Raw genomic sequence first — 47,420 nt, forward strand, 5'->3', positions numbered from 1 at the left:
AGAAAGCGTAGCAACTTGCTTGCGTAGCTCTTCTGAAACTCGGCTGCGCTCTGATTCAATTTCAGAGTGACCTTGAGCGATGATTTTTTCACGTTCTTGCTGACCACGCGTTGTCTCTTCGTCAACGATAAGCGCAGCACGCTTCTTAGCTTGTTCAACGATATCAGCTGCTTGAGCTTTCGCTTCTTTAAGCTGCTCAGCAGCTTGTTTACGCGCAACTTCAAGTTCTTGTTCAGCTTTATCAGTGGCAGCTAAGCCATCTTCAATCTTTTTCTGGCGAGCTTCAATTGCACCATTTAACGGTGGCCATACGTATTTCATACAAAAAAGTACGAAAACCGTAAATGCAATTAATTCACCTATTAGAGTGGCGTTTAAGTTCACAACCGCTCCTCCTTAAAATAGTAAGCTGTTCAAAAATAATATTAAAGTACGAACAACAATACCATTGCGATACCAACACCGATCATTGCTACAGCATCGATTAGACCAGCTAGGATGAACATTTTAACTTGTAGTGAAGGTGCAAGTTCAGGTTGACGAGCACATGCTTCTAGGAATTTACCACCCATGTTACCGAAGCCGATCGCAGTACCGATAGCACCAAAACCGATAAGTAGAGCAACAGCGATGAATTTTAAACCTTCTACTAGTTCCATTTTTTTCTCCAAAGTTTCTTAAAGTTAAAGTTAAAGTTAATAAAATCTATAAATAATTAGTGGTTATCTGAGCTAGCCATACTTAGGTAAACGATAGTCAGCATCATGAATACGAATGCTTGAAGTACGATTACTAAGATGTGGAACACTGCCCAAATGAAATGCAACGGAAGCTGCATAAGACCAACTGCGCCGATAAGGATGAAAATCAATTCACCAGCGTACAAGTTACCGAACAAACGCAGAGCTAGCGAGAATGGCTTAGCAACCAGCGCAATTGTTTCAAGTAATAAGTTACAAGGGATCAAGAAGATCATAGCAATCTTGTTGTTAGAGCTGAACGGGTGAAGCGTTAATTCAGCAATGAAACCACCAATACCTTTCATCTTGATTGAGTAACCGATCATCAGCAAGAACACACCAATAGCCAGAGCAGCTGTTAGGTTGATGTCAGTTGTTGGTACAATTTTCATGTACACATCGTGTGAATCCATACCAAATGCCGTTTCGCCAACGAAACCAGCAAATGCAGGTAAGAAGTCAACAGGAATAAGGTCCATCAGGTTCATTAAGAACACCCAAACAAAGATTGTTAGGGCTAATGGCGCAATTAGAGCACTTTTACCGTGATAAGTGTCGCGTACGTTGTCGCCAACGAACTCAACGATCATCTCGATGAAGCACTGAAACTTGCCAGGTACACCTGTGGTTGATTTTTTAGCGGCGCTACGGAAGATCCATAAGAAAATAAGACCTAAACCGATAGACCATGCGAGGGTATCCACGTGCCATGTCCAGAATCCACTGTCCGCACATGCTTTATTGAAGGCTAAACCGGCATCGGTTGAACACATCTTAGCATTGGTCAAGTGGTGCTGAATATGGCTCGATAGAGTCACTTCTTCTGCAGCCATGTTTTATCCCAAAAGTTAATGATTAAAAAAAATCGGTGAAAACCACTGTGCAAACATCACTAATATATAACAACAGAAAAATGGCAAAGCCATGACAGCAAAGTGCTTAAATATTAGTGCAAACAAGCAAATGGTAATCAAAAATTTTAATCCGTTGCCTCGTTTTATCGAGTCAAACACTTGTTCTGCTTTACTGGCGCCCATATATCTGAATGCATATAAAGCAAATACAAAATTAGGAAGTACCATAACTAGACCGCCAGCTAATGCTGAAGCGCCTGCTTGTACTCCCCAACCAACTAAAACTATTACTGCAGCGATTGTTGCTACGATACCCTGAAGTAAAACACCTTTTAATGCGGCACGCCTATATGGGCCTGCTAACGAATTTGTCACTTTTAATTTACCTTAATGACGCAAAAATTTATCAGGGTATGAAAACTGGCGAAATTATACTTATTTTTGGTGATTTTGCAACTTGCAGCGACGAAATGTGACACATTTTCAGCGCCACTTTCGTCTAATAATTATGCGTTAGGAAGGTTGTTGTAGATCTGGCTGAATTTGGCTAAGAATGCCATCTAATTCATCGAGATTTGCATAGGAGATGACTAGCTTTCCTTTGCCCTTTTGATTGTAATTAATCTCAACTTTCGCCCCTAAATTTTCTGCCAACTGTTGTTCTAACAATTTGACATCTGGGTCTTTTTCTTTTGCTTGTTTTTTATCCACAGGTTCGAGGATTGAACGCACTAATTTTTCTGTTTCACGAACTGTAAGCGCTTTTGCAACTGCTGTTCGTGCTGCTTCTGATTGCACTTCACCTGTTAGTGCAAGTAAGCAACGGGCATGACCCATTTCGATGTCACCATGCTCTAACAATTTTTTTACATCATCGTTGAGATTATTTAAACGCAGTAAATTGGTGACCGTAGTGCGAGATTTGCCAACCGCTTCTGCAACTTGCTGATGCGTTAATTCAAATTCGTTCAGTAAACGTTCGAGTGCAACCGCTTCTTCCATAGCATTTAGATCTTCACGCTGAATGTTCTCAATCAATGCAATGGCAACCGCCGCTTCATCGGCAACATCTTTAACTAAACATGGAATAACATCGAGTTGCGCTAACTGTGCAGCACGCCAACGGCGTTCACCTGCAATGATTTCGAACTTTTCATGGGCAATTTCACGCACGACAACCGGTTGCAGTACGCCCTGTGCACGAATTGAACTGGCAAGTTCTTCTAGCGCTTCTTCAGACATGTCTTTACGTGGTTGGTATTTGCCACGCTGAAGCCAGTCGATTGGTAAACGACGAAGTTCATTATCGGTTTGTGAAGTACTGGTTGTCGATGCAACTTCTTGCTCAGGTGCAGTGGCCGGTAATTCAGGTTCTGGTGCTGCTACTTCAACAGGCACAGCCGGAGCTGGTTTTGCTGAACTCAATAAGGCATCCAAGCCTCGACCTAAACCACGTTTTTTTACTGACATTTATTATTATCCTCTCACGCAACAGCAGCCGTTTGCTGCTCTTTACGTCTTAACATTTCACCGGCTAATGCTAAATATGCTTTTGCACCGCTTGATGCTCTATCGTAATACATGGCTGGCGCACCGAAACTTGGCGCTTCGGCTAAACGGACATTTCTTGGGATCACAGTACGGTATACTTTCTCGCCAAAGTGCTGTTTTAATTGTTCAGATACATCATTGGCAAGTCGATTACGCGGATCGTACATAGTGCGTAGAATGCCTTCAATCTGTAAGTTAGGGTTTACCAACTTAGCAAGCTGAGTGATGGTATCCATCAAGGCAGTTAGACCTTCTAATGCGTAATATTCACATTGCATAGGCACTAAAACAGAATCCGCTGCCGCCATGGCATTGACTGTCAGCATATTCAATGAAGGCGGACAATCAATAAAAATAAATTCATACTGATCTTGAACTGCCTCTAAGGCATTTCTTAATCGTACTTCTCGAGCGAATAATTCCATTAATTTAACTTCTGCTGCGGTAACATCACCGTTTGCAGCAATTAAATGATATTCGCCAGACGTTTCTTTACAAACCACGTCATTGATTGGTGTTTCTTCGATTAACAAATCGTAGATGGTGGCAACCTCGCCATACTTATCAACACCACTACCCATAGTGGCGTTACCTTGTGGGTCTAAATCGATAAGTAATACTTTGCGTTTGGTTGCGGCCATTGATGCGGCAAGGTTTACGGCGGTGGTTGTTTTACCCACGCCCCCTTTTTGGTTTGCGATTGCAATAACTTTTGCCACTTTACCCTCAACTTAGTCTTTTGACAGAATAATTAAATGTCGCTCAGCATCTAATTTAGGCACATCTAAACTAATATCTTGTTCGAACTTGGTACCCGTTGGCAGGTTTTCAAGTTCTTCATCAGGAAATTGCCCTTTCAAAGCAATAAATCGACCTGAGTCATCAATTAAATGCGAACACCACTGCACCATATCTTGTAATGATGCAAATGCACGGCTTAGTACCCCGTCTAATTTAACACTTGGCTGATATTCTTCAACTCGAGACTGTACTGGCGTGACATTATCTAACCCTAATGCATGTTTCACCTGCATTAAGAAGCGCACACGTTTGCCTAAACTATCCAGTAATACAAATTGGGTATCAGGTAAAGCAATAGCAAGTACAATGCCCGGTAAGCCTGGGCCTGTACCTACATCAATATAATGCTTGCCTGTTAAGTGAGGCGCTACCACTAAACTATCCATGATATGTTTCACCATCATTTCTTTAGGATCACGTACAGAAGTTAAGTTGTAGGCTTTATTCCATTTATCAAGCAATTCGACATAAGCAACCAGTTGTTGCTGTTGTTTGTCGCTTAGCACAATATCCGTTTGTGCTAATAAAGAAGTCAGTAATGGTTGTAACACAGTCTACCCTTGCGGCTTATGCTGACTTACGAAGTAAGCCCTGCTTTTTCAAATAGACTAATAATAGCGAAATCGCTGCTGGGGTGATACCAGAAATACGAGATGCTTGACCAATAGTTTGTGGTCTGGCGTCAGAAAGCTTGGCAACTACTTCATTCGATAAGCCACTTACTTGGCTATAGTCGTAATCAGCAGGAATTTGCGTTTCTTCATGACGCATCAATTTTTCGATTTCATCTTGCTGACGTGCAATATAACCGGCGTATTTGGTTTGGATCTCAACTTGCTCTAGAGCTTGCCAGTTGTCAGACTCAGATCCTAGACCCTCGATATTATATAGATCAGCTTGTGCTACTTCAGGACGTCTGATCAGATCTTCTAAACTTGCTTCGCGCGTTAATGGCTTTTTAAGCAGCGCATTAACTTGGTCAAGTGCAGGGTGATCTTTGTGGATCCAAGTACTGCGAACGCGCTGTGTTTCTTGTTCCATCACTTCGAGTTTTTCATTGAAAGCCGCCCAGCGCTCATCATCGACTAAGCCTAGTTCACGACCTTTCTCTGTTAGGCGAAGATCAGCATTGTCTTCACGAAGAAGAAGACGGTATTCAGCGCGGCTAGTGAACATACGGTACGGTTCTTTAGTACCCAATGTTGCAAGGTCGTCAATCAGTACACCTGTATAAGCTTGGTCTCGACGTGGTGTCCAAGCATCTTTGCCCTGTACTTGTAATGCCGCATTCATACCTGCGATCAAACCTTGTGCACCTGCTTCTTCATAACCAGTCGTGCCATTGATCTGACCGGCGAAGAATAGGCCATTAATAAATTTGGTTTCTAAAGATTGTTTTAAATCACGTGGATCAAAGAAGTCATATTCAATTGCATAGCCAGGGCGACAGATGTGCGCGTTTTCAAACCCTTTAATTGAACGAACAATATCGAGCTGAATATCAAACGGTAGACTTGTCGAAATACCATTCGGATAAAGTTCATAAGAAGTCAGGCCTTCAGGCTCAACAAAAATTTGGTGCTTTTCTTTATCTGCAAAACGAACCACTTTATCTTCAATAGATGGGCAATAGCGTGGACCTATACCTTCAATCACACCTGCGTACATTGGTGAGCGATGTAAATTATCACGGATCACATCATGGGTTTTTTCATTGGTATAAGTAATGTAACAAGGGATCTGTTGTGGGTGATCGCTTTGCTTACCCAAGAAAGAGAATACCGGTGTTGGTGTATCACCCGGTTGTTCTTGCATCACTGAGAAATCAACTGTACGGGCATCAATACGTGGTGGCGTACCCGTCTTAAGTCTATCAACTCTGAACGGCAGTTCTCTTAAGCGTTTTGCTAATGCAATAGAAGGTGGATCGCCGGCTCTACCGCCAGAGAAGTTTTCTAAACCAATATGAATCTGACCACCTAAGAATGTACCAACAGTTAATACAACCGTTTGCGCACTAAAGCGTAGACCCATTTGAGTCACTACGCCTTTAACTTGATCTTGTTCAACAATGAGATCATCACAAGACTGTTGGAAGATCTTCAAGTTTTCTTGGTTTTGCAAAATGTCTTGGATCGCTGCTTTATAAAGTGCGCGATCAGCTTGTGCGCGCGTTGCTCTAACTGCAGGACCTTTAGACGAGTTTAAAGTTCTAAATTGGATCCCGCCTTTGTCGATCGCTTTGGCCATTGCACCACCAAGTGCATCGATCTCTTTTACCAGATGTCCTTTTCCGATCCCGCCAATTGCTGGGTTACATGACATTTGGCCTAAAGTATCCATATTATGGGTTAACAATAGGGTATTCATGCCCATGCGTGCAGCCGCTAATGCAGCTTCAGTACCTGCATGACCGCCACCAACAACTATTACATCAAAATGTTCATGATAAATCATCTACGGGATCCTACTTAAAACAACCGGTGAATTTTGAAAGGATGCGTATTCTACCTAGAAAAACTCAGAAGTGAAACGCTTAAATATTAAACAACCTAGAAAATACGAAAATGTGATCACTAAATATATATAAGGATCTTTTTAAAGATCTTTTATTAGATCTTACTATTAGTGATCGTGAGATCTGTGTGTAACTCTAACTACATCTTTAAAAGCATAAACTTAGATCAGATCAATAGGTGTGAATTAGATCGGATCTTACTTGGTATAAGCGTTGATCAAATAGGTGTTTTATTCACAACCTCAGATCGGAAAATATTTATCCAAGGGATAAGTATGCGTAGATCAGCAGTTAGATCAAAGGTTATCCACAATCCGATCTTATATATGGGGATTTTGTGAATAACTTCTGTGTAAAAGATCTTTCTAATTATCTGCCAATTTCTCGATCAAGTTTGGCAACCAAGCCAAAGCGGTATCTTCTGGCAAGGCTTCATCAAGCACATTGATCTCTAATGGTGCTAATAAAGACTGTGATCCTTTACTTTTTAACAGTGCATCACAGTTCTTTGCTGCATAGTTATAGGTGTCGTAACTACTGTCGCCAATGCCGACAACTGCATGTTTGAGCTGTGATAAAGAAGATTGCGCTGTTATTTGCTCAATAAATGACAGTAAATTGTCTGGATAATCTCCAGCACCATAAGTAGAGGTTACCACCAGCCAGTTTGCCTGTTGGCAATCATCAAAGTTTGGTTGTTCATGTAACACGGTTTCGAAACCTTGATCTTCAAGGGCTTCTTGAAGTTGCTCAGCGACATACTCTGCTGATCCCATCTGGCTACCTACAATGATGTCGACTTGCGGCATTTTACTCATCCTATCTACTTTGAGGGGCTATCATAATGTGCCTGTGGAAGAAGTAAAGAGGGGATTTAAACTTGGGATAACTTTTAATGCCTATGAAATCAGCGTTTATCACTCAATATATTGATTTATAATAAAATAATAATTTATTCCTCGCTGTTTTTTAGTTGTTAATTTGTGGATAAACTGAGTGAAAGTTGCGTCTAGTTTATTTTCTTCGGTGAGTTGACGGGCTTAAAAAGATCTTCTTTTAGGTTTTTGTGTTGATATTTTAGCAATGTGGATAGGCTGCCTGTGTATAACTCGATCTTGTTTATTTTGCTACACTTACTTTTGGATCTAAAAAATAAGTTTATATAATTAAATGTTCTATAAATTCTGAAAATAGATCCGAATAAGGTGATCAAAGGTCTATTTATTGGTCTGATCAAAGTGCGCTTTGCAGGCTGATCGGCTCTGAGGTCTGTTTTTTCTCGAATGAGATCGCTTTTTGGTGACGTTTTTTGTCTGATTTTATCCAAGGATGCCTTAAAAGTTTGTAGGGTTGCAGCATAACGGTGGGAAGAATTTAAGGTTTTTAACTTAATTTGATGAAATAATGGGCTGGCTATTAGGGAAATGAGCGTCACAATAGGGGGGATGCGACGCTTGAAGTATGTATACCGTTACTTACCGATACAAAATGAGCTGAAGATCTTACCAAGTAGATCATCTGAGCTAAATTCACCGGTGATCTCATTTAAATGTTGCTGAGTGAGGCGCAATTCTTCAGCCAAGATCTCGCCAGCTACATGCATTTCTAGCTGCGTTTGTCCGATATCTAAATGCTCGGCGGCACGCTCTAAGGCGTCTAAATGACGACGTCTTGCCATAAATCCGCCTTCAGTGGCACCGGTAAAACCAATACATTCTTTGAGATGTTCACGCAGCAAATCGACACCTTCGGTGCTTTTAGCACTTAAGCGAAGTAGGGGATACTGACCCGCTTTATCGAGGTTTACCGCTTCATTTGAGAGATCGATTTTGTTGCGTACCACAGTCACTTTCATGCCATCAGGCAACTGCTGCATAAACTCAGGCCAGATCTGCATAGGGTCGGTCTCTGTGGTATCTGTGCCATCAACCATAAATAACACATGATCGGCTTGGCGAATTTCATCCCATGCGCGCTCAATACCGATTTGCTCCACTTTATCAGGGCTTTCGCGAAGACCTGCTGTATCAATGATATGTAGCGGCATACCATCAATGTGAATGTGCTCTCTCAGTACGTCTCGCGTGGTGCCAGCTATGTCTGTCACGATGGCTGCTTCTCGTCCTGCGAGGGCATTCAGTAGTGATGATTTACCCGCATTAGGGCGACCAGCAATCACCACGCGCATACCTTCACGCATAATGCTGCCTTGCTTCGCTTGCTGGCGCACTTCATCGAGTTGTGTGATGATGGCAGCTAAGTCACCAGCTACTTTACCATCAGATAGAAAATCGATTTCTTCATCTGGGAAGTCGATAGCTGCTTCAACATACATACGTAGGTGAATGACTTTCTCCACCAGCGTGTGAATGTGTTTTGAGAAATCACCTTGCAGCGAGTGTAGGGCACTTTTTGCTGCTTGCTCGCTGGTTGCATTGATCAAGTCTGCAATCGCTTCAGCTTGGGTTAAATCCATTTTATCGTTTAAGAAAGCACGCTCTGAGAACTCGCCAGGTTGCGCTAAACGCACGCCTTCAATTTGACAGATCTCTTTTAACAGCATATCTATTACAACAGGCCCACCGTGGCCTTGAAGCTCTAATACGTCTTCGCCTGTGAAAGAGTGTGGGTTATTGAAGAACAGGGCAATACCTTGGTCAAGTTGCGTACCAGCAAGGCTATTGAAAGAGAGGTATTCAGCATATCTAGGCTTAGGACATTTGCCTAAAATCTTTTCGGCTACGTGAGTAGATAAGCTACCCGAAACTCGGATGATGCCTACACCACCACGACCGGGCGCGGTGGCTTGTGCGACTATGGTGTCTTGATTAATCATGGATTCTTTTGCTGAGCAATACAATACTGCAATTGTACTCTAAAGCATCAGTATCAGCTAGATTGGCTGCTATTGATAACTGTTTTCAATTCAGGCTAATTTAAAAATCATACCCAAATTTAAATACTTATATTGAGTCGCGTTGTACTTGATGGAAAGATTGTCTTTGAGTATGTTTATTGACCTAATTTAGGTAATTCATTACCCTAATAAGCTCTACTTATGCATACTATGATTGAGCTAGGGTTTAATATAAATTAAAGGAGTATCAAATGAATAAGTGCGTTTTTGCTATGGTATTTTTAATACCTGTAATGTCTTTTGCTTCAGACCAAGATGTCTCTGAATCTAGCATTGACAAAGCACAGAAGGTTTATGATTCTACGCAGTTTTGTTATTACGCAGATAAAGAGTTTTCTGAAGGCGCAAGGCACTATATTGGTGATGTTGTTCAGCTTTGTACTAAGCGAGAAGACAACACCCTTTACTGGAAAACACTTTAATCTAGTTGCTAGAGAAATAGGTTTTACTATATCTAGTTAATGTTTGATGGTATTGATAGAAGCTTAGTTATATCTACTTAGCTCCATTAACTGCCTACAATATTACACCCAAATAAAAACGCCAGCTTCATAGCTGGCGTTTTTTTATTTTATGAGTACTCGCGATTAGTCGCGAACTTTGATCCCTTGTTTTTCCATACCACGATAGATGTAAAGCATCTGTGCAATGGTGATCAAGTTAGATACTAACCAGTAAAGTACTAGACCTGATGGGAATGGGAATAAGATGAAGAAGAACGTAAATACGATAGGCATGTACGTCATCATCTTTTGCTGCATAGGATCCGTCACTGTCATTGGTTGCAGCTTCTGCGTTAAGAACATACTTGCACCAAATAAGATTGGTAATACGTAGTATGGGTCTTTTGCTGATAGGTCTGTTAGCCAGAACATGAATTCAGCATGGCGTAATTCAGGAGACTCTAGGAATACATAGAATAGCGCTAAGAAAATAGGCATTTGCAGTAATAACGGCAAGCAACCACCCATAGGGTTTACTTTCTCTTTGCGGTAAAGCTCCATTGTAGCTTGACCCATCTTTTGACGGTCATCACCATAGCGCTCTTTTAATTGCATCATCTTAGGTTGAAGCGCACGCATCTTAGCCATAGACGTGTACTGCGCTTTAGTCAGTGGGTAAAGCGCCATCTTAACTAAAATAGTGATAGCGATGATTGCCACACCCCAGTTACCGATGAAGCTATAAAGTAGTTTTAGAAGTACAAGTAGTGGCTGAGAAATAAACCATAACCAACCGAAGTCTACTGCTAAATCTAGGTCTTCATGGATGGCTTCAAGTGCATCACCATCTTTTGGACCCATATAGAAAGTTGAGTTAATGTTGGTCGTGCTGTTTGCTTGTACATTTACCGCTTCGCCTTTAATACCTATGATACCTTGGTTATTACGCAGTAATGTATAAACCGTGTTGTTTACGGTTTGGTCTGGTACCCAAGCACTTAAGAAATAGTGCTGAATGAAAGCAATATAACCACCTTGCGTGTTTTTGCTTAAGTTCGCTTCAGCCATATCTTCGAAGCTATACTTTTCGTACGGCTCTTCAGAAGTACCATAGGTTGCGCCTAAGTAAGTTTGCTCAACCATGCTGCCTTTTGCTTGCACAGTGCGCTTAACTTGCGTGTAAAGCTGAACTTGGATTGGGTCAGCAGTGGTGTTGTTGACTGTGTATTCTAGTGCAACATCATACTTACCCGCTTTAAATACATAAGTTTTTGTGTACTGAACACCTTTGTTATCAACAAAAGTCAGTGGTACACGTAACTCATCGCCTGATAATTCATACGCTTTTTGTGGTGCGGTATAAACAGGACGACCTTCAGGATTTGCATCCGGACCATGTAAACCAATTAAACCGCTTTGTGAAATATACTGGCGGCCTTCAAATTCACCTAACAATAGGAAAGGAGTATCGCTGCCATGTGTTTCTGCGTGTTGTAATAACTTCGCTTCAACAACATCACCGCCTTTGGTGTCAATTTTTACATCTAGTACGTCAGTTTTAACTGTGATAACTGAACGAACTGCTTTAGTAACTGCGGCTGGTACATCGTTTTGAGTTGATGCTGGCACATCATCATCTTGCGCGATTGATGAAGAAGGTGCAGTGACTTGTTGTGTAGTGGCACTGGTATCGGCGTTCGCTTGAAGCTTTTCATTATTCCACTCTTGGAACAATAAAAACGACACAAGCAATAAACCGATAAATAAAAACGTGCGTTGTGATTCCATAACAGCTCTTATTTCTCGTGTTGGTGTTTAACTTTGTTGGACTTCTCAGGTACGGGGTCATCCCCACCTGCGCTTAAAGGGTGACATTTTAATATGCGTTTGAGCGCTAACCAACTCCCTTTTATCGATCCATGACAATTAATTGCCTGAATTGCATAACTGGAGCAAGTTGGATTAAAGCGACAGTGAGGACCAAGTAACGGACTAATAAAATTTTGATAGCCTTTAATTAGCACAATTAAAGCAAGTTTCGGCAGGCTTAATAGCCATGCAAAGGTCAACTTTTTTTTAGCTTGTGCCATGGTCACGCATTGAATGTTTAAAAGGTGAGCTAAAGATACCTTAAATAGGGGGGTAAAGCTATTCAGCAGAAGTTTAATACACTACTTTTGCTGAGTTTTAGCTGGTTTCTTACCTTTATAAGGACGCTTTTTGTAAGGTTTAGGTTTTGGTGCACTTGGCTTACAACGTTCATTTATTTTTAACCAAAGTTTATTAAGCTGTTTAGTTAGCTCTTCATTTGATTGTTCATCAACACCTGATTTAACCATCAAGACAATATCGATGTTATCAAGTTTATGTTGATTTAAACGAAAGCTCTCACGGGCAAGGCGTTTAATGCGGTTTCTTTGAACAGCCAGTTTACAACGTTTTTTAGCAACAGTGAGGCCTAGTCTTGGTTGACCAGCTTCATTTGGTTTAGCTAATAAAGTAAAGAAGGGTGTTGCTGCACGAGCAGGTTCATTGAAGATTCGGGAGTAGTGCGAGGGAGTTAACAGACGTAACTCCCTGCCAAAGCTAAAGCTTTCCACTAATGATTAAGCAGAAAGTACTTTACGACCTTTAGCACGACGACGTGCTAAAACTTTACGGCCGTTAGCAGAAGCCATACGTGCACGGAAACCGTGAGTACGCTTACGCTTTAATACGCTAGGTTGAAAAGTTCTTTTCATAACAATTCCATCCGATCGGTTAAGGTTAAAACATCCTATGCAGGTCGCGATCCTGGCACAGGTGCCATTGCGAGCGCGAGATATTAATGCCGAGGACGACGAAAGTCAATGATAATCTCATTTACAGGGCAAAATAGTTGTAAAAATAATCAACTTGATTCGCCCTATATAAAAGCGGCTGCATTATACCCGTGATCGAGATTAAAAGGATAGCAGATCTTAAAGGATCTGATCTTATTTGGGTTTTCCACAGGTCTTGGGGTCAATCTGAACAAAAGCTTGGGAAAACTTAATTTGATCGCAATTATCGCGTGTGATCTTGGTTGTTTTTTGTTATGATCTATTGCTCGGATCTAAAATAAAAAACCTTATAAAACATGTGTTTAATTATTTTTATTAACAAGATCCTAGTTTTTGCAAAAGTCAATATTGAAGTTGTGGATAAGATCAATTCATAATACCCGGCTTCCACTTATATTTTGTGATAATAATTAATCAATTCTCGTACTCTTTACGATGTACGGGAATAGTAACCCATTGGAGTTGTTCAGCGTGTATCTGTCTGTTTGGCAAAGTTGTTTATATGTGTTGCAAGATGAATTGCCATCTCAGCAATTTAGTATGTGGGTCAGGCCACTGCAAGCAGAGAGTACCGATGATACTTTGACCATTTATGCACCTAACCGCTTTGTTTTAGATTGGGTTAGAGAAAAATACCTCAATCGCATCAATGAGTTATTGGTTGAAATTTGTGGTGATGAAGCGCCAGAGTTGCGATTTGACGTTGGCACTCCTACGGCCGCTCAAGTAAATACTGCTGCAGAGCAGACTAATAATGTCTCACCTCAAGCGACTAGCAGCGAACAAGCTCAAGTAACAGCTCAGCCTGTTGCTGAACAAAAAGTAGAGCCTGCACCTAAATCTGGTTATAAATCTAATATTAAAGAAAACTATACGTTTGATAACTTCGTTGAAGGTAAATCAAACCAGTTAGCTAAAGCGGCTGCAACGCAAGTGGCCGATAACCCGGGTAATGCGTTTAACCCTGTCTTTATATATGGTGGTACAGGTTTAGGTAAAACTCACCTTTTACACGCGGTGGGTAATGGCATCATGGAAAAGAAAAAAGATGCCAAAATTGTCTACATGCACTCTGAGCGTTTTGTTCAAGATATGGTAAAAGCATTACAAAATAATGCCATTGAAGAGTTTAAGCGTTATTACCGCAGCGTTGACGCTTTGATGATCGATGACATTCAATTCTTCGCAAACAAAGAGCGTTCGCAAGAAGAATTTTTCCATACCTTTAATGCTTTATTAGAAGGTAACCAGCAAATTATTTTAACCTCTGACCGTTACCCAAAAGAGATTGAAGGGGTCGAAGACAGATTAAAATCTCGTTTTGGTTGGGGGTTAACCATTGCCATTGAGCCACCCGAACTTGAAACGCGTGTGGCAATCCTGATGAAGAAAGCACAGCAAAGTAATATTAATTTACCGCATGAAGTGGCCTTCTTTATTGCTAAAAAATTACGTTCAAATGTACGTGAACTAGAAGGGGCGCTTAACCGTGTGATTGCAAATGCAAACTTCACAGGTCGTCCAATTTCTATCGATTTCGTAAAAGAAGCACTGCGTGACTTATTAGCATTGCAAGATAAACTGGTTACGATCGATAACATTCAACGTACTGTTGCCGAGTACTATCGTATTCGCGTTTCTGATCTATTATCTAAACGTCGTAGTCGTTCGGTTGCAAGACCAAGACAAGTGGCGATGGCGTTATCTAAAGAATTAACAAACCACAGTTTACCTGAAATTGGTGATGCATTCGGTGGCCGAGATCACACCACCGTGTTACATGCTTGCCGTAAGGTAAAATCACTTCGTGATGAAAGTCATGAGGTAAAAGAAGATTATCAAAATTTAATTAGAACATTGTCGTCTTAATTTTCGGGCTTAATTTATTATGCAAATTACAATTTCAAGAGAGCAATTTTTAAAGCCGTTAATGCAGGTTTCTGGTGCCATTGAGCGCAAACACACGCTACCTATTCTTTCTAATGTATTGTTAGAAATCAAAGACGGTGTGTTGGCGATGACGGGGACTGATTTAGAGATTGAACTGGTTGCAAGTTCGCACCTTGAAAATCCAGCAGAAGACGCCAAACTGACTTTGCCGGCTAAGAAACTACTCGATATTTGTAAAAGCTTACCTGATGGTTCTGAACTCACTTTTTCGATGCAAGAACATCAAGTACTTCTAACCAGTGGAAAAAGTCGCTTTTCATTAACGACGTTAGCTGCTGAAGACTTTCCAAACCTCGAACAGTGGGATGGTGAAGTTGAATTCAAGACGACCCGTTTAGAGTTAAGACGTCTACTAGAAAGCACGCATTTCTCAATGGCGAACCAAGATGTGCGTTATTATTTAAATGGTATGTCATTTGAAGTGGATAACAGTGAAATTAAAACCGTTGCCACTGATGGTCACCGTTTAGCAATTGCGGCTCAGCCATTATCTGAATCTTTAAATACTCAGCGTCAGTTAATTATTCCAAGAAAGGGTGTGCAAGAAATTATGCGCCTTTTACCTGCTGACGATGAACTAATCACAATTCAGTTTGGTGCGAACCATGTGCGCCTAATTGATGGTGAATTTACTTTCACCAGTAAATTAGTTGATGGTCGTTTTCCTGATTATCGTCGTGTTCTACCACGAGGTGGCGATAAATTAGTAACTGCAAATCGCGAGTGGTTACGTAGTGCATTCCAACGTGTTTCTATTTTATCGAATGAGAAGTTCCGTGGTGTTCGCCTTAATTTATCAAGTGGATTATTGAAGATCACAGCAAACAACCCTGAACAAGAACAAGCAGAAGAAGTGGTTGAAGTGGGTTATCAAGGCGATGACTTAGAAATTGGCTTTAACGTTTCTTATGTTTTAGACGTACTTAATACTCTAAAAACTGAAGATGTTCAGTTCACTTTATCTGACTCAAACTCAAGTGCATTAATTGAGGGCGTAAGCCAAGATGATGCAATGTATGTTGTGATGCCAATGCGTCTATAGTTTATGAGCTTGAATCATATTAGCCTCAATCATTTTCGAAATATTGAGGCTTTATCTTTTCAGCCAAGCGCAGACATTAATATTATCTATGGTGCGAATGGCAGTGGAAAAACAAGTCTTCTCGAAGCCATCTATTTTCTTTCTCACGGTAAATCTTTTCGTACTAACAAGCAGAAGCTCCTTATTCACTACGAACAAGACGCTTGTATTGTTCATGCTAAAAAACAACACCTTAACTTGTCTATACCTGTAGGTATTAGTAAAAATAAGCAGGGTGAAACACAGCTTAAAATACAAGGTCAAGCGAGTAGAAAAATCTCGGAGTTGGCGCAACTTTTACCAGTGCAAGTTATTACACCTGAAAGCTACGAGTTGTTTTTTGGTGGCCCTAAAGAGCGTAGAAGGTTTTTAGATTTAGGTGTGTTCCACGTGGAACAATCTTTTTTTAATGCCTGGCGTCAGTTCAATAAAATTCTGAAGCAACGCAATGCACTCCTTAAATCCCGTCCACATAATTACGCCGAGCAAATCAAATTCTGGGACGTTGAATTCGTTAAGGTGGCTGATCAAATAAATATCGCAAGAAAAGCCTATATAGAGAGGTTTAATGCGTATTTTTTTGATAAAATAGTGGGTCAAATACCTATATTTTCTGGCCTAGAATTACGTTATGATGCTGGTTGGAAAGAAGACTTAGCTAGCACGTTAAAAGCGAACTTTGAACGTGATGTTAAGCTTGGCTATACAAGTAAAGGACCACATAAAGCTGATTTTAGCTTTTATATAAATGGTCATAGTATAGAAAATATTTTTTCTCGGGGTCAGTTAAAACTGTTGTTGTATGCGTTAAAGATTACGCAAAACACCTTAATTGAGACCGAAACAAAAAAGCAGTCAATTTTGCTTATCGATGACTTACCCTCAGAGCTAGGAGAAGAAACGATGACTAGTGTGGCTGAATTATTAAAATTATGTCAGTCACAGCTATTTATTACGGCTATTACTGCTGAAAGTATTTCTGCTGTTGTGGAACCAATACAAAGAGAAAAGAAAATGTTCCACGTGAAACATGGCAGTTTAACAACATAAAATTGGAAGAAACCCATGTCTGAAAATTACGATTCGTCCAGTATTAAAGTACTGAAAGGATTGGATGCGGTAAGAAAGCGTCCGGGAATGTATATAGGGGATACAGATGATGGCACTGGTCTTCATCATATGGTATTCGAAGTAGTAGATAACTCTATCGATGAAGCATTAGCTGGCTATTGTGATGATATCTTCGTAACTATTCATACTGACGGCTCTGTATCAGTTCGAGATAATGGACGTGGTATTCCTACCTCTATTCACCCTGAAGAAGGTGTATCTGCTGCCGAAGTTATCATGACGGTTCTCCATGCCGGTGGTAAATTCGATGATAACTCATATAAAGTATCAGGTGGTCTTCACGGTGTAGGTGTTTCAGTAGTAAACGCGCTATCTGAAAAGTTGCAACTTACAATCCGTCGTGAAGGTAAACTTCATCAGCAAAAATATACGATGGGTGTACCAGATGCACCGTTAGCTGAGATTGGTGAATCTGAAACTACAGGTACTGAGTTACGCTTCTGGCCAAGTGCTGAAACTTTTTCTGATACAAATTTCCACTACGATATTCTTGCGAAACGTCTTCGTGAACTTTCATTCCTTAACTCTGGTGTAAGTATTATCCTGACCGATGAGCGTGAAGAGAATAAGCAAGACCACTTCAAATATGAAGGTGGTATTCAAGCTTTCGTCGAATATCTAAACCGTAAGAAAACACCTGTACATCAGAATGTATTCAACTTCACTTCTGATCGTGAAGATGGCATTAGTGTTGAAGTATCAATGCAGTGGAATGACGGTTTCCAAGAAAACATCTATTGTTTCACGAACAATATTCCTCAGCGTGACGGTGGTACTCACTTAGCGGGTTTCCGCGCTGCACTGACTCGTACGCTGAACAACTACATGGAAAAGGAAGGCTTTAACAAGAAAGCTAAAACAGCAAGTAACGCGACAGGTGATGATGCGCGTGAAGGCTTAACAGCTGTTGTAAGTGTTAAAGTACCAGATCCAAAGTTCTCTTCTCAGACCAAAGATAAACTTGTTTCAAGTGAAGTTAAGTCAGCTGTTGAGCAAGCCATGGCTGAAAAACTTAACGAGTATCTACTAGAAAACCCGAATGATGCGAAGACGGTTGTAAATAAGATCATTGATGCTGCTCGTGCACGTGAAGCAGCGCGTAAAGCGCGTGAAATGACTCGCCGTAAAGGCGCAATGGATTTAGCGGGCTTACCAGGTAAGCTGGCTGATTGCCAAGAAAAAGACCCAGCACTTTCTGAACTATATATAGTGGAGGGTGACTCGGCGGGTGGTTCTGCGAAGCAAGGTCGTAACCGTAAGAACCAAGCAATCCTGCCGCTGAAAGGTAAAATTCTGAACGTAGAGAAAGCACGCTTTGATAAGATGCTATCTTCTCAAGAAGTTGCAACGCTTATTACTGCACTTGGTTGTGGTATTGGCCGTGACGAATACAACCCAGAAAAGCTGCGTTATCACCGTATCATCATCATGACCGATGCTGACGTCGATGGTTCGCACATTCGTACGTTACTATTGACCTTCTTCTACCGTCAGATGCCAGAAATCATTGAACGTGGTTATGTGTATATTGCTCAGCCGCCACTTTATAAAGTGAAGAAAGGTAAACAAGAGCAGTACATTAAAGATGAAAATGCGCTTACTGGCTACTTGCTAGAGTTAGCATTAAATGGTGCTGCGTTATATCCAGCGGAAGGTGCTGCTGCAATTGAAGGCAATGCACTAGCAAATATCGTTTATGATTATCAGAAAACGGTAGAAGTGTTAGAGCGATTAAATCGTAAATACCCTGCATCAGTAACGAATCGTTTAATCTATCAACCTGAGATCACAGAAGCTGATCTATCTGATAAAGATAAAGTAACTAGCTGGACAGAACGTTTAGTCGCTGACCTTGTAGAAAAAGATGAAGATGCAACTATCTTTAATACTGAAGTAGCGTACGACGAAGAGCGTCATATGTACTACCCAGTGGTTAAGATCCGTCAGCACGGTGTTGATAAAGCTTATACACTAGACTACAACTTCATTACGTCTAAAGATTATGTACGTATCGCAAACACAGGTAAGCAAATGGCGAACTTGATGGAAGAGAGCGGTTACGTGCAACGTGGTGAGAAGACGCACCCAGTTACTGACTTTGTATCAGGTCTTGATTGGTTGGTGAGTGAATCTAAGCGTGGCTTGTATACACAACGCTATAAAGGATTGGGTGAAATGAACCCAGACCAGCTTTGGGAAACAACGATGGATCCAGGCGCACGTCGCATGCTTCAGGTAACTATTGAAGATGCCATTGCCGCTGACCAATTGTTTGCGACACTAATGGGTGACCAAGTTGAACCTCGTCGTGAGTTCATCGAAAGCAATGCATTACGTGTTGTGAACTTAGACGTTTAATCGAGTTCTAAAATAATATTTAAAAAGGCGGGTTTTCCCGCCTTTTTTTATGTTTGATGCTTAAAACCCTGCACAGCACGCGGTATACTGAGCATAATTTTCAATCACAAAACCCTGCGCTAATAGCCACTCTGTGAGCTCCACTATGCGCAATGAGCCAAATTAAATTAAGCCAACTATGCAAAAATACGATTTAAAAACCTTTCAAGGCTTGATCCTGGCACTACAGGATTACTGGGCACAGCAAGGCTGTGTGATCGCTCAGCCACTTGATATGGAAGTAGGCGCGGGTACATTCCACCCTCTGACATTCTTAAAATCAATTGGCCCAGAGCCAATGTCGAGTGCTTATGTGCAACCGTGTCGTCGCCCTACAGATGGCCGCTACGGTGAGAACCCAAACCGTCTTCAACATTACTACCAATTCCAAGTTGTGTTAAAGCCATCTCCAGATAATATTCAAGAGTTGTACTTAGGCTCTCTAGCTGCGATGGGCATCGATACGTTAACGCATGAAGTTCGTTTCGTAGAAGACAACTGGGAATCACCAACACTAGGTGCTTGGGGTCTTGGTTGGGAAGTGTGGTTAAATGGTATGGAGGTGACTCAGTTCACCTACTTCCAACAGGTGGGCGGCTTAGAATGCGCACCGGTAACTGGCGAAATTACTTACGGTCTAGAGCGTCTTGCTATGTATATACAAGGTGTAGACAGCATTTATGACTTAGTATGGACTGATGGCCCAATGGGTAAAGTCACGTACGGTGATGTATTCCATCAGAATGAAGTTGAGCAGTCGACTTATAACTTTGAGCACGCGGATGTTGATGCTTTATTTGCACAGTTTGATCAGTGTGAGAAAGAAAGTGAAAAACTTATTGCAGCAGGTTTACCACTGCCAGCATATGAGCAGGTGATGAAAGCATCTCATGCCTTTAACCTATTAGATGCCCGTCATGCTATCTCAGTAACAGAGCGTCAACGTTATATCCTTCGTGTACGCGCATTATCTAAAGCTTGTGCGCAGGCATATTATGAAGCGCGTGAAGCGCTTGGTTTCCCGCTTTGTAAGGACTGATCATGAAAACTGAAAATTTATTAGTAGAAATTGGTACCGAAGAGTTACCACCAAAATCACTGCGCAAACTAGCGACGGCTTTTGCAGACAACCTAACGGAAGAGTTGAAAGCATTAGAGTTATCTTTTGAGAGCATAAATTGGTATGCATCACCACGTCGTTTAGGTTTACAGGTTTCAGCGCTTGCGACTGAACAGCAAGATAAAGTTGTAGAAAAGCGTGGCCCTGCGACTAAGGCTGCCTACGATGCTGACGGCAATCCAACTAAAGCGGCGATGGGTTGGGCGCGTGGTTGTGGTATCGAAGTGAGCGAAGCTGAGACGCTAGAAACAGAAAAGGGCGCTTGGTTACTTCACCGTGCGACAGTAAAAGGTCAAGCGGCTACAGAGCTACTTGCTGATGCAATTAACAAAGCGCTGGCTAAATTACCTATTCCAAAACCTATGCGTTGGGGTTCGAATAAAACACAATTTATTCGTCCTGTGCATACTGTGGCTGCACTGCTAGGTAGTACACAAGTACAAGGTGAAGTGCTGGGTAAACCGATAAGTAATGAACTGCAAGGTCACCGTTTCCATCATCCAGCACGTGTAACTGTCAACCACGCTGATGAGGTATTCGAAACGCTTAAATCAGCTTATGTTGTTGCAGACTACGAAGCGCGTAAAGCACAAATTCGTGCGCAGATCGAAGAAGCTGCTGCGGCAGTTGACGCGGTTGTGGCTATGGATGAAGACCTACTTGAAGAAGTGACTTCACTCGTTGAGTGGCCGGTTACACTAACAGCGTCATTCGAAGAAGAGTTCTTAGCTGTACCTGACGAAGCACTTATCTATACTATGAAGGACGACCAGAAGTACTTCCCGCTATTAGACAAAGCAGGCAACTTAATTAATAAGTTCCTATTCGTGTCTAACATAGAAAGTAAAGATCCAAGTGTGGTTATCTCAGGTAACGAAAAAGTGGTTCGTCCTCGTTTAGCTGATGCACAATTCTTCTTTGAAACAGATAAAAAGAAAACTCTTGAAAGCCGCCTAGAATCTTTAGGTAGCGTATTATTCCAAAAGCAGCTTGGTACTTTAAAAGACAAATCAGAGCGCATTGCGGCATTAGCTGGTTATATCGCTGAGCAAGTTGGCGCAGACAAGGCATTAGCCGAGCGTGCAGGTCTATTAAGTAAAACAGACCTAATGACTGAAATGGTGATGGAGTTCACTGACGTACAAGGTGTAATGGGTATGCATTACGCACGTATTGACGGTGAGGCGGAAGAAGTTGCGCTAGCACAAAACGAGCAATATATGCCGCGTTTTGCTGGTGATAATTTACCATCAAATCCTATCAGCTATGCTGTTGCATTGGCAGATAAGTTCGACACGCTAGTGGGTATCTTTGGTATTGGTCAAGCACCAAAAGGTGACAAAGACCCGTTTGCACTTCGTCGCGCAGCCATCGGTGCACTTCGTATCATGGTTGAGAAAGAGCTTAAGTTAGATATCCATAACATTGTTGCTAAGTCTCAGGAATTATTTGCTGACAAGCTAAACAATGACAATGTGGCTGAAGACGTATTCGAATTTATGCTAGGCCGTTTCCGTGCTTGGTATCAAGATGAAGGTATCAGTGTTGATGTGATCCAAGCAGTATTAGCACGTCGTCCATCTTCACCAGCTGATTTCGACCGTCGTGTTAAAGCGGTAAGTCACTTCCGTACATTGGCTGAAGCTGAAAGCTTGGCTGCAGCGAATAAGCGTGTAAACAATATTCTAGCTAAGAATAATGTGACTAGCGATGCTGCAGTAGACAACGCTTTATTAGCCGAAGACGCAGAGAAAATGCTAGCTGCACAAGTTGCTGAGCTAACTGAAGCGCTTGCTCCAGTGTATGCTGCAGGTGATTATCAAGGTGCATTAACGCAACTGGCAAGCCTACGCGAAGCGGTAGATAACTTCTTCGATAACGTGATGGTAATGGCTGACGATGAAGCGGTGAAGAATAACCGTTTAGCGCTGCTGAGTCAGTTAAGTCGCTTGTTCTTAAATACAGCGGATATCTCGGTCCTTCAGAATTAATCTGTTTGATTGAGAGCGTGTCAAAAGCCAACCTCAGCGGTTGGCTTTTTGTCATTTAGTGTTAGAGGGTTATAAATTCTTTTACAAAATACTTCGCACTTTTACAGCGTTATATATTCTAATAGGTATGAATTAGAACAGCTCAGAACTAAGCTGAGCAAAATGGCTGAGAGGAAATTAAAAGTATGAAAAAACTATCCGCAGCGTTAATGGCTTTATTACTTTCTGCGTGTTCGAGTCAGGTATATGTTCCAGACCAAGAAACTATTCAGCCGAATGTAAAACCTCTCGATAGAGATATGTATCTGCGTGGTGACTTCACCTTATGGGATGCAGAGCCTCACTATAAACTGGGCGCACAACAACCGGGTATTTACACGGTACGCGCAAAGTTTATGACGCCGGGCAAAGTGTATGAATTTAAAATTGCTGATGAGTCTTGGAGTAAAGGTTTCAACTGTGGTTATCAGTCGTCAGGTTCACTGCAATTAAATAAACCAATACCAGCGAACTGTGACACGGTATATAACTACTTTAGTTTTGCACCGAGTAAAAAGGGCTGGTACACCATTACCTTTGATTATAGAAATTCAGCATCGCCTATGGTCATGGTGAGCAAAGGATAAGTTAAAGCGAACAAATGCTTTACAAAAAAGGGCTTATTTGCCCTTTTTTACTAGGTAACGGAAAGGGGCTTGTTCAACTTCTTTGGCAACCAGTGTATGGTCCATAAATTCGCAGAAGCTTGGAATGTCACGAGTGGTTGATGGGTCATCGGCGATAATTAATAACGTTTCACCATCAGACATTTTTCTCACTGCACCACGCACCATCATCACAGGCTCAGGACAACGAAGACCGATTGCATCTAATGTATGATCGGGATTAGAAAATGGCATGGTGACTCTCTTAAACAAGCTAAAAATAGGGCGAATATTTTACCCACTGCGCGATGACAAATAAACCATTGCAAGCGACTAATTTAAGCTTCACACCTATAACGAAAAAAGGCAAAGCGTTTTCACACTTTGCCTTTGTACCAGCATTCATGACTGAAATACTGGTTCACCAAGTTGAGTTTTGCGTTTTGAATAATTTCTCGACAAGAGAAATGAGCGCAAGCGTTGTAACAGCTCACTCAGCAAGTGAGCTGTTATGGGCTTATTCTACGCGCTCAAACACCGTTGCGATGCCTTGGCCTAAACCAATGCACATGGTGGCTAAACCATATTTTGCACCTTTGTCTTCCATCAAGTGGATTAGTGACGTACTGATACGTGAACCCGAACAACCAAGTGGGTGACCTAGGGCAATCGCACCACCATTTAGATTCACTTTCTCGTCTGCCACTTCAAGTAGACCAAGATCTTTTAATACAGGTAGAGACTGTGCAGCAAATGCTTCGTTAAGCTCAGCTACATCGATATCATCAATCGTGATACCTGCTTGCTTAAGTGCTTTCTTACTCGCAGGAACCGGACCGTAACCCATGATTGATGGATCGCAGCCTGCAACCGCCATTGACTTAACACGGGCACGAATAGGTAAACCTAGAGCTTTGGCTTTCTCTTCGCTCATTACGAGCATCACAGATGCACCATCTGATAGTGCTGATGAAGTTCCCGCAGTTACCGTGCCTGAAGCAGGGTTAAACACAGGGCGAAGTTGCGATAAGCCTTCAAGTGTTGTCTCTGGACGAATTACTTCGTCGTTTTCTACTAATACCGGAACACCGTCATCATCATGACCTTCAGTTGGTAAAATCTCACGAGCGAAACGACCTTCAACGGTCGCAGCATGTGCACGTTGGTGTGAACGTACTGCGAACGCATCTTGTTGCTCACGGCTGATACCATGAATCGTTGCAAGGTACTCAGCGGTTAAACCCATTGAGCCAGCAGCTTGTGCAACAGAAGTCGACAAGCCAGGGTGGAAATCAACACCGTGTGTCATAGGTACATGACCCATGTGCTCAACACCACCGATAAGGTAAGTGTCACCAGCACCTGTCATGATTGCGCGTGCTGCATCATGCAGTGCCTGCATTGATGAGCCACACAAACGGTTAACGGTAACCGCTGGCACTGTGTGAGGAATACCAGCAAGTAGTGCCGCATTTCGCGCCACGTTAAAACCTTGCTCAAGCGTTTGTTGAACACAACCCCAATAGATGTCGTCGATGCTTGCAGGATCAACTTGTGGGTTACGCTCAAGAATACCTTTCATAAGGTGTGCACTTAAGTCTTCTGCGCGACAGTGTTTGAATACACCATTTTTAGAGCGACCCATTGGCGTACGAAGACAATCAACGATTACTGCATTTTGCATAGTCATGTTATTGGCCCTCCACGGCATAGAATACTTTACCTTCAGTCGCCCATTGACGCGTCTGTTCTGATACTTGGTAAATTTCACCTAGATGTGCGTACTTGTCAGCCATAGCAACAAAGTTAGCTAGGCCAATTTGATCTAGGTAACGGAATGCACCGCCTCTGAATGGAGGGAAACCAATACCATAGATAAGTGCCATATCTGCTTCTTGTGGAGAAGCGACAATGCCTTCTTGCAGGCAAAGTAGAACTTCGTTGATCATTGGCACCATACAACGCTCAATGATGGTTTGTTTATCAAACTCAGTTGCCGCATCACAAATGCTACTTAGTAGTGCAACTGCGTCAGCGTCTTTGCTCTTCTTAAGGCGACCGCGACGATCTGGTGCATATTGGTAGAAACCTTTTTGGTTCTTTTGACCAAAACGCTCAGCATTTGCAAGAACCGCTACCGGATCTTTATCTTGGCGAGCCATACGAGTAGGGAAGCCATCGGCCATCACACCCGTACAATGGTTTGCTGTATCGATACCGACAACATCTAGTAGATATGCCGGACCCATAGGCCAACCAAATACGTTTTCCATGACTTTATCTACTTTAGTAAAGTCAGCGCCTTCAACAACGAGTTTGCTGAAACCTGCAAAGTAAGGGAAAAGTACACGGTTAACGAAGAAACCCGGGCAGTCGTTTACCACGATAGGTGACTTGCCAAGTTTTAGTGCGTAATCAACCACGGCTGCAACTGTTTCATCTGAGGTCTTTTCACCACGGATGATCTCAACAAGCGGCATTTTTGGCACTGGGTTGAAGAAGTGCATACCACAGAAGTGCTCTGGTTTTTCTAGTGCTTCAGCCAGTTCATCAATGCGGATTGTTGATGTGTTCGAGGTTAAAATAGTGCCTTCAGGTAATTGCTTTTCAAGACCTGCAAGTACCGTTTTCTTAACTTGTGGGTGCTCAACTACCGCTTCAACCACAATATCAGAGCCAGCTAAATCAGCATCATTCAGTGTAGGCTTGATCTTACCTAGCGTGCCGACCATTTTGTCTAGTTTCATGTGACCGCGTTCTACTTTTTTACCAAGTAGCGTTGCTGCTTCATTCATGCCTAGATCAAGGGCCGCTTGGTTGATGTCTTTCATGACAATCGGCGTGCCTTTGTAAGCAGATTGGTAAGCGATACCGCCACCCATGATACCTGCACCTAGTACTGCGGCTTGTTTGATCTCAGTGGAAGATTGTTTGGCTTGTTTCTTGGCAACACCTTTAATGTATTGGTCAGCTAAGAAGATACCTGTTTGCGCGGCTGCTTCTGCTGTTTTAGCCAGCTTTGCGAAGTTGGCATTTTCAATTGCCATGGCTTCATCGCGTGTTGCATTTGCAGCGGCTTTAATTGTTCTTACTGCCATCACAGGTGCAGGGTAGTGACCTTTGGTTTTACCCATCACCAGGCCTTCAGCCATTGCGAAGCTCATGCCTTGCTCAACGCGGTTTAGTTTCAATGGGTCAAGTTTTAGCTGACGTTTTGCACGCCAATCAAGTTTGCCAGCAACAGCTTGCTCAAGAGTTTTTACTGCTGCTTCAACTAATTTTTCTTTTGCAACCACACCGTCTACAGCACCGACTTTCAATGCGTCTGCTGCACGGTTTTCTTTACCTGTGGTGATCCACGTCATGGCATTATCAGCACCGATAATACGTGGTAAGCGAACCGTACCACCGAAACCAGGCATGATCCCTAATTTAACTTCTGGTAGGCCAATTTTTGCGTTTTGACTTGCGATACGGTAATCCGTAGCAAGTAACCATTCACACCCACCGCCAAGTGCAAGGCCATCAATAGCAGAGGCAGTTGGGAACGGTAGGTCTTCGATGGCATCGAAAATATCTGTTGCTGACTTGATCCAACCAACTAGTTCTTCTTCTGGGCGTTGGAAAGTCGGTAAGAATTCAAAAATGTCGGCGCCGATGATGAAATGGTCTTTGTCACTGGTGAAAACCATCGCCGCGATATCATCGCGTTGGCTAAGTTCGGCAAATGCTTTGCCACATTCTTGTAAGGTTTGCTGAGAGAGTTTGTTTACCGAACCTGGCATACAGAACTTAAACTCAGCGATATTGCCTTTGTAAAAATCAACTACAAAGGACTCGCTCTTGTATAACATGCTTGTTCTCCCGTGTTATTACACTGGTACGATGAGTTGTTAATTTACTCAGTTTGGACCCTTTAAATTAAAATTGCAATGAAAAATTTACCAGAGGTTTACGCCTGCCTTAAAAATTTGCAGTTGAGCTGCTAAGGTGGTTGAGTGACACCATGCTCAAGTCATTTTTACCCTGATGGCGTTTGGTCTTGATAACGGTCGATGTACAAACTTGGTTTGTGTTTTTTATTGGTGTGTTATTTGTGCGTAGAACCAATGCCCTTGAGTACATTTATTCATCTTAGAGATAGCCAAGCTTAGGCAAGATGAATGCATTAATACTTATCTCATTCATTAATTTAAAATTTAAAGTGTAAAGGTCATTATGAAATCTTGGATCATGACCATTGCCGCTACCAGCCTTGGCGCATTTAGCTGGTTTTCTTCTGCGAGCAATGATCATCAAGCATTTAAAGATGCAGAAAAAGTTGCACGTTCAGGTAACTACAAAGCGTTTAAAGCGGTGATCAACGACTTAGAACACCCGCTCAAACCGTATGCTGAACTGGCGTTTTATAAACGTTACCCTCGCCTCAAATTTCAGCAAGACATCAGCCATTATTTAAGTGTCTATGATAACACGCCGTTAGAGTGGCCGGTGCGCAAGAGCTGGCTTGAGTATTTACAGCGTCGTGGAAAAAAAGCGCTCTTTGTTGAGTATTACCAGCCCACCAGCAATGCTGAGTTACAATGCCGCTATTTACAGTATCAGATTGATTTAGGCGCACCGAAAGCGCAATTGCTTGATCAAGTTGATGCACTTTGGACGGTCGGCAAATCTCAGCCTAAAGCGTGCGATAAGTTATTTAGAGTATGGCGAAAAGACGGGCGTATGACACAAGCTTTGGTGTGGCAGCGAATCACTAAAGCGGCGCAGGGCGGGCAGGTTGCGCTGTTGCCTTATTTAAAAACGTTGCTCCATAAAAAAGAAGCATATTTAGCTGATTTATATAAAGCAGTCAGGCGTGACCCAAGTGCCTCTGCAGGCTTATATCGGTATAAGAAGCGCTCAAGTAAAGAGGCTGAAATCGCGGTTTATGGTGTTAAACGTCTTATTTGGCGAGATCAAAAGCTGGCGCTGAGAGCATGGGATAAGCTGCAAGGTATGTTTACATTCAGCCAAGCGCAAAAAGATGCAGTGGCGTATCGCTTTGCATTGGCTTTGGCATCAAAAGGGCATGATGATGCACGCTTTTGGCTAAACAAAGTACCAGAAGAGCTACAAGATACTAAACTGCGCCAGTGGATGATGGCCAACATGCTCAAAGAGCAAGATTGGGCAGGGATTGTGGCTTTTTTTACGGGGATGAAGAACTTAAGTAATGGCCAGCAATACTGGCTTGCTTATAGTTATAATCAGCGTGGTGAGCCTGAAAAAGCACAACAGTTATGGCAGCCTCTGGCGTTAAAGCGTGATTATTATGGCTTTTTAGCTGCGGCACGTTTAAATATGCCGGTGTCGTTGAATAATCAAACCCTCGATGTACCACAACCTATTATTGATAAGGTGTCTCAGGCGCCGGGCTTTTTAAGAGCGAAAGCCCTTTATGAGCTTGACCGTTTTACTTCTGCACGCAGAGAGTGGAATTACCTCACCAACACTTCAAGTCATGCCGAGAAGCTTGCTGCATCGGTACTCGCTGCAGATCTTGAGTGGTATGACAGTGCTATCCGAACTTTAGCTGAGATTAAAGCGTGGAATTATGTCGACCTACGATTCCCGATGGCTTTTGAGGAGTTATTCACGCGTTACAGTAAGCGTAATCATGTTGATATGGCTTGGAGTATTGCTATTTCACGCAGAGAGAGCTCGTTTGCGCCAGACGCCGTGTCTCATGCTAATGCTCATGGCTTAATGCAATTATTGCCGAGTACGGCTCGATACGTTAGCAAGCAAAAAGTCTCTAAGCGTCAGCTTTATAAGCCGGCCACTAATATTCGTTTAGGTACAGATTACTTAGAGTATTTAAAGAAAAAGAATGGTGGTAATGAGATTTTAGCTACGGCTTCTTATAACGCGGGGTATCATCGAATTAAGCGTTGGTTACCCGAGCAAGGTATGCCAGCTGAATTATGGATAGAGCTCATTCCATTTAAAGAAACCCGAAACTATGTGAAAAATGTGATGGCATATCGTCAGGTTTATCACACTAAGTTGGGTCGAGAGGGCAATATATTGGCCCCAATCTTGGATATGAAAATAGAAAAGTAAGTGAAGCTGGCAATCCAGCGTGTTGGCTGGATTGCATTTCTGGCCTTATGCTAGACTGGCAAAATGAAAAACTAAACGAAATGGGTACACCATGGAACAATTAGCACATTTATACGCTGAGCATATTGCAACATTGCAGCAGCGCACCAAAACCATTATTGAGCGAGAAGGCTTAGATGGCTTAGTGATCCACTCTGGACAAGCAAAGCGCCAGTTTTTAGATGACATGTATTATCCGTTTAAGGTGAACCCTCAGTTTAAAGCTTGGTTACCTGTGATCGATAATCCACATTGTTGGATTGTGGTAAACGGCGAAGATAAGCCTAAACTCATTTTTTATCGTCCGGTCGATTTCTGGCATAAAGTGCCTGATGAGCCGAGTGACTTCTGGGCTGAATATTTTGATATCCAGTTATTATTACAGCCTGATCAGGTAGAAAAGTATCTGCCATACGATAAAGAAAAGTTTGCTTACATTGGTGAGTACTTAGAAGTGGCACAGGCATTAGGTTTTACCAATGTAAACCCTGAGCCGGTAATGAACTACTTGCACTTCCACCGTGCTTACAAAACGCAATATGAATTAACTTGTCTACGTGAAGCAAACCGTCTAGCTGTGTTAGGCCATAAAGCTGCACGTGATACGTTTTATGCGGGTGGCTCAGAGTTTGCGATTCAACAAGCATACCTAAACGCTACGCAGCATATGGAAAATGACACGCCATACGGCAACATTGTGGCGCTTAATGAAAACTGTGCAATTTTGCACTACACACACTTTGACCGCAAAGTACCTGCGAAACATTTATCTTTCTTAATTGATGCAGGCGCAAACTTTAACGGTTACGCGTCTGATATTACCCGTACTTATGATTTTGAAAGAAAGGGTGAATTTGCTGAGCTAATTAAAGTTCTGAACGATCACCAAATTGAGTTAGGTAAAGGTTTACAGCCGGGCAAACTATATGGTGATTTACATATAGAGTGCCACCAGCGTATTGCACAAACTTTGGCTGATTTTAAGATCGTAAACCTTGCGGCTGATGATATTGTGGCTAAAGGCATTACTTCAACATTCTTCCCACATGGTTTAGGTCACCATTTAGGTCTGCAAGTGCATGACATGGGTGGTTTCATGGCTGATGAAGCGGGTACGCACCAAGCGCCACCTGAAGGCCATCCATTCTTACGTTGCACACGTAAGATCGAAGCAAACCAAGTGTTCACTATCGAGCCAGGTTTATACTTCATTGATTCTCTTCTCGGTGATTTAGCGAAGACGGATAACAACCAATACATTAATTGGGAAAAGGTTGACGCATTCAAGCCATATGGTGGTATTCGCATCGAAGACAACATCATTGTGCATGAAGATCGTCTAGAAAATATGACGCGTGATTTAGACTTAGACTAACTAAGTCGACGCATTGAAACGAAATTCGTTACACTAACGGGAAGCAGTTGCTTCCCGTTTCTAATACAAATCCTCTTAATTAAGTGGTCTATTTTGAGGCTAGGAAAGCTTGTCGTTAACGCCGCTCACGCGTCCTGCTATCGCTGAGGTACTTACTTCCATGTAGGCAAGGCGAAAATTTTGCTATTTAGTTATTCTAAATAAGAAATTTTTAACGCGGTTAGCGGCAGCTTTAATCTCTCAAAATGATTAAGTATTATTAAGGATTGGTATAAATACTGGACCCCCAACTTTATGTCAGAATTCTATATTCCGAGCGAATCCATCAGTCATCACGAAGAAATTAAGAAGAGCACTTTTTTAGTGCATATTGCGCATACGCCAACTATCGAGTCTGCGAAAGCTTTTATTCAGAAGATCAACGATGACTACCCTGATGCCAGACATAACTGTTGGGCTCATGTGGCGGGTGCGCCTGGGGGCAGTCATGTTTATGGTTTCTCAGATGATGGCGAACCCAATGGCACTGCGGGTAAACCTATGTTGAATGTGCTTATTGGCTCTGGACTTGGTGAAATAACAGCAGTAACAACCCGTTATTTTGGCGGCATTAAGCTTGGCACGGGCGGTTTAGTGCGTGCTTATGGCGGCACGCTAAACAATGCCCTAGAGGTACTAAAAACCACATTGAAAGTGCCTGCAACTGAGCTGATAGGGCGCTCTGATTATGCGCTGCAGGGAATTATCGAGCAGTATCTAAATACTCATTTCACTATTTTGCAGCTGGATAAAAGCTATGACTCAGCGGTGAATTGGCAAGTCAGCATTGATAGTCGACAAGTTGAACAAGCACAGCAAGAAATTTTTGATTTAACCCATGGAGTGGTTGAGTTAGTCTGTAAAGAGTAAGACAATCAAGTAATAACACTCTGTCATTCTTATTTTTGAAGCGTAACGCAGCATGCAATTTCGTACCATAATAAAAATTCTTGGCCAGCTGGTGGCCTTATTTAGTATCACAATGGTGCCGCCTGCACTGGTTTCGCTGATTTATAAAGATGGTGGGGGTGTACCATTCGTATTGGCATTTGTGTTCAGTATTATTATGGGTATGTTGGCGTATTATCCTAACCGCCATCAAAAAGGAGATTTGAAAGCCCGAGAAGGCTTCTTGATAGTGGTGTTATTTTGGCTGGTACTAGGGTCTTTCGCGTCCTTACCGCTTATCTTCTTACAAACACCCAACCTCTCCTTGGCAGATTCTGTATTTGAAGCGTTTTCAGGCTTAACCACAACCGGTGCAACCGTTTTAACGGGCATTGAAACCTTGCCTAAGTCGGTATTGTTTTACCGTCAGCAACTGCAGTGGTTAGGAGGCATGGGTATCATCGTACTAGCGGTTGCGGTCTTGCCAATGCTAGGTGTCGGTGGCATGCAGTTATATCGTGCAGAAACGCCGGGGCCTGTGAAAGACTCGAAAATGACACCGCGGATCGCCGATACTGCTAAGCACCTTTGGTATATTTATGTGGCGTTAACGTTAGCCTGTACTTTGGCATATTGGTTGGCGGGCATGAACTTTTTCGATGCGTTATGTCATGCCTTCTCGACGATTGCGATTGGCGGTTTCTCGACGTATGACGCATCCATGGGTTACTTTGACAGCCCTTTGATTAACCTCATTTGTGTGGTGTTTTTGATCATTGCTGCGGTGAACTTCTCATTGCATTATGCGGCGGTGTCGAGTCGAAATGTGCGTGTGTACTTACGCGATCCAGAATTCAAAGTATTCTTATTCATTCAGCTTGCTTTGGTCGTCATTTGCTTTGCTGTTTTATCGTCAAATCAAGTGTATGCCGACGGAGATGAAACCCTAGATCAGGCTTTGTTCCAAGCAGTTTCTATCAGTACAACTGCTGGGTTTGCGACAGATAATTTCTCGGCTTGGCCTCTGTTTTTACCTATCTTACTTATCTTCTCTAGTTTTATTGGTGGGTGTGCGGGTTCGACTGGTGGTGGCATGAAGGTAGTACGTGTGTTCTTGCTGTATCTTCAAGGTGTGCGTGAGCTAAATCGCTTGGTTCACCCGCGTGCTATTTACTCTATTAAACTAGGTCGCAAAGCACTGCCTGATAAAGTCGTTGAAGCGGTATGGGGATTTTTCTCAGCTTATGCCCTAGTGTTCGTGATCATCATGATTGCCTTGTTAGGTACGGGTATGGACAACATCACCGCATTTTCAGCGACCGCTGCGTGTTTAAATAACTTAGGCCCGGGGTTAGGCGATGTGGCTGCGCATTATGGCGACATTACCGATTCAGCTAAATGGATCTTAACGTTAGCCATGGTATTTGGCCGTTTAGAAATATTCACGCTACTGGTGTTATTTACGCCGACATTTTGGCGAGGTTAAGCTAGTCTTAAGGCTTAATGAAAATTTAGGTCAGCAGATTAAAGTCTTCGCTAGATGGCCGATATAAACAGGAATAACAAAAATAAAAGGGACACTTGTACTGACTGCAAGTTGTAAAAGGTCAAAGATGTTAAAGTCGCAAACCAGTGTAGATGTATCTATCATTTCTCAGTTGCCAACAGGGAGCACGGTAGATATTGAAGTGATCATGCCAGCAGGCTCAAAACGCTTAAAAACGGAATTTGTCGGTTATATGTCTGGGCAATATATCATTTTGAATTGCCCGTCTACACAGCGTTTAGGTGCAGCACTTGATTATGTCAAAGAGGGCACATACGTCGTGGTGCGCGCTGTACTCGATCAAGGTGATGGGCAAATCATTGCTTTCAAAAGTATGATTAAAGCGGTAACAACACACCCAACTAAGCTTATCTTTTTATTTCTTCCTCGTGCTGTGCAAAGTTATCAGCTCCGTGAGCAGGTCCGTATTCCGACTTTAATCCCAGCAGTATTTAATACCAGTGATCACTCAGAGGTTGGCGTGATAAAGGATATTTCTTTGTCTGGCCTTCAATTTGATTTGCACAGTGATGATGTCTGCCCGAATTCAGATTTAAAAGAACAAGACTGTGAGATTTTACTTGAGGGTAAACAAAACCAGCAATTTAAGCTCAATGGTGAGATTTGCAGAGTGAAACAAAAAGAAGGTCTGGTCATGCTGGGAATAAAATTGAGGAACGATCAGACTTTTATGGAAGCTATAATGAAAGAGTATTTGATCGACCTGTCAGTGTTACAAGCCGATCAAAAAGAATAACGTCATAGGCTGAATCTAAACGAATAGCGCGCTTACTTGGAATAGCTTTTCGACTACACCAATTTGCTTTTTATCTATTAAGAACATGATGACATGGTCGCCAGACATGATCACAGTGTCATCATGGGCAATCAGCACTTCATCATTACGCACAATGGCACCAATGGTAGTACCGACAGGTAGCTTAATATCGCTGATAGCACGGCCAACTACTTTTGAGGTATTTTCATCACCATGCGCAACCGCTTCTATGGCTTCAGCGGCCCCTTTACGTAATGAATATACATTGACGATATCACCGCGACGAACATGGGTGAGTAGTGCAGATATGGTTGCTTGTTGAGGCGAGATAGCAATATCAATCTCACCACCTTGGACCAAGTCAACATAAGCACCACGCTGGATCAGTACCATGGTTTTCTGTGCGCCCATACGCTTTGCCAACATGGCAGCCATAATATTGGCTTCATCATCATTGGTAACCGCGATGAACACGTCAACTTGTTCAATATGCTCTTCAGAAAGCAGTTCTTGATCTGAAGCGTCACCACAGAACACTACGGTATTGTCGAGCATTTCTGAAAGCTCTGTGGCCCGCGCTTGATTACGTTCGATCAGTTTCACGCTGTGGTTTTTCTCAAGCGAGCGCGCAAGACCCGCACCGATATTACCACCACCGGCAATCATGATCTTTTTATAAGATTGCTCGAGCTTTTGTAGCTCATTCATTACCGCACGAATGTGTTTGGTTGCGGCAAGGAAAAAGATTTCATCATCAGCTTCAATAACCGTCGTACCCAGAGGCTTAATGGCTTTACCTTGGCGGTAAATCGCCGCAACGCGAGTATCAACGTTTGGAATATGCTCTTTCAGTGCAGACAGCGCATAGCCCACTAGCAGACCACCGTAATATGCTTTTACAGCAACCAGTGACAGCATGCCATTACCAAACTGCAGTACTTGTAATGCGCCAGGATAATCAATCAAGCGACGAATATATTTGGTTACCAACTGCTCTGGCGCAATATAGTGGTCTACGGGTAAGTCGTCGTTATGGAATAACTTCTCACGATACTTCAAATATTGCTCAGAGCGGATCCGAGCAATCTTTGTTGGTGTGTTGAAGATACTGTAGGCGACCTGACACGCAACCATGTTGACTTCATCCGAACTGGTCACCGCGATGATCATATCGGCATCTTCGGCACCCGCTTGGCGAAGAACATCAGGGTGTGCGCTGTGACCCGCAACCCCTTGCAAGTCATATTTATCTTGAAGCTCTCGTAAACGATCGCCATCGATATCAACCACGGTGATTTCGTTTTGTTCACCCACAAGGTTTTCTGCTAGGGTGCCGCCAACTTGTCCGGCGCCTAAAATGATGATCTTCATAGTGTGATTAATTACTTTTTAATTATTTTTGCGTAATAAAAGCCATCGGTTAAACCAGGTAACAACTGTAAGCCAGGTGCTTCAGGTGTGTCACTCTCATGAAGAGGCTGGTGAATGGCGTCGCTATTGTCAGCTAAAAACTGTGCGACTTGCTGCTTGTTTTCTTTTGGTAGTACTGAGCAAGTTGCATACAGTAACGTACCACCAGACTTTAACAGTGGCCAAATGTTTTTCAGGATCTGGCCTTGCAGCTCGGCAAGATCGTCAATGTCAGTTTTTCTACGAAGCCACTTGATATCAGGGTGGCGACGAATTACACCTGTGGCTGAACAGGGCACATCGAGCAAGATGCGATCGTATTGCTGACCGTCCCACCAGGTATCTGGCTGACTCGCATCGGCATGAATACAATTTGCTTCAAGGCCAATACGATCAAGATTTTGCTCAACTCGAAGTAAGCGATCACTGTCAGCATCTAGTGCATCAACGTTTGCCTTGGCAAGCTCTAAAATATGACAGGTTTTACCGCCAGGCGCTGCACACGCATCTAATATACGCTCGTTATCTTGTGGTTCAAGTAAACGTGCTGCGAGCTGGGCTGCAGCATCTTGCACCGAACTCGCACCTTGTTTAAAGCCAGGTAGCTTGGCCACATCACAGGCTTTATCTAAGATGATGGCGTCTTGATATTCAGGATAGTGCTCGGCGCGTATACCCGCTTCATCAAGTGCCTCTAAGTATTCTTCTGTGCTGCCCATGTGCTGGTTAACACGCAGCCACATAGGCGCTTGTAATTGGTTCTGCTCAAGAATATCTTGCCACTGTTCAGGGTAGGCTTCTTTAACTGCTTTAATAAACCAGCCCGGGTGATTGAATGTTAAAACATCATTACCTTGGCTGCTTTCTTCTAAGGTATCTTGCTGGCGTTGGAAGTTACGTAGTACTGCATTGACCAAACCTTTAAGACCACCGGCGCGCATTTGCATCAATGCATTTACTGTTTCGGCAACGGCAGCATGCTCAGGCACACGCATATGCTGTAACTGATAAATACCTACATAAAGTAAAAATTGGAAAACGCGGTTTTTACCTTTAAGCGGCTTTTCTAGCAGTTGCTGGCAGTAATTTTCTAAACTTGGTAAGTAGCGTAAAACGCCATAACAAATTTGTTGTAATAGCGCTTTGTCTTTTGGTGATAAGTTTTTTGCAGCAAGCGGAAGCTGAGTATTCAGCGATTGGCCTTTATCGACAACCTGAAATAGGGTTTGCGCCGCAAGGGCGCGCACATTGGTCATTATTGACCTACCTTATTACCAGCGGCAACCCACTCAGCACGACCGTTTAAGAAGTCCTGTGCAGACATTGGTTTTTTACCTTGCGGCTGCAGTTGCGTGATACGAAGGGCATTTTCACCACATGCGATCACGATACCTTGTTTGTCGGCATGTAATACGGTACCCGCTTCGCCACTTTGTTCAACAACATCAGCTTTCCAAATTTTCACGGTGTTTTTTTGCATTTGGGTAAAACATACTGGCCAAGGATTAAATGCACGGATGTTACGCTCTAGTTGTTCAGCATCCATTTGCCAGTCAATATCAGCTTCTTCTTTACTGAGCTTCTTGGCATAGTTAGCAAGGTTATCACCTTGAGGCTCTGCAACTGCAGTGCCTGCAGCCATGCTGTTTAGCGTTTCAATGAGCGCAGGTGGCCCAAGCTCGGCAAGCTTGGTATAAAGGCTCGCGCTGGTATCTTCTGCGGTAATTGGGCAAGTCGCAATATGCAGCATATCGCCTGTATCTAGACCTTCATCCATCTGCATAATGGTTACGCCAGTTTCGGCATCACCCGCCCACAGTGCACGCTGAATTGGTGCGGCACCACGCCAGCGTGGCAGAATAGAGCCATGCACGTTAACACAACCAAGGCGAGGAGTATCTAACACCACTTTCGGTAACAATAGACCATAAGCAACAACAACCATTACATCGGCATTTAGGCTGGCTAACTCTTGCTGTGCTTCTTCACTTTTAAATGATTCAGGCTGATAAACGGGTAAATCATGCTCAAGCGCTAAGGTTTTTACCTCGCTGGCTTTGAGTTTTTTACCGCGGCCCGCAGGGCGGTCTGGTTGGCTATACACACCAACAACTTGGTGCTCTGAATCGATAAGTGCTTGAAGGTGGCGCGCAGCAAAATCAGGCGTACCAGCGAAAACAATACGTAATGGTTGAGTCACAGAATATTCCAATGTTGTCAGGTTAAATTAAGAACGAGCCGCTAAGCGAGCTTCTTTTTCAAGCTTCTTGCGAATACGCTGGCGCTTAAGTGGCGATAGGTAATCAATAAATAATTTACCCATTAGGTGATCAAGTTCGTGCTGAGTACAAATCGCCAGTAGGCCATCTGCTTCATATGTATACTCTTCACCGTTCTCATTTAGTGCTTTAACTGTGACTTGCTCTGCGCGGTCAACTTTTGCGTATGACTGAGGCACTGATAAGCAGCCCTCTTCACTGATAGTAGAGCCGTCTTTCGCGATGATCTCTGGGTTGATTAATACCAGTGGCTCATTGCCTTCTTCTGATACGTCGATCACCACAATACGCTTGTGAATATCAACTTGAGTAGCAGCTAAACCAATGCCATTTTCGTCGTACATGGTTTCAAGCATATCTTTAACGATTTGACGGATCTCGTCGTTTACTTCAGCTACAGGCTCTGCAACTGTGCGTAAACGCTCATCTGGGAATCTTAATACTTCTAACTTAGCCATGGTTACCTTTTACTATTGAGCTATATATGCATTCGTGTATGCTTTCATTTTAGCCATTCACGTTTCCCTTTTACAGGTTTTGGTTGATAATATCGAAAAATAACTCAAGGAAGCTTTGATGAAATATTCCATTGCTGCGTTAATGCTCTCTGTTGGCGCTCAATTTTCGGCCATGGCTGATGTTTTAAAGTTAAAAGCCGATGCGCCACAACAATATGTGGTGAAAAAAGGCGACACCTTGTGGGACATTTCGACCATGTATCTAAACACGCCTTGGCGTTGGCCTGAATTGTGGCAATGGAACCCGCAAATTGACGACCCTGATTTAATCTATCCCGGTGATGTTTTGGCGCTGCAATATGATGCCCAAGGCAACCCGCGTTTGGTGTTAAAGAAAGGAGTGAAGAAGCTTTCTCCTCATACACGTGTTGTGGTTCAAAAAAACACCGCTATTCCGACACTACCTCTAGCCATGATAGAGCCGTTTTTGCGCTTCGACCAAGCTATTGGTGCTGATGACCTAGATGGCAAACCAATTGTACTGGGGTCAAATCGTAACGTACTTCGCAATACCCAAGGTCAGTTGTTGTATGTAAAGGGTAATCTTAATCCATCTGCAAACTATGGTATTTACCGTCGTGGTGAGGCTTACATAGATCCTGAGAATGGTGACACCTTAGCGTATGAGTCGCGTTTAGTGGGGACGGCTCGAGTATTATTTGGTGGTGATATTGAAGCGGGTCATCCGGCAAAAGTTGAGATTGAAACGGTTCGCCAAGAAATCAAAACCAATGATGTACTGATGCCGATTAATGTAGATCAAAGCTTTTCGGCGCAATTTAATATGACGCGTCCTACCGAAGCCATCGATGGCTCAATTATTTCAAGCGATAACCAGATGCGAGAATTTGGTTCTACTGCCATTGTGGTATTGAATCGTGGCCGTGACGACAACCTTAAAGAAGGTCATATTCTTGATATTAACAAACAGTCACCTACAGTTATTGAGGGTAAACATGGCCCGCGCTACATTGAAGACGCTAATAAGCTAGAAAAGTTTATCACTGGCTTTAGAGAAATGTTTGGTACTGAAAACGACGAAGACAGTGTTGTGTGGACTATGCCAAAAGAAAAAGTCGGTGAGCTGATGGTATTTAAAGTTTACGACAACATTAGCTATGCGATGGTGACTCGCTCTCAACAACCAATCAGAGTGGGAGATACCATTAGCGCCAATTAAGCGAAAGCTTATAAATGACAAGATACTCTAAGGAGGGAGTATGGCAACACTTTCGCAGTTACAAGGACTGATACTGTATTTAACCAAAGGGCTGGGCAGTGCAACGCTCTCAGCCATAGAAAGCAAAATAGATCTTGTTGAGTTATTCGATTTACCCCATGATGAACTCATAGCGCTCGGCATTAAACCCACCATCGCAGAGCAAATAACCAACCCCGATTTAAAGCGTATAGAGCAGCTCCAGAAATTTTGTGAACAACAAAATATTCAAATTATTCATACCGAGCATCAAGCTTATCCAAAATTACTTAAGCAAGCCTGTCATGCGCCTTTAATACTTTTCTGTAAAGGTAAAATTGAGTTACTCAATGAGCCGCAAATTGCCATTGTGGGAAGTCGTAACGCAACACCGCCTGGGTTGGAGTGTGCCTCTGAATTTGCCTATCAATTAACGCGTTCAGGTATAACGGTCACCTCAGGCATGGCTATGGGCATTGATGGGGCTGCGCATAAAGGGGCGCTCGCTGGAAACGGTAATACCATTGCAGTATTAGGAACAGGTGTCGATGTGGTCTATCCAAAGCGACATAACTATTTATATCAGCAATTGGCTGAACAAGGGCTCGTTATTAGTGAGTTTTTGCCGGGTACTGTGGCAAATCAACATCATTTCCCAAGGCGAAACAGGATTATTTCGGGACTGTCGCTAGGCACTTTAATTGTTGAAGCAGAGATAAAAAGCGGCTCTTTAGTCACAGCAAAGTATGCGCTTGAGCAAAATAGAGAAGTGTTTGCGATACCCGGCTCTATCAGAAATCCGCTGGCAGCTGGTTGTCATCACTTGATAAAACAAGGGGCAAAGTTAGTAGAAAGCGTGGCCGATATTTTAGAAGATGTGAGCTTTTTGCCAAATAACGGTCTATATAATATAGAAAGGGTAGAAAATATCCCAATAGAAGACAGTAAGGAGAATTGCCCAGTATTAAAGAGTCTTGGTTTTGAAGCGGCCAGTGTCGATGTCATAACCCATAGGACTCAATGGCCAGTAGAGAAAGTATTAGCACGACTGCTGGATCTCGAACTCGAAGATAAAGTCGCCCGCACTGCGGAAGGCTACATAAAATTAGCGAGGGGTTAATCATGTTTGATATTTTAATGTACTTATTTGAGAACTATATCCACTCTGAATCGGATATTTTTGTTGAACAAAACGAATTAACTGACGAGCTATTACGTGCTGGTTTTAATCAAGATGAGATTTACAAAGCCTTGGATTGGCTGGAGCAATTAGCAGATTTACAACATAGCGATGAAATTCCTTACTTAAATGCGACGGCTGATAAAGCCATTCGTATTTATACCGAAGAAGAGTGCCAACTTCTGGATGTTGAAAGTCGTGGCTTTTTAATGTTTGTTGAGCAAGTTGGTGTGATTGATAGCACAACACGTGAAATGGTCATCGACCGTTTAATGGCCCTTGAAAAGGCTGAGATCAGTCTAGACGATTTAAAGTGGGTGATCCTAATGGTGCTCTTTAATGTGCCAGGTAAAGAGCAAGCCTATGCGCAAATGGAAGATCTGATCTTCGATGAGCCCACGGAGTACTTGCACTAGACGTACTTTTATTGATGCACAATACTTGACCCTAACTTTAGCACGGTTATATTAGGCGCAATTCAAACTGAGCTAAGTGGGTGGCATGTATGAGTAAGATTGATCATTCTTTATTTAATGCTGATAAACATGCATTAGAAAAGGAATATGAAATTTGTCCTAAATGTGGCTCTGAGCTGGTGATGAAGCACAGCAAGAATGGGCCTTTCTTAGGCTGCGCCAGCTACCCTAAGTGTGACTATATTCGTTCTCTCGCCCAGCATGATAATCACGACATCAAAGTACTCGACGATTCTCCTTGCCCTGAGTGCGGTGAACCATTAGTTATTCGTAACGGTCGCTACGGTATGTTTATTGGGTGCACCGGATACCCTGCCTGCCATTTTATTGTGCATGAAGACGAGCCCGAAGAAGAAGGTTTACCAAACTGCCCTAAGTGCAAAAAGGGTAAGCTCGTTGTTCGTAACAATAAATTCGGTAAACAATTTTACTCATGTGATGCCTACCCAAGTTGTAAGTACAGTTTAAATCAACACCCAGTCGACGAAACTTGCCCGCAATGTGGTTGGGGGGTGATGGTTGAGAAATCTCGTGGTGATAAAGCTGTGTTACAATGCCCGCAGAAATCCTGCCAACACAAAGTAGAGAAATCATAGTGAGTTATGAACAACAAACCAGCAAGGATACAGCTGCAACTGTATTGCGTGCTGGTGGCGTAATTTGTTATCCAACAGAAGCTGTGCATGGTCTTGGTTGTGACCCTGATAATCACAGTGCTGTGCACCGTATTTTGGCGTTAAAGCAAAGAGCAGAAGAGAAAGGGCTAATTTTAATTGCCGATAATTTTGCTCAGCTTTTACCTTATGTTGATGAAAACAAAATCCCTATGGATAAACGCGCTGAGATTTTTTCTTCGTGGCCAGCTGCCATTACTTGGGCTCTGCCTGCCAAATCTTCAACCCCTAAGTGGTTAACCGGTACTCATTCGACAATCGCGGTACGTGTTAGTGCACACCCGGTGGTGAAGCAGCTCTGTCAGCAGTTTGGCAAGCCGCTGGTGTCGACCAGTGCAAACATTGCAGGGCAACAACCAGAAGCAACACTAGACAAAGTAAAAGCAGTATTTAACGATCAAATCGACTTTTATGTTGAAGGGCCACTTGGTGGTGAGACTAAACCAAGTCAAATTAAAGGTGCCTTTACCACACAGCTAATTAGAGAGTAAGCATGTCAAAAGTAAATTTAGAAACAGTCAAAGCCTTCTTATTACAATTACAAGACACAATTTGTGCAGGCCTAGAGCAAGCTGATGGTAAAGCGAAATTTGTTGAAGATGCGTGGGAAAGAGCGGAAGGCGGTGGTGGTCGTACCCGTGTTATTCGCGATGGTGACGTAATCGAGCAGGGCGGTGTTAACTTCTCACACGTATTTGGTGCGTCAATGCCTGCTTCGGCAACTGCACATCGCCCGGAATTAGCGGGTCGCAGCTTCCATGCCTGTGGTGTGTCTTTGGTTATTCATCCTAAAAACCCACATATCCCAACGAGTCATGCCAATGTACGCTTCTTCATTGCTGAAAAAGAAGGCGAAGCACCCATTTGGTGGTTTGGTGGTGGTTTTGACTTAACACCTTTCTATCCAGTATTAGAGGACGTTAAACATTGGCACCAAGTTGCAAAAGACTTATGTGAACCATTTGGTGATACTGTTTATAACGACTATAAAAAGTGGTGTGACGAATATTTTTATTTAAAACACCGTGGTGAAACCCGCGGCGTAGGTGGTCTATTCTTTGATGATTTAAATGAGTGGGGGTTTGAGAAGAGCTTCGACTTTATGCAAGCAGTGGGCAATGGTTTCTTAGATGCCTACTTACCAATCATTGAAAAACGTAAAGACACACCGACCAATGATGCACAGCGTCAATTCCAGCTTTATCGTCGTGGTCGCTATGTTGAATTTAACCTAGTGTGGGACCGTGGTACCTTGTTTGGCTTACAAACCGGTGGTCGTACTGAGTCAATTTTAATGTCGATGCCACCATTGGCGCGTTGGGAATATGACTTCACACCAGAAGCCGGCTCATTAGAAGCCAATTTATATGAATCTTACTTAAAGCCAAGAGACTGGTTAAGTCTTTAACTTCAGGGCTTAAATAGCAGACTAAAAAATGGCGCTCAATTGAGCGCCGTTTTTGTATAAAGAAAGTTATTATTAATCGACTTTGAAGCTGCGCACTTGCTCATCCAAAGAGCGCGCTAATGTCAGGAGTTCTTCACTGACTTGTTTACTGCGGTGTGCATCTTTTAAAGACTCTTCCGCGTTATCACGAATACCAATAACACTGTGATTAATTTCTTCTGCCGCCAAGTTTTGCTGCTCTGTGGCATCGGCGATCTGTACGTTTAAGTCATTAATCTCATGCATCTGATTGGAAATATCTTTTAGTGCCTGTGCGACTTTTTTCACTTGCAGGGCTCTATCGTCTGCTTCTTCACAAGATGCACTCATCGCCTGAACGGTTTGCGCAGCTTCGCTTTGAAGCTTTTCGATGGTGCGCTTTATTTCATCAGTAGAGTCATGAGTACGAGTTGCCAGTGTTCTTACTTCATCGGCAACCACTGCAAAGCCTCGACCCGCTTCACCAGCGCGCGCTGCTTCGATTGCGGCGTTAAGTGCTAGCAGGTTAGTTTGCTCGGCAATGCTACTGATCACTTCAAGTACTTTACCCACTTCAAGGGTTTGATTTTGTAATTGACTAACTTGCTCAGCTGCTTGGCGAACATCTTGCGCAAGTTGATTAATACTTGCTTCGGTGTGCTCTGCAACGGCCATACTTTCTTCTGCTAGATGGTTACTTGAATCAGATTTTTCTGAGGCAAAGTGTGTGGTGTTCTTAACTTCGCTTGATGAGCTCTCTAACTCATTAATCGCAGCCGCAACTGAATCTGTGCCTTGCTTTTGCGCTAAGATCGCTTGCTCTGTTGTATCTGCTGAGTTGTAAATACTCTCTGCCGAGCGAATGAGCACATGAGAAGAATGGGAGACTTGTGCCATATTTTCTTTAAACGCGGTCATCATTTTATTGAAGTTCGTCGCTAAACGCCCAAGCTCATCGTCAATATCATCATCAATACGCAGACTTAAATCTTTATTCTGTGTAGCAAGGCGCATAGTGCGACCAAGAGTTTTCAGGCGTACAATAAATAGCTTTCTAAATAGCATGCCTAAAATGACAAACGCCGAGATAAAAATGGCCGACAGTAATCCAGTGCTTAACCAAGTATTGCTGATCACTGTGTTATCAATGTCTTTTAATGAGTAACTTATACGAACAACCCCTAATACATCGCCTTCTTTAGCCATGTGGCAACCTAAACAGTTTGTGCCTTTATAGTCACTGCTGGCGATCATCGGTCTAAGAAATGTCATCACACGCATATCATCGCGTTGTTCGATGACTAAAGTTTCTTTACCTTTTAGTGCATCACGCTCAGCATCACTGGTTGGTGCTTGATTGGGGTTGCCTGGACCGTAAAGTTTGTTGATTAACTCTGCTCGAATGATGTGAGCATCTTCGATGCTAGGGTGAGCGCGTAGTTTTTCACTGAGTATCTCACGATTCGCCATCGTGCCGGTCAGCATCATGGTATTAATGGAATCAAAGTAGTTATCGGCTAATAACTTGATATTCTCTGCGACGGTCTCTTGAGCAAGTTTTTGTTGCTGATCTGAGCTACTCCAAATACTGGCAATGAGTACAAGTACGCCCGTTATCGCTAAAAGTGCATAAATTTTATGTTGTATCGATTTCACAGTAATCATTCAATCTCACTTATATGTTATTACATTATGCAGCTTCTAGAGATAAGGGGATTGATTCAGCGCAAATGAGCCACAGCTAATTTAACAATTGATTAATATTTTAGTCCTTATTTATCATATGTGTGGCTAATTGCTCGAAAGATTTTCTTAGTCCCACTCTCAATAGAGGGTTATCCACTTCAATTTCGAGTGCTTTATTCATGCAAAACATCCATTGATCTCTTAAGTCTTTATCTATCGAAAAAGGCATATGGCGTTTTCGCAGCATAGGGTGCCCGTATTTCTCAACAAATAGGTCAGGGCCTCCTAACCAGCCAGATAGAAATTCGAAAAAGACTAAGCGAATTCTATCTAAAGGTTGTGGGTGCATGTCATATAGTGGTTTCGCGTATTCTTCTTCTGCCATTACATCGTAAAATCGATCCGCTAAGGCTTTTACACCGTCCTCACCACCTAAAATTTCATAAGGTGATTTTTCTACTGTAGGGGTCTCGTGCATATTACTCTCTTGTTCTTTACTTGCATCTTTGTTGAAGATGCGTTTAATTAGCTGCTTCATAAACTATTCACTGGGCTTATTTAATGGGTAAATTCGCGGTATTTGGTAATCCGATAAAGCATTCTAAATCGCCTCAGATCCATAGGCAATTTGCAGAGCAGTTTTCATCACAAATAGATTATCAAGCTTTGCTAGCGCCATTAGATGCATTTGAAGCATTCACACAAGACTTTTTTATAAACCAAGCAGGTAAAGGTGCTAATGTCACTTTGCCTTTTAAAGAGCGCGCGTTTGAGCTGGTGGATGAACTCACTGAAAGGGCACAGTTAGCGGGCGCTGTGAATACAATTAAGAAGTTAGATGATGGTCGGTTACTCGGTGATAATACCGATGGCGCTGGGTTAGTGGCTGACTTAATTCGAAATGAATGCAAACTAGATGGCGCATCTGTATTACTTATTGGTGCGGGTGGCGCAGCAAGAGGGTGTATTTATCCTTTACTGCAAGCAGGGGTGAAAGACATCACCATTGCGAATCGCACCAAAGAGAAAGCTGAGATATTAGCCGAGCAGTTTTCTGCTTATGGTCATGTGAAAGGGGTTGGCTTAGACGAGGTGTCCGATTCGACTTATCAAGTGGTGATTAACTCGACATCATCGAGTGTTACTGGAGAACTTCCAAATATATCGGAGGCTGCTTTTACACAATGTCACCTTGCCTACGATATGTTTTATAGCAATGAGCAAACTAGCTTCTTGAAATGGGTCGAGTCTATTAACTCCAATATCAAGTTAGTAGATGGAATTGGTATGCTAATAGGGCAGGCTGCAGAAGCATATTATCTTTGGCAAGGTGATATGCCTGAATTAACACCGGTAATAAATACATTTGCTAAGGGCTAACATGAATCAAGCAATCTTATTTAATGATGATGCGAGTTTTAATGCGACTCAGCAAAGAATAGAGTTCACAGCGATGAATTCTGGTTTAATCATTCGTTGCTGTGTTGCATTTGAAGGAGAAGAGGCGACAGCGCTAGCACACTTTACAGAGCATCAATTTGATTATGAAATGCAAGCTGAGGCGCTTATCGAAGAAGAAAGCTACTCAGCAGAAGGGGAAGTATTACTTAGCCGAGTCTGACTCTGCTAAGTAATCATCTTTTAACTCAACATAATTGAGCGCCGATATTTTCAAGAAGGCTAATTCTGAGTCAGTTAACGGGCGAGCTTGTTTCACCGGGCTACCTACATATAAATAGCCTGATTCAAGTTTCTTATTAGGTGGTACTAATGCACCGCCAGCAATGATGACATCATCTTCGACAATCGCATTGTCCATCACAATAGCACCCATGCCTACTAATATACGGTTACCAAGCTTACACCCATGTAGCATTACTTTATGGCCGACTGTCACATCATCACCTATAATAAGCGGGTAGCCTTCGGGGTTGTTGGCGCTTTTGCGCGTTAGATGAAGTACGCTACCATCTTGTATATTAGTGCGCTCACCGATCTGTATATAGTTAACATCTCCTCGCGCTGCAACTAAAGGCCAAACGCTACTATCTTCACCCATGGTGATATCACCGACCAAAACGGCAGATTCATCAACATAGACGGATTTTTCTAATTTAGGATAGATCCCTTTATAACTTCTTATCATTTGTGTAGAGCCCCGAGTTCATTGAGATGATATTTATGCTTTGTAATTAGTGTAGAGTCAAAGTGAGCAATTTACCATTGCTTAAAAATAGCAATTAACACTCAGAAGTGACCAAAATTACAGCGTCAAAGTATCAAAAATGGGCGTTTCGTTTAAAATACACGCGAACAGTTAGTTTTTTGCATTTTTCTTTAAAAAAGGGGTTGCGTAATTTTCTGCTCTCCCTATAATGCGACCCCACTGACACGGGGCGAGACGCTGAAAAGCAAATCAAAACGATGTCGAGTCAAATAAAACTTAATCTTAAAACTTTCTCTGAAGAAAAAGATTGAAATTAAGTGTTGACATAAAAAGTGAAGTCGTTATTATGGCGCTCCACTTCGCAGCAAGGCTGCGGTAACTCATCGAGTTACACTGTTCTTTAAAAATATGAAGCAATCATCTGTGTGGGCACTCGTACAAATTGAGTTCTAACAGCTCTTGATTCAGGAGCAAAAAAATTTAGAGTCTCAATTTCTTATGAGTGACTATATAGTCAATTTATACAGAATTCATTGAGCACGAATCTTCGGATTCAAAAAACTTTTAATTGAAGAGTTTGATCATGGCTCAGATTGAACGCTGGCGGCAGGCCTAACACATGCAAGTCGAGCGGTAACATTTCTAGCTTGCTAGAAGATGACGAGCGGCGGACGGG

Annotated in this window: 45 protein-coding genes and 1 rRNA gene (1 of these 46 cut by a window edge); 22 read left to right on the top strand and 24 right to left on the bottom strand. The window is 42.6% G+C overall.

Features of this window, described 5'->3' with window-relative positions:
• The 10 genes from atpF to mnmE all read right to left on the bottom strand — a co-directional run.
• A protein-coding gene (atpF, locus tag ABMY35_RS03140) for a F0F1 ATP synthase subunit B (protein WP_058031482.1) crosses the window boundary here: on the bottom strand, positions 1 to 384 show its 5' portion. The gene continues 87 nt to the left of window position 1, outside the view; only the first 384 of its 471 coding nucleotides appear in the window; its start codon is at positions 382 to 384; its stop codon lies off the left edge, out of view.
• Positions 385 to 425: 41 nt separating this feature from the next.
• Complete coding sequence (atpE, locus tag ABMY35_RS03145) at positions 426 to 659, bottom strand: F0F1 ATP synthase subunit C (RefSeq protein WP_349284987.1); 234 nt, start codon at positions 657 to 659, stop codon at positions 426 to 428.
• A gap of 56 nt (positions 660 to 715) precedes the next feature.
• Positions 716 to 1,573, bottom strand: coding sequence for a F0F1 ATP synthase subunit A (atpB, locus tag ABMY35_RS03150; RefSeq protein ID WP_349284988.1), 858 nt, complete (start codon positions 1,571 to 1,573; stop codon positions 716 to 718).
• A gap of 15 nt (positions 1,574 to 1,588) precedes the next feature.
• On the bottom strand, positions 1,589 to 1,969 hold the full coding sequence (locus tag ABMY35_RS03155; protein WP_130254907.1) for an ATP synthase subunit I: 381 nt from the start codon (positions 1,967 to 1,969) through the stop codon (positions 1,589 to 1,591).
• Positions 1,970 to 2,107: 138 nt separating this feature from the next.
• Positions 2,108 to 3,064: a ParB/RepB/Spo0J family partition protein gene (locus tag ABMY35_RS03160; protein ID WP_349284989.1), complete on the bottom strand. Its 957-nt coding sequence runs from the start codon at positions 3,062 to 3,064 to the stop codon at positions 2,108 to 2,110.
• Positions 3,065 to 3,078: 14 nt separating this feature from the next.
• The gene (locus tag ABMY35_RS03165) at positions 3,079 to 3,864 is read right to left on the bottom strand and encodes a ParA family protein (protein WP_058031487.1); all 786 of its coding nucleotides are present in this window, start codon (positions 3,862 to 3,864) and stop codon (positions 3,079 to 3,081) included.
• A 12-nt stretch (positions 3,865 to 3,876) separates the two neighbouring features.
• Positions 3,877 to 4,497 (bottom strand): 16S rRNA (guanine(527)-N(7))-methyltransferase RsmG, encoded by a 621-nt coding sequence (gene rsmG, locus ABMY35_RS03170; RefSeq protein ID WP_138483157.1) that lies wholly within the window; start codon positions 4,495 to 4,497, stop codon positions 3,877 to 3,879.
• Positions 4,498 to 4,513: 16 nt separating this feature from the next.
• Complete coding sequence (gene mnmG / locus ABMY35_RS03175) at positions 4,514 to 6,403, bottom strand: tRNA uridine-5-carboxymethylaminomethyl(34) synthesis enzyme MnmG (protein WP_349284990.1); 1,890 nt, start codon at positions 6,401 to 6,403, stop codon at positions 4,514 to 4,516.
• Between the two features lie 426 nt (positions 6,404 to 6,829).
• Positions 6,830 to 7,273, bottom strand: a complete 444-nt coding sequence (gene mioC / locus ABMY35_RS03180) for an FMN-binding protein MioC (protein ID WP_138568607.1) — start codon at positions 7,271 to 7,273, stop codon at positions 6,830 to 6,832.
• A 662-nt stretch (positions 7,274 to 7,935) separates the two neighbouring features.
• Entirely contained in the window at positions 7,936 to 9,300 is a 1,365-nt protein-coding gene (gene mnmE, locus ABMY35_RS03185; protein ID WP_349284991.1) for a tRNA uridine-5-carboxymethylaminomethyl(34) synthesis GTPase MnmE, read from the bottom strand.
• 272 nt (positions 9,301 to 9,572) lie between these two features.
• Here mnmE and ABMY35_RS03190 point away from each other — a divergent pair, with 272 nt between their 5' ends.
• Positions 9,573 to 9,803, top strand: coding sequence for a DUF1496 domain-containing protein (locus tag ABMY35_RS03190; protein ID WP_349284992.1), 231 nt, complete (start codon positions 9,573 to 9,575; stop codon positions 9,801 to 9,803).
• A gap of 165 nt (positions 9,804 to 9,968) precedes the next feature.
• Here the strand turns inward: ABMY35_RS03190 and yidC are convergent, their stop codons facing one another.
• From yidC to rpmH, 4 genes are all read right to left on the bottom strand, one after another.
• Entirely contained in the window at positions 9,969 to 11,612 is a 1,644-nt protein-coding gene (gene yidC, locus ABMY35_RS03195; protein ID WP_138568609.1) for a membrane protein insertase YidC, read from the bottom strand.
• 8 nt (positions 11,613 to 11,620) lie between these two features.
• A complete protein-coding gene (yidD, locus tag ABMY35_RS03200; RefSeq protein ID WP_138633454.1) occupies positions 11,621 to 11,914 on the bottom strand; it encodes a membrane protein insertion efficiency factor YidD in 294 nt (97 codons plus the stop codon).
• Between the two features lie 81 nt (positions 11,915 to 11,995).
• Entirely contained in the window at positions 11,996 to 12,424 is a 429-nt protein-coding gene (rnpA, locus tag ABMY35_RS03205; protein WP_349284993.1) for a ribonuclease P protein component, read from the bottom strand.
• Between the two features lie 6 nt (positions 12,425 to 12,430).
• Complete coding sequence (rpmH, locus tag ABMY35_RS03210) at positions 12,431 to 12,565, bottom strand: 50S ribosomal protein L34 (protein ID WP_045980711.1); 135 nt, start codon at positions 12,563 to 12,565, stop codon at positions 12,431 to 12,433.
• A gap of 552 nt (positions 12,566 to 13,117) precedes the next feature.
• On the opposite strand from rpmH, the gene dnaA reads away from it, so the two are divergent.
• From dnaA to ABMY35_RS03245, 7 genes are all read left to right on the top strand, one after another.
• A complete protein-coding gene (gene dnaA, locus ABMY35_RS03215; RefSeq protein ID WP_349284994.1) occupies positions 13,118 to 14,515 on the top strand; it encodes a chromosomal replication initiator protein DnaA in 1,398 nt (465 codons plus the stop codon).
• 19 nt (positions 14,516 to 14,534) lie between these two features.
• Positions 14,535 to 15,638 (top strand): DNA polymerase III subunit beta, encoded by a 1,104-nt coding sequence (gene dnaN / locus ABMY35_RS03220; RefSeq protein ID WP_058028280.1) that lies wholly within the window; start codon positions 14,535 to 14,537, stop codon positions 15,636 to 15,638.
• A 3-nt stretch (positions 15,639 to 15,641) separates the two neighbouring features.
• Positions 15,642 to 16,727 (top strand): DNA replication/repair protein RecF, encoded by a 1,086-nt coding sequence (recF, locus tag ABMY35_RS03225; protein ID WP_138568612.1) that lies wholly within the window; start codon positions 15,642 to 15,644, stop codon positions 16,725 to 16,727.
• Between the two features lie 15 nt (positions 16,728 to 16,742).
• Positions 16,743 to 19,166, top strand: coding sequence for a DNA topoisomerase (ATP-hydrolyzing) subunit B (gyrB, locus tag ABMY35_RS03230; RefSeq protein ID WP_349284995.1), 2,424 nt, complete (start codon positions 16,743 to 16,745; stop codon positions 19,164 to 19,166).
• A gap of 178 nt (positions 19,167 to 19,344) precedes the next feature.
• Positions 19,345 to 20,244 carry a glycine--tRNA ligase subunit alpha gene (gene glyQ, locus ABMY35_RS03235; protein ID WP_138568614.1) on the top strand — a complete coding sequence of 300 codons (900 nt, stop codon included), beginning with the start codon at positions 19,345 to 19,347 and terminating at the stop codon, positions 20,242 to 20,244.
• A 2-nt stretch (positions 20,245 to 20,246) separates the two neighbouring features.
• The gene (gene glyS, locus ABMY35_RS03240; RefSeq protein ID WP_349284996.1) at positions 20,247 to 22,316 is read left to right on the top strand and encodes a glycine--tRNA ligase subunit beta; all 2,070 of its coding nucleotides are present in this window, start codon (positions 20,247 to 20,249) and stop codon (positions 22,314 to 22,316) included.
• Between the two features lie 185 nt (positions 22,317 to 22,501).
• Positions 22,502 to 22,942: a hypothetical protein gene (locus ABMY35_RS03245; protein WP_349284997.1), complete on the top strand. Its 441-nt coding sequence runs from the start codon at positions 22,502 to 22,504 to the stop codon at positions 22,940 to 22,942.
• A gap of 33 nt (positions 22,943 to 22,975) precedes the next feature.
• Here the strand turns inward: ABMY35_RS03245 and tusA are convergent, their stop codons facing one another.
• The 3 genes from tusA to fadB all read right to left on the bottom strand — a co-directional run bounded on the left by tusA (position 22,976) and on the right by fadB (position 26,814).
• Positions 22,976 to 23,215, bottom strand: a complete 240-nt coding sequence (gene tusA / locus ABMY35_RS03250; RefSeq protein WP_058028286.1) for a sulfurtransferase TusA — start codon at positions 23,213 to 23,215, stop codon at positions 22,976 to 22,978.
• Between the two features lie 262 nt (positions 23,216 to 23,477).
• Positions 23,478 to 24,644: an acetyl-CoA C-acyltransferase FadA gene (fadA, locus tag ABMY35_RS03255; RefSeq protein WP_349285014.1), complete on the bottom strand. Its 1,167-nt coding sequence runs from the start codon at positions 24,642 to 24,644 to the stop codon at positions 23,478 to 23,480.
• A gap of 7 nt (positions 24,645 to 24,651) precedes the next feature.
• Positions 24,652 to 26,814, bottom strand: a complete 2,163-nt coding sequence (gene fadB, locus ABMY35_RS03260; protein WP_349284998.1) for a fatty acid oxidation complex subunit alpha FadB — start codon at positions 26,812 to 26,814, stop codon at positions 24,652 to 24,654.
• Between the two features lie 364 nt (positions 26,815 to 27,178).
• Between fadB and ABMY35_RS03265 the strand changes: the two genes are divergently transcribed.
• From ABMY35_RS03265 to ABMY35_RS03285, 5 genes are all read left to right on the top strand, one after another.
• Positions 27,179 to 29,065 carry a transglycosylase SLT domain-containing protein gene (locus tag ABMY35_RS03265; RefSeq protein WP_349284999.1) on the top strand — a complete coding sequence of 629 codons (1,887 nt, stop codon included), beginning with the start codon at positions 27,179 to 27,181 and terminating at the stop codon, positions 29,063 to 29,065.
• A 91-nt stretch (positions 29,066 to 29,156) separates the two neighbouring features.
• A complete protein-coding gene (gene pepQ, locus ABMY35_RS03270; protein WP_349285000.1) occupies positions 29,157 to 30,479 on the top strand; it encodes a Xaa-Pro dipeptidase in 1,323 nt (440 codons plus the stop codon).
• Positions 30,480 to 30,773: 294 nt separating this feature from the next.
• Positions 30,774 to 31,388 (top strand): YigZ family protein, encoded by a 615-nt coding sequence (locus ABMY35_RS03275; RefSeq protein ID WP_130254926.1) that lies wholly within the window; start codon positions 30,774 to 30,776, stop codon positions 31,386 to 31,388.
• 52 nt (positions 31,389 to 31,440) lie between these two features.
• A complete protein-coding gene (locus tag ABMY35_RS03280; RefSeq protein ID WP_058028291.1) occupies positions 31,441 to 32,892 on the top strand; it encodes a TrkH family potassium uptake protein in 1,452 nt (483 codons plus the stop codon).
• Between the two features lie 127 nt (positions 32,893 to 33,019).
• The gene (locus ABMY35_RS03285; protein WP_349285001.1) at positions 33,020 to 33,709 is read left to right on the top strand and encodes a flagellar brake protein; all 690 of its coding nucleotides are present in this window, start codon (positions 33,020 to 33,022) and stop codon (positions 33,707 to 33,709) included.
• Between the two features lie 15 nt (positions 33,710 to 33,724).
• Here the strand turns inward: ABMY35_RS03285 and trkA are convergent, their stop codons facing one another.
• Genes trkA through def form a run of 4 tightly spaced genes read right to left on the bottom strand, consistent with a single transcriptional unit; the run spans position 33,725 to position 37,877 of the window.
• Positions 33,725 to 35,101: a Trk system potassium transporter TrkA gene (gene trkA, locus ABMY35_RS03290; protein WP_349285002.1), complete on the bottom strand. Its 1,377-nt coding sequence runs from the start codon at positions 35,099 to 35,101 to the stop codon at positions 33,725 to 33,727.
• A gap of 11 nt (positions 35,102 to 35,112) precedes the next feature.
• Entirely contained in the window at positions 35,113 to 36,396 is a 1,284-nt protein-coding gene (gene rsmB / locus ABMY35_RS03295) for a 16S rRNA (cytosine(967)-C(5))-methyltransferase RsmB (RefSeq protein ID WP_138561444.1), read from the bottom strand.
• Positions 36,396 to 37,340: a methionyl-tRNA formyltransferase gene (gene fmt, locus ABMY35_RS03300; protein ID WP_349285003.1), complete on the bottom strand. Its 945-nt coding sequence runs from the start codon at positions 37,338 to 37,340 to the stop codon at positions 36,396 to 36,398. Before fmt ends, rsmB begins: the two co-directional genes overlap by 1 nt.
• 27 nt (positions 37,341 to 37,367) lie before the next feature.
• Positions 37,368 to 37,877, bottom strand: a complete 510-nt coding sequence (def, locus tag ABMY35_RS03305) for a peptide deformylase (RefSeq protein ID WP_138483195.1) — start codon at positions 37,875 to 37,877, stop codon at positions 37,368 to 37,370.
• Between the two features lie 118 nt (positions 37,878 to 37,995).
• Between def and ABMY35_RS03310 the strand changes: the two genes are divergently transcribed.
• From ABMY35_RS03310 to hemF, 6 genes are all read left to right on the top strand, one after another.
• Complete coding sequence (locus ABMY35_RS03310; RefSeq protein WP_349285004.1) at positions 37,996 to 39,117, top strand: LysM domain-containing protein; 1,122 nt, start codon at positions 37,996 to 37,998, stop codon at positions 39,115 to 39,117.
• A 40-nt stretch (positions 39,118 to 39,157) separates the two neighbouring features.
• Positions 39,158 to 40,255, top strand: coding sequence for a DNA-processing protein DprA (gene dprA, locus ABMY35_RS03315; protein WP_349285005.1), 1,098 nt, complete (start codon positions 39,158 to 39,160; stop codon positions 40,253 to 40,255).
• A gap of 2 nt (positions 40,256 to 40,257) precedes the next feature.
• Positions 40,258 to 40,731, top strand: coding sequence for a DUF494 family protein (locus tag ABMY35_RS03320; protein ID WP_058028302.1), 474 nt, complete (start codon positions 40,258 to 40,260; stop codon positions 40,729 to 40,731).
• A gap of 89 nt (positions 40,732 to 40,820) precedes the next feature.
• Complete coding sequence (locus ABMY35_RS03325) at positions 40,821 to 41,387, top strand: topoisomerase DNA-binding C4 zinc finger domain-containing protein (protein WP_138561436.1); 567 nt, start codon at positions 40,821 to 40,823, stop codon at positions 41,385 to 41,387.
• A complete protein-coding gene (locus ABMY35_RS03330; protein ID WP_349285006.1) occupies positions 41,345 to 41,956 on the top strand; it encodes a Sua5/YciO/YrdC/YwlC family protein in 612 nt (203 codons plus the stop codon). Before ABMY35_RS03325 ends, ABMY35_RS03330 begins: the two co-directional genes overlap by 43 nt.
• A gap of 2 nt (positions 41,957 to 41,958) precedes the next feature.
• On the top strand, positions 41,959 to 42,873 hold the full coding sequence (gene hemF, locus ABMY35_RS03335) for an oxygen-dependent coproporphyrinogen oxidase (protein WP_138568627.1): 915 nt from the start codon (positions 41,959 to 41,961) through the stop codon (positions 42,871 to 42,873).
• 72 nt (positions 42,874 to 42,945) lie between these two features.
• Here hemF and ABMY35_RS03340 read toward each other — a convergent pair whose 3' ends face one another.
• Together ABMY35_RS03340 and ABMY35_RS03345 are read right to left on the bottom strand one after the other, a co-directional pair.
• A complete protein-coding gene (locus tag ABMY35_RS03340) occupies positions 42,946 to 44,556 on the bottom strand; it encodes a methyl-accepting chemotaxis protein (RefSeq protein ID WP_349285007.1) in 1,611 nt (536 codons plus the stop codon).
• Between the two features lie 100 nt (positions 44,557 to 44,656).
• A complete protein-coding gene (locus tag ABMY35_RS03345) occupies positions 44,657 to 45,115 on the bottom strand; it encodes a group II truncated hemoglobin (protein WP_349285008.1) in 459 nt (152 codons plus the stop codon).
• A 23-nt stretch (positions 45,116 to 45,138) separates the two neighbouring features.
• On the opposite strand from ABMY35_RS03345, the gene aroE reads away from it, so the two are divergent.
• A complete protein-coding gene (aroE, locus tag ABMY35_RS03350) occupies positions 45,139 to 45,957 on the top strand; it encodes a shikimate dehydrogenase (protein WP_349285009.1) in 819 nt (272 codons plus the stop codon).
• Between the two features lies 1 nt (position 45,958).
• A complete protein-coding gene (locus ABMY35_RS03355; protein WP_349285010.1) occupies positions 45,959 to 46,198 on the top strand; it encodes a DUF1488 family protein in 240 nt (79 codons plus the stop codon).
• On the opposite strand, the gene ABMY35_RS03360 is transcribed toward ABMY35_RS03355, so the two are convergent.
• Entirely contained in the window at positions 46,181 to 46,723 is a 543-nt protein-coding gene (locus ABMY35_RS03360; RefSeq protein WP_349285011.1) for a gamma carbonic anhydrase family protein, read from the bottom strand. The genes ABMY35_RS03355 and ABMY35_RS03360 overlap by 18 nt on opposite strands.
• Positions 46,724 to 47,309: 586 nt before the next feature.
• Here ABMY35_RS03360 and ABMY35_RS03365 point away from each other — a divergent pair.
• Positions 47,310 to 47,420: ribosomal RNA gene (locus tag ABMY35_RS03365) — 16S ribosomal RNA — on the top strand; the annotation flags it as partial.

It is taken from the genome of Pseudoalteromonas sp. BZB3 (assembly GCF_040104455.1).
Taxonomy (GTDB): domain Bacteria; phylum Pseudomonadota; class Gammaproteobacteria; order Enterobacterales; family Alteromonadaceae; genus Pseudoalteromonas.

Coding starts and splice junctions, on each gene's coding strand:
- atpE (WP_349284987.1), bottom strand. CDS start 659: ATGGAACTAGTAGAAGGTTTAAAATTCATCGCTGTTGCTCTACTTATC.
- atpB (WP_349284988.1), bottom strand. CDS start 1,573: ATGGCTGCAGAAGAAGTGACTCTATCGAGCCATATTCAGCACCACTTG.
- ABMY35_RS03160 (WP_349284989.1), bottom strand. CDS start 3,064: ATGTCAGTAAAAAAACGTGGTTTAGGTCGAGGCTTGGATGCCTTATTG.
- mnmG (WP_349284990.1), bottom strand. CDS start 6,403: ATGATTTATCATGAACATTTTGATGTAATAGTTGTTGGTGGCGGTCAT.
- mioC (WP_138568607.1), bottom strand. CDS start 7,273: ATGCCGCAAGTCGACATCATTGTAGGTAGCCAGATGGGATCAGCAGAG.
- mnmE (WP_349284991.1), bottom strand. CDS start 9,300: ATGATTAATCAAGACACCATAGTCGCACAAGCCACCGCGCCCGGTCGT.
- ABMY35_RS03190 (WP_349284992.1), top strand. CDS start 9,573: ATGAATAAGTGCGTTTTTGCTATGGTATTTTTAATACCTGTAATGTCT.
- yidC (WP_138568609.1), bottom strand. CDS start 11,612: ATGGAATCACAACGCACGTTTTTATTTATCGGTTTATTGCTTGTGTCG.
- yidD (WP_138633454.1), bottom strand. CDS start 11,914: ATGGCACAAGCTAAAAAAAAGTTGACCTTTGCATGGCTATTAAGCCTG.
- rpmH (WP_045980711.1), bottom strand. CDS start 12,565: ATGAAAAGAACTTTTCAACCTAGCGTATTAAAGCGTAAGCGTACTCAC.
- dnaN (WP_058028280.1), top strand. CDS start 14,535: ATGCAAATTACAATTTCAAGAGAGCAATTTTTAAAGCCGTTAATGCAG.
- recF (WP_138568612.1), top strand. CDS start 15,642: ATGAGCTTGAATCATATTAGCCTCAATCATTTTCGAAATATTGAGGCT.
- gyrB (WP_349284995.1), top strand. CDS start 16,743: ATGTCTGAAAATTACGATTCGTCCAGTATTAAAGTACTGAAAGGATTG.
- glyQ (WP_138568614.1), top strand. CDS start 19,345: ATGCAAAAATACGATTTAAAAACCTTTCAAGGCTTGATCCTGGCACTA.
- glyS (WP_349284996.1), top strand. CDS start 20,247: ATGAAAACTGAAAATTTATTAGTAGAAATTGGTACCGAAGAGTTACCA.
- ABMY35_RS03245 (WP_349284997.1), top strand. CDS start 22,502: ATGAAAAAACTATCCGCAGCGTTAATGGCTTTATTACTTTCTGCGTGT.
- tusA (WP_058028286.1), bottom strand. CDS start 23,215: ATGCCATTTTCTAATCCCGATCATACATTAGATGCAATCGGTCTTCGT.
- fadA (WP_349285014.1), bottom strand. CDS start 24,644: ATGCAAAATGCAGTAATCGTTGATTGTCTTCGTACGCCAATGGGTCGC.
- fadB (WP_349284998.1), bottom strand. CDS start 26,814: ATGTTATACAAGAGCGAGTCCTTTGTAGTTGATTTTTACAAAGGCAAT.
- ABMY35_RS03265 (WP_349284999.1), top strand. CDS start 27,179: ATGAAATCTTGGATCATGACCATTGCCGCTACCAGCCTTGGCGCATTT.
- pepQ (WP_349285000.1), top strand. CDS start 29,157: ATGGAACAATTAGCACATTTATACGCTGAGCATATTGCAACATTGCAG.
- ABMY35_RS03275 (WP_130254926.1), top strand. CDS start 30,774: ATGTCAGAATTCTATATTCCGAGCGAATCCATCAGTCATCACGAAGAA.
- ABMY35_RS03280 (WP_058028291.1), top strand. CDS start 31,441: ATGCAATTTCGTACCATAATAAAAATTCTTGGCCAGCTGGTGGCCTTA.
- ABMY35_RS03285 (WP_349285001.1), top strand. CDS start 33,020: ATGTTAAAGTCGCAAACCAGTGTAGATGTATCTATCATTTCTCAGTTG.
- trkA (WP_349285002.1), bottom strand. CDS start 35,101: ATGAAGATCATCATTTTAGGCGCCGGACAAGTTGGCGGCACCCTAGCA.
- rsmB (WP_138561444.1), bottom strand. CDS start 36,396: ATGACCAATGTGCGCGCCCTTGCGGCGCAAACCCTATTTCAGGTTGTC.
- def (WP_138483195.1), bottom strand. CDS start 37,877: ATGGCTAAGTTAGAAGTATTAAGATTCCCAGATGAGCGTTTACGCACA.
- ABMY35_RS03310 (WP_349285004.1), top strand. CDS start 37,996: ATGAAATATTCCATTGCTGCGTTAATGCTCTCTGTTGGCGCTCAATTT.
- dprA (WP_349285005.1), top strand. CDS start 39,158: ATGGCAACACTTTCGCAGTTACAAGGACTGATACTGTATTTAACCAAA.
- ABMY35_RS03320 (WP_058028302.1), top strand. CDS start 40,258: ATGTTTGATATTTTAATGTACTTATTTGAGAACTATATCCACTCTGAA.
- ABMY35_RS03325 (WP_138561436.1), top strand. CDS start 40,821: ATGAGTAAGATTGATCATTCTTTATTTAATGCTGATAAACATGCATTA.
- ABMY35_RS03330 (WP_349285006.1), top strand. CDS start 41,345: ATGCCCGCAGAAATCCTGCCAACACAAAGTAGAGAAATCATAGTGAGT.
- hemF (WP_138568627.1), top strand. CDS start 41,959: ATGTCAAAAGTAAATTTAGAAACAGTCAAAGCCTTCTTATTACAATTA.
- ABMY35_RS03340 (WP_349285007.1), bottom strand. CDS start 44,556: ATGATTACTGTGAAATCGATACAACATAAAATTTATGCACTTTTAGCG.
- ABMY35_RS03345 (WP_349285008.1), bottom strand. CDS start 45,115: ATGAAGCAGCTAATTAAACGCATCTTCAACAAAGATGCAAGTAAAGAA.
- aroE (WP_349285009.1), top strand. CDS start 45,139: ATGGGTAAATTCGCGGTATTTGGTAATCCGATAAAGCATTCTAAATCG.
- ABMY35_RS03355 (WP_349285010.1), top strand. CDS start 45,959: ATGAATCAAGCAATCTTATTTAATGATGATGCGAGTTTTAATGCGACT.
- ABMY35_RS03360 (WP_349285011.1), bottom strand. CDS start 46,723: ATGATAAGAAGTTATAAAGGGATCTATCCTAAATTAGAAAAATCCGTC.